The following is a 57671-nucleotide window of genomic DNA, read 5'->3' on the forward strand; positions in this document are numbered from 1 at the left end:
CTTCTTCCGTAAAATTCAACCAATCTTCTCGGTAAATTTCTTGGATAAATAAGCATTTCTTAATGGCATTGTCGAAGTCCTCCAAGGAGTCTTTTTTCACAAAGGCTAAACCGATCGAGGAACCTTGATGGGGAGCTTTGGCAACAAAAGGTATACCAATTTCTTTCTTTACTTGCTCAAATAGAGTTTCTCTCCCGTATTTCTCGTAATCTTCACGTTGTAGAACAAAGTACTTTTTGTCTAAACCAACACTCTTTTTTAACCAATCGTTTTGCTTGGCTTTGTCGATGCCTATGGAAGAACCTAATAAGCCAGGTCCAGAAAAAGGCATGCCAAACCATTCCAACAATCCCTGAATACTACCATCTTCAGCCGCTGGCCCATGCATGGCCAAGAACACAAAATCAAAGTAATGTGCAAATTCATGGGGCTGAATGATTTGACCTATTTCCGAAATGATTTGTTGGTAATCATGTTCAGATAAATCCTTTACAGATTCAATGTAGACAGAAAAAATATCGTCTTGAAATCTTTTGGGCGGGAAAAAATCACGGATGGAGCTGGCATGTATGAGTTCTTCTTGGATCAAAATAAAATTTCCCAAACTATCCACAAAAACAGGAACAGGCTGAAAAAGGGCCTTGTTGATGTGTGCCATAGCCGTTTTACCACCAGCAAAACTTATTTCACGTTCACGAGCCGGTCCACCAAAAAATATACCAATGCGCATCATGAAACTTAAGATTGTACGGTTTGACTTAACTCTTCTACAGAAATGATTTCGGGAACTTCGCGGCGAATCGCTTCTTCGACACCGGCTTTAAAGGTCATTGCCGACATGTTGCACGACTTACAAGCACCTAATAAGTTAAGCTTCAGTCGATTGTCATCCGTAATCTCAATGATTTCCACATTTCCACCATCAGCAATCAGGTAGGGCCTTATAGAATCAAGGGCTGCTTGTACTTTCGAGTATAGAGGGTGGTTTTCCATGGGTTATTGACGTGGAGTAGAAGCGTTTCTAATAGCAATTTGTTGGGCTAAATTAGCAGCAATGCTGGCAAATGCCGTGGCACTTGGTCCTTCCGTAGAAGCGATAGGCTTTCCTTCATCACCCGCTTCTCGGATGGCTTGAATTAAAGGAACTTCGCCCAAGAAAGGTACTTTGTATTTTTCTGCCAATTGTTTACCTCCATCTTTACCAAATAAATAATACTTGTTTTCAGGTAGTTCAGCAGGTGTAAAATAGGCCATATTTTCAACTAAACCTAAAATAGGTACATTGATACCGGCTTGGTTGAAGAACTGTAAACCTTTGGTAGCATCAGATAAAGCTACTTTTTGAGGAGTTGTTACAATAACTGCTCCTGTCAATTTAATCAATTGAACCAAGGTTAAATGAATATCAGAAGTTCCTGGAGGAAGGTCGATTAACAGATAATCCAATTCATCCCAATTGGTATCCCCAAAGAATTGGCGCAATGCTTGCGTCATCATAGGTCCTCTCCATGGCACAGGACTATCACTAGGAGCTAAAAAGCCCATGGATATCATCTTAATACCGTATTGCATGATGGGTTGAATGCGATTTTTGCCATTGACTTCTTGAACCAAAGGCTGTAATTCCTCTGCCCCAAACATCACGGGAATGGAAGGGCCTGATATGTCTGCATCTAAAATTCCGACTTTAGCTCCACTTTGTTTTAGAGCCATAGCCAAGTTTGCCGTAACTGTTGATTTTCCTACTCCTCCTTTACCCGAAGCTACCGCAATCACATTTTTCACACCCGGAATTAATGGGTCGGAAGAAGTTAAACTAGTAACCTCTGCCGTCATGTTGATGGATATTTTTAGGTCAGGATGCACCAAACGGTGGATAGCTTCCTCACAATCTTGTCTGATTTTTTCTTTCAATGGACAGGCGGGAGTTGTTAAAACAACGGTAAATCGAACTTCACCAATACCTAATTCCACATCTTTAATCATGCCCAAGGTGACCAAATCTTTTTTAAGATCAGGCTCTTGAACGGTACTGAGTGCACCTAAAATGATTTCTTTACTTACGCTTAATTCTCCCATGAATACTTTATCTCTTTCAAACCTCAAATATAAGGTATTTTCGCCTTTGTTAGCCTTTCAAAATTAACTAATTGATAAAATCCGCGCTTGAATGGCTTGTTGTATTTTGCTCGTATCATAGTTGAGTGTGGTACTTGAAAATTCCACTTTACATTGTTCTAAACTTTGTAAATAAAGTGCTTTTTTCGCTGGGTGAAATTGATGATGCAGTGTTTGGAATAATGCTTTCCATTTTTTCTCAATACCCAATAATTCCTCACTGAAATAGCATTCAGTAAACTTTTGCCAAATATATTCTTCTGCCGTATCATTGGGATGAATCATGTCAGATGCATAAAATCGATAATCACGAAGCTCATCTAGCATAATTTCATAAGCAGGGAAATAGTCGACTTGAGGAAACAAGTTTTTCAAAGTTTCAGCTGCCAAGCGAAGAACAGCCTTGGAAACTGAATTTTCGGGTATTCCATCTTTGGTATGTCTGACGGGTGAAACCGTCAAAATGATTCTAAGGTCTGGGTTTTTCTTGCTTATTTTTTGAATAAATTCCTGATATGGTTGGATGATTTCCTCCACAGAGGATAGTCTTTTTTCAAAAGAATTGGCCGATTGTTTGTGGCAATTGGCAATGTGTCTTTTTAATTTTTTATCCCAATAATAATAGGCGGTACCCCAGGTTATGAGTAAATATTGACTTTGTCCAAGGCTTTTTTTGACCTTTTGTTGGCGCTGCTGAATCAGTTCCATCAAATCTGAAGGGTCAGCAGCACATAGACTAGAATGGTAATCTGGATGTAACCAAATACCTTGTTGATTCACTAATTCTATAGGCGAAAGCTTATCTGTTTGAAGTGCTTTTAAGATAGCATTGGGATGAAACAAGGTTCCAAATGGTTGGTTGAGGATGTTGATGGGTAAATTTTCCATCCTTTTGCCCATGTTTTCAGCAAAACAAGAGCCTATACTGAGTACTTGGACGTCAGGAAGCCACTTCCGGGGAGATTTGGGAATGGAAAAAGTAGTAGTAAACTGCATGAATGATTATTGATTTTGTGCCCAACGATCCATTTTTTCCGAAAGTAAATCTAATGGTAAACGACCGTCTTTAAGAATTTCATCATGAAATTGGCTTTGCTTGAATTTTTTACCCAGTTTTTTCTCCAAACGTGCTCTAATTTCTTTGATTTTTAATTCACCAATCTTGTAAGAAAGGGCTTGTCCCGTGTAGGTCATATAGCGCTCAATCTCCGCAGTAGCTTTTTGAAGACTAATCGGTTCATTGGCCATCATGTATTCAATAGCTTGTTCTCTACTCATATTTTGGGAATGTAGACCTGTATCCACAACCAAACGAATAGCACGATGAATTTCGTGTCCTAAAGCACCCATGTATTGATATGGATCCGTATATAAACCTAAATCCTTTCCTAAACTTTCTGCATATAAACCCCAACCTTCACCATAAGCCGCATTGAAGCCAAATCGGCGAAATGCTGGTATGCTGGCATTTTCTCTTTGTAAACTCACTTGATAATGGTGACCAGGAATAGCTTCATGAAGGAATAAACTTTCCATTCCACTGTTATTAAATTTGGTCGCATCTAAAATGGGAACATAAAAAATACCCGGTCTTGAACCATCTGCTAAACCAGGATTGTATTGCGCAGCGGCACTAGCGGCACGAAAAGCTTCCGTGGCTCTTACTTCAAATCGAGTGGTTGGTATTACGCCAAACATTCCTTTTACCTTGTTTTCCATTCTTCTATAAATGGTATAAAAGCCTTCAATAACTTCGGCTTCCGTTTTGAATGGCATGAATTGTGGGTCATTTTCAATGTAGTGGAAAAATGCTTTTAAGTCGCCAGAAAAGCCCACCGACTTTTTGGTTTTTTCCATTTCATCCTGAATGCGTTTCACTTCTTTCAGTCCTATGGCATGAATTTCTTCGGCCGACATATTGGTAGTGGTCATTTGTCGGATTTTGTATTGATAATAACGTGCAGCATCGGGTAGTCCTTGCGCGCCAGAACTAGCTCGGGCTTTAGGTAAATATTCGTTTTTGATAAATACGGCTAAACGACGGTATGCTGGTATGATTTCCTTTTCAATGATGGATGAATAGGACTTGGTGAATTGATCTTTTTCAGCCTGGCTAAAACTTGCAGGGAAGTTTTTTAATGGTCCATAAAAGGTACTTTGTGTGATATCAGACTTGTCGAAAGATTCTAGTTGTCCTGTTAATTTCTGTACTAATGCTTTCGGTAAAACATAATTGGCTTTTAATCCTTTCTTGAAATAGACGATGCTACTGTCGAGACATGCCGCGCCCAAATGCATTCTTTTTTCCCAATTGGCATAATCTTTGACAGTTTTAAAGGGTTGCACTACCGATCCTGAGCCATATTGAGCAAAGGTTAAGTGAAATCCTTGAAATTGATTAAGAGGAATATAATTTTCGGGAAAGGTTAATCCTTCTAGGTTAAGTTCTAAGGTATTTTTAAGAATTTCATAACTCAAACGGTCATTCTCGTTTAGGCCCTTCACATCGATATTTTTGAGACTGGCTAAAGTCTTTTGAGAATAGGCTTTAAGTTTAGCCCGATAGTCGTCTGTAAAATCAAATGTCAGTTGATCATTAAATCGATTGTCTCCATTTTGGGTAGCAGAAAGAGGATTCATTTGAATTTGATTTTCATAGAATGCATCTGCCAATTGGTTTAAGGCACTATTAGGTGCTTGGGCTAAAGATTGAAAACAGACTAATGTTGTCAGGTAGAGGAGGAAATATTTTTTCATGTTGTTGATGGAGGAATGGGTGAGCTGAAACCTAAGAAATGATTCAATTTTGATATTTCGAATTAAAATGAAGCCATTATATAAGCAATATATTCATTTTTACAGGAATTCGAGATAGGATTTTAACCTGTTTTTGGACTAATTTCAATGGACAATAGTATTTTTCAGCGGTAGTTTTGAATTCGGCTTGGATTCTATTTCGAATCTGCCTGAAATCAATAACTTTGCGATTTGCATTTATTCATACAAATTAAAAGATATGTCGGAACTAGGAGCGGAGCGTGCACGATTAAAAACTCGGAATGACAATAAAGGTTGGAAGAAGTGGGGGCCATATTTAACAGAAAGACAATGGGGTACGGTACGTGAGGATTATTCAGCTCATGGAAATGCTTGGGACTCCATTACTCATGATATGGCGCGTTCCAAGGCCTATCGATGGGGAGAAGAAGGTATTGGAGGAATTTCCGATAATAAGCAACACGTTTGCTTTGCTTTTTCATTTTGGAACCATAAAGACCATATTTTAAAAGAGCGATTTTTTGGCCTAACTGGTGGTGAATCTAACCATGGGGAGGATGTGAAAGAATTGTATTATTATGAGGATTCTACCCCAACGCATTCCTACATGCGGATGAGTTATAAATATCCTCATCAAGCATTTCCTTATCAGAAACTGATTGATGAAAGTAAAAAGAGGACTCGTTTAGAGCCTGAATATGAATTATTGGATACGGGTATTTTTGATCGAAATGAATATTTTGATATCAAAATGGAGTATGCCAAAGGAGATGAACAAGATATATTAATTCAGGTTACTGTAGAAAATAGGGCTAAAGTGGCGGCACCTATTACGGTTTTGCCTACCATTTGGTACCGTAATACCTGGTGCTGGGGCTATGAAAATTATAAATACAAGCCATTATTGACAGGAGTGGGCCATTCGTTTATTGAAGTGGACCATCGGGTGGTGGGGAGATTTAAGCTATATGCGGAGAATGCCGATGAGTTTTTGTTTTGTGATAATGAAACCAATTTTCGCCGTTTGCATGACTCTCCTAATTTGAGTCATTTTGTCAAGGATGGAATCAATGATTATATCGTTAATAAGGCTAAAAATACCATCAATCCCAATAATATAGGGAGTAAGGCGGCCGTTCGTTTTTCCGCAAAAATTCCAGCTGGAGGCAAAAAAGTATTTCGACTACGATTGACGAGTCAGTCCATGCAACATCCATTTGAGGATTTTGATGCTATTTATTCCGCAAGAATAAAGGAGGCAAATGACTTTTATGATGATTTGCATGCAGGGGTCAAGGAGGAAAAGTTGCGAGCTATACAGCGCCAATCCTATGCTGGAATGTTGTGGACCAAGCAATGGTATTATTATAACGTATTTGAGTGGATTAAAGGAGATCCATCCATGCCACCTCCACATCCAAGTAGAAAAGTAGGAAGAAATAGTACCTGGCGACATATGTATGCGGCCAATATTTTATCCATGCCGGATAAATGGGAATATCCTTGGTTTGCGGCTTGGGATTTGGCATTTCACACCTTGCCTTTAGCAAGGTTAGATCCGGATTTTGCAAAACGCCAATTGGCGGTTATTCTGCGTGAATACTACATGCATCCTAATGGTCAAATTCCAGCTTATGAATGGTCATTTTCGGATGTGAATCCTCCTGTACATGCTTGGGCAACCTGGAAAGTGTACGAGATTGACAAGCAGATGAATGGAGGAAAGGGAGACGTAACTTTCTTGGAAAGGATATTCCACAAGCTCTTATTGAACTTCACTTGGTGGGTAAACCTGAAGGATGAAGGAGGAAACAATATTTTTGGAGGAGGCTTTTTGGGGATGGATAACATTGGGGTTTTTGACCGATCGGCCACATTGCCTACCGGTGGACATTTGGAACAAGCAGATGGAACGGGTTGGATGGCGATGTATAGTTTGAACATGTTACGCATTGCTTGTGAGATTTCCATTGAAAAGCCTGTGTATCAAGACATGGCTTCCAAGTTTTTTGAACACTTTTTGCACATTGCTGGGGCCATGCAGGCCATTGGTGGAGATAAATTGAATCTTTGGGATGAAGACGACCAATTCTATTATGATATGTTACATAAGGAAGATGGAAGCTTGATGTTGCTGAAATTACGTTCTATGGTAGGTTTGATTCCTCTGTTTGCTGTCGAGGTTTTGACATCAGATATGTTGGAGAAACTACCCCAGTTTAAAAGGAGAGTTGAATGGGTATTGAATAACCGCCCTGATTTGGCCAATTTGATTTCTCGTTGGTATGAACCAGGTAAAGGAGAAAGTAGATTATTATCCATTTTACGTGGTCATCGTATGAAAATGATCATGAAACGAATGTTTGATGAAACGGAGTTTTTATCAGATTTTGGTGTTAGAACTTTGTCGAAATACCACCAAGAACATCCTTATAAATTCATTTATGACGGAGGAACGATACAGGTGAATTATGATCCTGCCGAATCAACGGGAGATATGTTTGGGGGTAATTCCAATTGGCGAGGACCAATTTGGTTTCCGATGAACTTCCTAATCATTGACTCATTGAGAAAATTCTCTGATTACTATGGCACGGACTATGAGGTTGAATTTCCTACGAATTCCGGCGTGATGGTCAATATCAAAGATGCTGCTGAGGGGGTATCCAAGCGATTATTAGATTTATTTATACCGAATAAAGAAGGTAGAGTACCTATGTATGGTAGTTATGAAAAGATGCAGGAGGACGAGAGCTTTAGGGAATCGATGTTGTTTTTTGAGTATTTCGATGGAGATACAGGAAAGGGTTTAGGAGCTAGTCACCAAACAGGCTGGACAGGATTAATTTCAGAAATAATACATCAATTATATGGATAAGCGTACACCAGAAGAAAATTTTGCGGCCTTGAATTTGGCATTACCACCAGCACCTAGTCCTTTGGGTGTATATAAGCCAGGGCTTCAAATGGGAGAATTATATTATGTTTCCGGACATGGACCTGTGCAAACCAATGGCCAGTTGATTATTGGTAGAATTGGGGATGCATTTACAATGGAGGAAGGAAAACAAGCAGCTCAACAAGTTGGATTGACTATTTTGGCTACATTAAAAGCGCAACTTGGGAGTTTGGATCGAGTAAAACGAGTAGTGAAAGTATTGGGGATGGTCAATTGTACCTCAGATTTTGAGCGCCATCCTTACATCATAAATGGTTGTAGCGAGTTATTTGCCAAAGTTTGGGGAGAAGAAATGGGCATAGGAGTGCGGAGCGCTGTGGGGATGGGAACCTTGCCAGATAATATTCCAGTGGAGATTGAAGCCTTGTTTGAATTACATCAATAAACTGATTTTTATTTGTGATTTTTCCCATTTAGATTTGTCAACTTTGACAAAGTTGACAAATCTAGGTCACCATACACCCGTGTGACCATGCGCCCAAAGGATCAATATACCATGAAACCTTAAGACCATGCGATCAAATGGCCATGAAGCCTCAAGACCATGCGCCCATATGACCAATTGTCCATGCGACTTTGTGGCCTTGTGATTTCTTGAAATCGTTTCTTTTTTTAGTCATATTTCGACTGTTACTTGGAAATTTCCAGCATCGCTTTTAATGCTTTGTAGGCTGGAATTCGGATTTCTTCACTCAAGTGAATTTCTGGGAGCTCATAATACAAGGCATTGTACAATTTCTCCAGGGTATTCATTTTCATATATGGACATTCACTGCAAGCGCAGGAATTTTGTTCATTAGCAGGAGCAGGAATTAAATGCTTATTCGGTACCGCCATCTTCATTTTGTGTAAAATACCAGCTTCAGTTGCGACAATGAAGGTTTGTCGATCTGATTTTTCCACATAATTCAATAGTGCTGTCGTACTTCCTACATAATCAGCTTCCCTCAAAATCATTTCTTTACACTCCGGATGGGCAATCAATAAAGCATCGGGAAACTCAACGCGCAATTGCTTCAATTTGTCCAATGAAATATCAATGTGCACCATGCAAGCGCCTTCCCATAAAATTAATTCACGACCAGTTTTATGGGCAACATATCGACCTAAATTAGCATCAGGGGCAAAAATAATTTCTTTCTCTTTGGGGATAGATTCTACAACTTGTACAGCATTTGATGAGGTACAAATAATATCTGTCATGGCCTTAATTTCGGCGGAGCAATTGATGTAACTTACCACCACGGCATTCGGATGTTTTGCCTTTAATGCCGCAAATTCCTCTACAGGAACTGAATCTGCTAAGGAGCAACCCGCATTGAAATCAGGAACGACTACTTTTTTACTAGGATTTAAAATCTTGGCTGTTTCACCCATGAAATGCACCCCACAAAATACAATTAAATCGGCTGTAGTATTTTCTGCAGCTTGTGAAAGCCCTAAACTATCCCCCACAAAATCAGCTAATTCTTGAATTTCACCATCCACATAATAGTGAGCTAAAATCACGGCATTTTTTTCCGCTTTTAGTTTTTTGATGGCTTCAATTAATTCGGGGCCCTTTGGTGCGGATCTACTGATATAACCAACTTCTGCTGCTTCTTCTGTTAAATTCATGCTTTTTTTGCTTTTAAGCTAAGATCTAAACTTTTGATTTGATGGGTTAACGCACCCATAGAAATATAATCAACGCCTGTTTCGCCATAGGCCCTCAGCGTCTTTTCTGTAATACCTCCTGAAGCTTCGGTAATGAATCTTCCATTAATCTTTCGAATGGCATCGCGGAGGCGATCGGGACTGAAATTGTCCAACATAATTCGTTGCACTCCACCGATAGCCAGTACTTCATCTAATTCAGATTCATTCCTGACTTCTATTTCAATCGCCAAACCCAATTGATGGTTTTGGTTATAGGATATAGCTTGTTCTAATGCTGCTTTGATACCACCGGCATAATCCACATGGTTATCTTTGATTAAGATCATATCATATAGTGCAAAACGGTGATTCACTGCACCACCTATTTTACAGGCCCACTTTTCTGCAATTCTGAAATTGGGTGTTGTTTTGCGGGTATCCAATAATTGAGCGCGGGTGCCTTCAAGTAAATTCACCATACGTTTGGTATAGGTGGCAATTCCCGACATTCTTTGCATGCAGTTTAATACCAAACGTTCTGCTTTTAGAATGGATTGGGCATTACCTTGTACTTCTAGGACCACTTGCCCATGCTGAATACTCGCTCCATCTGTCATAAAGGTTTGCACTTGTAAAGCAGGGTCAACTTCTTTAAATATGTACAAGGCCATTTCTACTCCTGCCAATATCCCCTCATCTTTGACCAATAATTGAGCTTTTCCTTGAGCATCTTGATTCACCGTGGCCAATGAAGTATAATCTCCAGGGCCAACATCCTCCTTCAAGGCAGCTTGAATAAAGGAATGAATGTGAATAGGATCCAGATATGTCAACATGCTCAGGGGTTTTGTTTGGCAAATTTACAAATTTTAATCTTACTAAGGTGGGAAATGGAATTGTAAAAAAAATATCCTATTTTTGCTCCCCATCATGCAAAAGAAGGTCAACTTTTTTCAATTGTTTTTATTTCTACCCGTCCTATTTTGGTTGGTAGCAAATCCTATTTCGCTGTTTTCAGCAGAAAAAGGGCAGGTAAAAACAGATAAAAACTTCCCAGCAAGCAAAAAAGAATCCAAGCAGGAGACTATTGTAAAAGCAGAACAGCCTGTATATCAGGTGAGTAGCAATTTGCAATTGGATTTTCCTAGTGATTGGGCTTTTCAGCAAATCAGTATTCCTAGTTTTCAGGAAACGTTACATGCTTTTAAATTACCCATTGCATTACCTCGTGCTCAAATTCTGAGCATTCTTTTTACCCAATTTATAGCCACTCTGGCCCCTTGAGAATTGTCTACTATTTAGACTATTTTATTCTTATTTTATTTCATTTTTAATTTACAATTATGCGTTACAAAAGTGCCATTATATGGCTGTCTACGATTATTTCAGCCCTATGTATCTTTTTCCTTTCCTTCACTTGGAAAGCGAATCAATTAAGGGATCAAGCTATTTCCTATGCAACTACCAAAGATGGTAAGTATGATCCAGCCAAGCGTTTACATTTCATTGATTCCCTTTGGAAGCAGCCTGTTTATCTAGGTTATACTTTTCAAGAGGTTACTCAATATGCCTTACAAAAAGGTCTTGACTTAGAAGGTGGTTTACATGCCGTATTGGAAGTTTCACCGGATGAAATTTTACGTGCATTATCTGGAAAGAGTAATGACCCAACCTTTGAAAAGGCCTTAGCAGAAGCTACGAAACAACAAGTAAATTCAACTCTTCCTTTCAATGAGTTGTTTTATACTGCATTCGCTAAAATTGCTCCTAATCAAAGTTTGGCATCTGTTTTTGCCAACTCAGTTAACCGTGGAAAAATCAGTTCTACATCATCTGACTCTCAAGTAAAGAAAGTGATTAATGCAGAAATTGATGGTGCAGTGGATCGTGTGTATAAAATTATCCAAGCTCGTATTGACAAATTTGGTGTAGCTAACCCAAATATCCAACGTTTGCCAGGTTCTAACCGTATTCAGGTAGAACTTCCAGGTGTTGACAATCCAGAGCGTGCTCGTAAATTATTATCAGGAGCAGCTAAATTGGAATTTATTGAGTGCTATGAATTGAACGAATATGGTGCTGGCTTAAATGCATTGGGCGCTTTATTAGAGCAAGAAACAAAAACACCTGTAGCAGCGGCAAGTACTCCAGCAGCAGCTACCAAAGATACTTCAGCGAATGCATTAGCTTCTCAGTTGACTTCTGCTCCGAAAGCTGATTCAGGAAAAGCTAAAGCAGATACTGCTGCAGGTAATGCATTAACTAAATTATTTGTTCAAATGGGCAATGGTATTGGTGTGTATCGTAAAGATACCGCTCGTGTGAATGCCTTGTTCCGTCGCCCAGAAGTAAAAGGATTCTTCCCAGCTAATTTATCTTTTGCTTGGTCGGCTAAAGGTACACCTGCGACCAACGGAGATGAAATTTTGAGTCTAGAAGCTTTGAAAAAAGGGGAAGGACAATCTGCTCCATTAGAAGGAGATGTGATTACGGATGCTGCACAAGATTTTGATCAAACAGGTCGTGCAGAAGTAACGATGTCCATGAATGGAACGGGTGCTCGTATTTGGAAAAACTTGACAGGTGCTAATGTAGGCCGTCGTATTGCTATCGTATTAGATGGTTATGTGTATTCTGCACCAGTAATCAATGGAGAAATTCCAGGTGGTCGTTCTTCTATCTCAGGTAACTTCACCGTAGAAGAAGCAAAAGACTTAGCCAACGTATTGAAAGCAGGTAAATTGCCAGCTCCAACTCGTATTGTAGAAGATGCATTCATTGGTCCATCTTTAGGAAATGAAGCCATCAATCAAGGATATTTATCGATGGTTTTAGGTTTATTATTAGTGATTATCTTCTTGGTAGGTTACTATGGTACTCCAGGTTGGATGGCTAACTTGTCTTTGTTCTTTAACTTATTCTTCATTGCTGGAGTTTTGGTTCAAATCCAAGCTTCCTTGACTTTGCCAGGTATTGCCGGTGTTGTTCTGACATTAGGTATGGCGGTTGATGCCAACGTATTGATCAATGAGCGTATTCGTGAAGAATTGCATAAAGGCAAAGGTTTGTTAGAAGCCATTAACTTAGGTTATGAGAAAGCTTTAAGTGCGATTTTGGATGGTAACATTACCACAGTTTTAGTGGGTGTGATTTTGATTATTTTCGGTTCAGGTTCTGTTAAAGGATTTGGAGTAACACTTTGTATTGGTTTGGTGACTTCTGTATTTACGGCTGTTTACTTATCACACATCTTCATCGATTGGATGGCTAAACGTGCGATTAAGGCAGGTAAAGAAAAAGAAATGACTTTTGAGACCTTTATTTCTAGAGATCTTTTCAAAGGCATGAATTTTGATTTCATCGGAAAGCGTAAATATTCGTATTGGATTTCATGGGGCTTAATTACTGTTGGAGCTATTGTATTGTTCATGCAAGGTGGATTCAACTTAGGTGTTGACTTCAAAGGAGGTCGTTCTTATGTAGTAGAATTCTCTAAACCAGTAGAAGCAGGATTAGTAAAAGAGGCATTGAAAGATGATTTCAATGGGGTTGGTTCAGAAGTGAAGACCTATAATGGTCAAACTAAATTGAAAGTAACTACATCCTATTTAGTAGAAGATGAATCTATCCAAGCGAACCAAACAGTAAGAACAGCTTTGGAGAAAGGATTGAGCGAGTTTTCAGCTAGTAGTCCTAAGATTTTATCGGAGTCTAAAGTGGGTGCAACTGTAGCAGATGATATTTTGACCCAATCTTTTGTGTCTATTTTCTATGCTTTGATAGCAATCTTTATCTATATCTTGATTCGTTTCCGCAAATGGCAATACTCGCTTGGAGGTATCATCGCCTTGTTACACGATACTTTAGTGGTATTGGGTATGGTTGGTATCGTTCGTTTGTTTGGCTTTGAATTAGAAGTTGACCAAGTATTCATTGCAGCTATCTTAACAGTTATTGGTTATTCCATCAATGATACCGTGGTTGTATTTGACCGTATACGTGAGGAAATTGGTGTAAATCCTGATTTGGGTAATAAGCCATTGATGATCAAAACCATCAATGAGTCCATTAACCATACCATGTCACGTACTGTTATGACAGCGACAACCGTATTCTTAGTAGTAACAGTCTTGTTATTCTTCGGTGGTGATGTGTTAAGAGGTTTCTCTTTCGCCATGTTTATTGGTGTTGTATTTGGTGCATATTCTTCTATATTTGTAGCTGCACCTATTGTAATCGACTTAGGTACGTCGAAAAAAGAAAAGAAATAAATTCATTAGGCCGGTGCAATAATTGCACCGGCTTTTTAATGATTTCCATTTAAAAATTTGATGCTATGAGCAACAGTATTTGGAGAAAAAAACCATTGGAAGCCTATGCTGCTGATGTAAAAAACAATCAATTAAAACGTGTTCTTGGAAAATGGGCTTTGACCTCTTTAGGTATAGGTGCCGTTATTGGAGGAGGTATATTTACCTTGACTGGAATTGCTGCCCATGATTGGGCGGGTCCTGCCTTGGCATTATCCTTTGTGATGGCAGGTGTAGCCTGTACGTTTGCAGCATTATGTTATGCTGAATTTGCTTCAATTTTGCCTGTAGAAGGCTCCGCTTATGCCTATTCTTATGGTACAGTGGGTGAATTTTTTGCTTGGTTCATTGGATGGAACCTCATTTTAGAATACATGATGGGAGCCACTACGGTGGCTGTGGCCTGGTCTGGGTACTTTGAAAAATTATTACATCTCTTCAACATTAACTTACCGATTTATCTTACCAATGACCCTGTTACCGCAGCTGAAAAAGCAGAAAAGCTTCGTGCGGCAGGAGAAGTAGTTCCTGATTTTGCTTTCGCTTTTAATTTACCCGCTTTCCTTATTGTTTGGGGTGTTACTTGGGTATTAGTGAAAGGAATCAAAGAAGCAGCTAGCACGAATAACTTAATCGTTATTATGAAAGTGGCCGCCGTAATTTTTGTAATTGTAGTAGGTGCATTTTATGTTGATACTGCCAATTGGCATCCTTTTATTCCTGAAGCAGTGATTGATGATTCAGGTGCTCAGCACTATGGATTCAATGGTGTTGTTACCGCAGCAAGTATTATTTTCTTTGCATACATCGGCTTTGATGCTGTATCTACGCAAGCAGGAGAGGCGATCAACCCAACCAAAGATATTCCTTTTGCCATTATCGCTTCGTTATTAATTTGTACACTTTTGTACATCTTAGTTTCCTTAGTGTTAACTGGTATGGTGAAATACGACACCTTGGATTTGAAAGCTCCCGTAGCGTCCGCTTTTGAAGGAGCTGGTTTGCCTATTGCCATGTACATTGTTACGATTGCCGCTACTGCTGGTTTAACTTCCGTGATGTTGGTGATGATGTTATCTCAAACACGTATCTTCTTAGGTATGGCCAAAGACGGTTTATTGCCAAAAGGTTTGTTTGGAGCCATTCACCCTAAATTTAAAACACCTTGGAAAAGCACGATTTTCGTAGGAGGAATCGTATCTGTAGTTTCAGCACTTACACCTATTGATAAAGTGTCTGAAATGTGTAGTTCAGGTACTTTATTGGCCTTTGCTATGATTTGCGGTGCAGTATGGTTATTGCGTGTTCGTGAGCCCAATATTGAGCGCCCTTTCCGTGCGCCATGGTTGCCATTTGTAGCTACAGCTGGTATTTTATGTAACCTGTATTTGATGTGGGGTTTACGTACCGAAACTAAAATCTCCTTCTTGATATGGGGTAGTTTAGGAGTTATTGTTTACTTCTTATACAGTAAAAAACACAGTAACCTGAACCAGAAAGACTAAGTTTATAGCTTGTAATATTTGGCACCCAAATTGGGTGCCATTTTTTTTTGCCGTACTTTTGCAACCTGAATTAAAAAAGTCATTAAATGAGTAAGCTCGCAGCCGAAATTGCCAAAAGAAGAACCTTTGGAATTATCTCCCACCCTGATGCCGGAAAGACAACTTTAACGGAAAAATTGCTACTTTTTGGAGGAGCAATTCAAACAGCAGGTGCAGTTAAATCCAATAAAATCAAGAAGGGGGCAACTTCCGACTTCATGGAAATTGAACGCCAAAGAGGTATCTCGGTCGCAACTTCCGTGATGACTTTTGACTACCAAGGGGTGAAAATCAATATTTTGGATACACCTGGTCACAAGGATTTTGCCGAAGATACTTATCGAACATTGACAGCGGTTGACTCCGTTATTTTGGTTATAGACTGCGTGAAAGGGGTAGAGGAACAGACCGAGCGATTGATGGAGGTTTGTCGAATGCGTAAAACTCCTGTGATTATTTTTATCAATAAAATGGACCGTGAAGGTCAAAATCCATTTGATTTATTGGATGAATTGGAGCAAAAACTCTCCATTCGAGTACGTCCTTTAACCTGGCCTATTAATATGGGTTCAAATTTCAAAGGGGTGTATCATTTGTTGGATCGTTCATTGAACTTGTTCTCTGCCAACAAAACTAAGATTGAAAAAAATGTTGTTGCGGTAGATATTCATACACCTGAATTAGATGCAAGGGTGGGTGAAAAAGATGCGGCTCAATTGCGCGAAGATGTAGAATTAATCGAAGGGGTATATGAACCTTTTGATCGAGCAGAATATTTATCTGGAGAAATTGCTCCCGTATTTTTTGGTTCAGCTGTGAATAATTTTGGTATACAAGAATTACTAGATACGTTTACCAAAATTGCCCCACCTACCCAAGCACGTGGTACTGATGTGCGAATCGTGGAGCCTTCCGAAAAGAAATTTACTGGATTTGTATTTAAAATACATGCCAACTTAGACCCGAAACACCGGGATAGAATTGCGTTTTTACGCATTTGTTCTGGAGTATTTCAGCGAAATACCTTTTACCAACACATTCGTTTGAAAAAGAATGTCCGCTTTGCGAATCCATATAATTTCATGGCCCAGGAGAAGGAAGTGATTGAAGAAGGATTCCCGGGAGATGTAATCGGTTTATACGATACAGGTAACTTTAAAATTGGAGATACCCTGACTGAAGGGGAGGTATTGAACTACCAAGGCATACCTAATTTCTCGCCAGAAATTTTCAAGGAACTAATCAATTTAGACCCGATGAAAGCCAAGCAATTGGAAAAGGGAATTGACCAATTAACGGATGAAGGAGTAGCTCAATTATTTCTTCAACCCCAGCTTGGTAATCGTAAAATTGTTGGTACTGTGGGTGACTTGCAATATGAAGTTATTCAATATCGTTTGGAGCATGAGTATGGTGCCAAATGTCGTTTTGATGGAATGCAGGTGAGTAAAGCTTGTTGGATTACCTCAGAAGATCCAAAGAAATTGCAAGAGTTCGTACGTTTGAAAGGTCAAAATATCGCCCAAGATAAAGATGGTAACTACGTATTTCTAGCAGAATCCGATTGGATTTTGCGTATGAACCAAACGAATAATCCTGAGATTGAATTCCATTTTACTTCGGAGTTTAAATTAGCGTAATATCAGTTTCTTGGACAATATAATTTGTTTCAAAAACGTTACAACGCTCAACGCTGTCAAGGTTTGGAACCTTGCCAGCGTTAGAAAAAAGAGCGTTGAAATCTGTATAAATAACAAAAAACCCAGGCACTTTGCCTGGGTTTTTTGTTATCAAATTGCAGAATTATTTTTCAATAACAAGCAAACTTTATTTTAGTCCTAAATCTTCTTGAATGGTTTTGACTTTGGCTTGCAAAGCTGTAAAAGTCGCATCAAAATCAGCAGCTGAAGCTAAAGGTGCATTGACAGAAACATAAAACTTGATTTTAGGTTCTGTGCCCGAGGGTCTAGCCGAAACCTTTGAACCATCAGCTAAAATCAATTGAATCACGTTGGAAGCTTCTATTCCTCTACCTTCTATAATTGGACTTACTTTTCCCGTAGTTAAATCCGTTGATTGTAAGCCCTCATAATCCAATACCTTCACAGGTTTGCTTCCCGCCACGCTAGCAGGCACATTGGAACGAAGATTAATCATCATTTGCTTGATTTCTTCAGCTCCTGCCTTACCTTTTTTAGTTAAGGATATTAAGCCCTCGTAATAAAAATTATTCTCGATGTACATTTCTGCTAGAAAATCGAAAAGCGATTTCCCCTGATCTTTCGCATAAGCGGTTAATTCAGCAATCATGGCACAAGATGCCACGGCATCTTTATCACGCACAGCATCGCCAATTAAATAGCCATAAGACTCTTCTCCACCTCCAATGAACTTCTCTTTTCCTTCTAATTCACGAATTACCTGAGCAATGTATTTGAATCCCGTCAGCGTATTGTAACAAGGAACCCCTTGTTGTGCACACATTTTATCAATCAAATCCGTAGTCACAATGGTTTTAGCCACAAATTCCTTGCCAGTCAATCGGCCTAGTTTTTTATCAACCTTCAGTAGATAATACAAAATCAAACTAGCCATTTGATTTCCATTCAATAGCTGCCATTCGCCACTTGGACTTTTCACAGCTGCCCCCACACGGTCCGCATCTGGGTCCGTAGCTATGACCAAATCGGCATCCAAGGCTTTTGCTTTATCTAAAGCCAAGGTCATGGCTTCTTTTTCCTCAGGATTCGGATATATGACGGTAGGGAAATTTCCGTTGGGTTCCGCTTGTTCTTGAACAACATGTACCGATGTGAAACCTAATAAAGCCAATGCCCTGGGTACTAAAGTTATTCCCGTTCCATGAATAGGAGAAAAGACAATTTTTAAATCTTTCTGGCGCTGAATTACTTCGGGTTGACGGCAATTGGCTTGAATGGTTTTTAAATATTCCTGATCGATTTGATCATCCAATAAGTGTAATAAGGCATCGTTCCCCTGAAACTTGATATCATCCACAGAAAGAATAGCATTTACTTCCGACACAATGTTTTTATCATGAGGAGCTACCACTTGGGAGCCGTCCGACCAATAGGCTTTGTACCCGTTGTATTCTTTTGGATTATGCGATGCTGTAATCACGATACCAGCATGACATCCTAAATGTCGTACAGCAAAGGATAACTGGGGCGTAGGACGAAGTGCTGGGAACAAATACACTTCAATGCCATTGGCGGTAAAAATATCGGCAGCAATCCGACAAAATTCTGGAGAATTATTTCTGGAATCATGGGCAATAGCCACTTTTATCTTTTGATTCCCTAAAACTGTTAATAGATAATTCGCAAAACCTTGGGTAGCTGCACCCACCGTATAACGGTTCATTCGATTGCATCCAACACCCATTTCGCCCCTCATGCCACCTGTTCCGAATTCCAATGATTTATAAAAGGAATCAGTTAAGGTAACTTGATCTTCTTGATCAATTAATTGTTGGATTTGAGATTTTGTTTCTGCATCATAGGCTCCAGAAAGCCATTGATTTACATTTTGTTGAGTAGTATTGTCAAGGTGTAATGCCATAGGGTTAATTTTCAAAGAGGGCTGTCAAATTATTTGCTTACTTTTGTGGATATACGAACACATTGCCTCTAAATTAGAAAATTTTCGCAAGAATTATAATTGGATTGATGAACTTGTTTAGCCAGCGTCATTTTTATTTTTTTCTTTCTCTGGCTCCTGCCATTTTCTTCTATTTCTTTCTTCTGAAATTTGGAATCAATGCTCCCTTCGCTGATGATTGGAGTGCCATCAATGGCTTCATTATTCGCTTTTTTCATGGAGATGATAGCCTTCTAGAAAAAATAGCATTATTGGCTTCTCAGTGCAATGAACACCGAGAGGGTTATTTGTCCATCGTCAGTTTAATTCAATATGCTATCTTGGGTCAAATCAATTATATGACCTTGAATTTAATTGGTGCAGGCGCCACTTTGGGGGTTCATGTGTTATTGAATGGCTATTTACATCGCTATCAATTGCCTCATTGGTGGATTATTCCTTTGGCTTTTATTTGGTATAATGCAGCCTATTTTCACAATGTTTTTTGGCCAGTTTGTGCCTTGCAGCACAATAGTATCGTGTTTTTCATCCTTTGCGTATTTTATGTGTTGGATGGGAAAGGCAAACAATCGACGCAATTTGCTTGGGCTATTCTCTTGGCTTTTATCGCTGTATTTACCAGTGGAAATGGCTTTTTGTTGTTTGCGGCAGCACTTCCTATCTTAAAAAATTACCACTGGACCTATTGGTTGATTTGGTCAATGGCAGGTATTGCCTTTTTTAGTTTGTACATGTGGGGTTATCAGCATCCATATCAACGGGGACATTTGACAGATAATTTGCACATGTTAGGTTCTATAGTTCAAATATTCTTTGTCTACTTAGGATCTTTTGTGGGCGTGTTTTTTTCTTCAAGTTCAGAGTTTAGAATTCAATTAAGTCAAAGTTTAGGGATAACGGTATTTTTGGGCTGGGGTGTTTTTGTGTTACGCCATATTTATCAAATCATTCGTCAAAAATCTTCTTTGGATTTATTGCTTTCCATTCAATTGTTCATTCTCGCTACAGCATTAATCTATGCAGTAGGACGAGCCAATTTACCCATCGAATATGTTTTTGAGAGTCGATACGCCATCAATAGTACCTTGTTTTTGATGAGTTTGTGTTTGATGACATGGCATGCTTTTCCAGCTATTAAATCGTGGAGAGCATGGGGATTTGTGGGATTTTCCATTCTTTATTTTACGCTATCTTATTGGAATAATTTATTAGCAGTCATCAATTTTACCAGTGCTCAATCGGCGGCAATCATAAAGCATAGCATCCAGCATCGGGAGCATTATTACTTTCGGGATTCTTTAGGTCAAAAGGCTGATTTGGGCGCACCTGATTTGAAAGAATTGGCGCAATTAGCTGGACCAATTGTTGATTTTACCGCGGAATTGCCTGCTTCTGTCAAATATGCCAACGATGTTGTTTCTTTAACGTTCAAAAAAGGATTTTTTGCTTTGGATGGACGCGAAGCAAAATTAGAGAAGGACTTCCAAGCAGATGTTGCCTCTTTACCCCAGGCTCCCAAGGGGAAAGATGTATTGAAGTTTAGCCTTGAAAAAAATGGATTAACCTATTCAGGAGAAAAGACTCGAGTACGAATGTCGCACGGCTCAGATGGGATGTATGCCATCTTTGAAAATGCTAAAAAAGAGAATTGGGTATTCAGTTTGTATTTTATGGAGCTGGATCGAGCCCGACAAATCAAGTTTCACGATGCCATTTATGTCAGGAAAGCAGAAGGGATTTTACCCTTTATTTACTTGCCTGATGGTGATTATCGAGTGAAAATTATGCGGGTAGAAGATAATCAAACTAGTTTAGTAGGTATTTTACCACATATTCCAGTTAGAGGGATGTAATTTCTCCTTCAAACACCCGAAGGGCTGGTCCAATTAAATAGACATCATAAAAGCCAGTTTGGGCATTTCCTTTAAACTCAATGGATAGATTTCCACCGATGGTTTGAATAGCCACTGGACTTGTTAAACCGTGGATGGCATTGGCTACCAAAGCGGCGGCAGTTACCCCAGTTCCGCACGAATAGGTTTCATCTTCAACCCCACGCTCGTAAGTACGCACAAAGAGACCTTGATTGACTAATTCTACGAAATTGACATTGGTGCCACCCCGACTTTTAAACGTTTCGGAATAGCGAATTTCTGCTCCAACGTTTTTGACATCTTCAGCTTGCACGGCAGAACTAAAACGAACCAAATGGGGTGAACCAGTTTGGGCAAAATAATCAGAAGAAACGGCTTCTATCTCTGACACATTTTGCATGTGTAAGGAAATTTTATCAGGGTCAATGTGGGCTTGATGCTCCCCATCGATGGCAATGAAGGTGGTGAAATTTTCCACAAGGCCTAAGTCGGCAGCAAAACGTACTAGGCAGCGTCCGCCATTTCCGCACATGCTTCCTTCTGTTCCATCTGAATTATAATAAACCATTCTGAAATCATATCCTTCAGCTTTTTGAAGCAGCATAAGTCCATCTGCACCAATGCCAAAACGGCGGTGACATAAATGGGCAATCTCCTTCTGACCGAGCTGGAATGTCCCTGCTCGATCATCAATGATGACAAAATCATTTCCAGTTCCTTGGTATTTGTAGAATTTCATGGGGGCAAAGATAGGAAATATAGTGTTTAGATATTAGTTATTAGGGTTTAGTTATTAGTTATTAGGGTTCAGTTATTAGTTTTATTAGAATGGTTTTAATTTTTTCTTGATCGTTAAGTCTATGCTTAATTTCGATAATTAATTCATAGAAAAACCCGTTGCTTGATAGGACTAAAGAATCATATAACTAATAAATAACTAAAACCTAATCACTATAAACCATACCGCTCCTTCAAAATCCCCAGATGATGCTTTTCATGGCCCGCAATCATCCACGAAATGGCGCGCACAGATACAGAATTGCCGTTGGCTGTACCTATGGTATTCCATTGTTCTGGAGAAAAGGATTGCAACAAGGCGGTGGTAGCTTGACGGGTTAAAAGGTATTGTTGCAGGATTAGTTCAGGATTTTGGTTTTCATAATGGGCATTTTCTAGGTAGGTATTTTCATCAAAGCCGGGAAGGGATTGTTGTTCACCCCGACTGATGCATAAAGTTCGGTAAGATAAGATGCGTTCGGTATCTATCAGGTGGCCAAGGAGCTGTTGCAAAGTCCATTTTCCTGGAGCATAGGCATAAGTCCACTGCTCTGGACTCAGATTTTGGTAGAGCGATTGAATTATTTTTGATTGATTATCGAGTACGTCAAATAGGTTTTCTGTCGACTCAAAATTCAGATATTCAGCGAAGTAGCGAGTTTTCGGGTATTCATAGGAGGCGGGAGGGAACATATTTTTTAGGTTTTTTTTGCTTTGGCATTTGTTTGAAAGGATAAATTAGCTAATTTTGTGCCACATTACAAGACGGTCCGGTAGTTCAGTTGGTTAGAATACATGCCTGTCACGCATGGGGTCGCGGGTTCGAGTCCCGTCCGGACCGCTGAAATAAAGTTAAGTCCCTGATAATCAGGGACTTTTTTTATGCCTGGTGCTAAATGGGGTGCTACAAATTGGATTTCACCTTGAATCCTTACCTCAAAAACACATTCCCCACAGCTAACATTCCATCCACATCAGCCTCAATTTTGATGTATTTTTGAAGGGTCGGCAAATCTTTGAATGGTACTTTTGATTAATATTTTGGGGAGATTTTATTGTTTTATTTTGCTGATCGTTCAGGAAATAAGGTAATCAATTTTAACCGTATCTTACTTAGTCGTTAGGTTGAGAATCTTTAGAGAATAGAACTTTCTTTAATTTGGAGGAAGTATGGATAACCCTTTACCAAAATATTACTTATGATTACAATCATTTATTCTATTTGTCCTTGATCGCATATTAATTTAAATCTTGGTGGATTTTGATAATTTTTCTTTAGCGAACCCCGAAATTTGTTAACATAATCACTTTCTAAATTGAGATTTATACCATTTCTAATTTCAGATGGGCTAATGTTAATAATTGGAATAATTAATAAACATTCATTGTTAATTGAAAATAAAATGTTGGTCAATTCCAAGTTTAGAGAATTAATTTCAATGTTTTCACTTTCCAACTTATCTGTATTGAATAAAATTGTCACTTGTGGTTTTTTCGAAAATTCAGATAGGTTAGTTTCAGAGAATTGTGCATAGTCCAAAATGTCCAATTGTGCTGCATTTGACTTTTCTTTGTTCTTGGATTCCAATTTATTATTTTGGTTGAAAACTGTATTAGAAAGTAACATCAGGAAGAGAAATCCAAAGTAAATTGAAGAAACTTGTTTGATTTTGACTTTATTATTTTTGAAAATGTTGTAAAAAAATATGTAAAAGGCCAATGACAAAGTAAGAACTGTAATCAGTATGAAATTCTTTTTTAGGAGATATAATGTAATAAAATCATTAATTGAATTATCTAAATACAACATTTTTTAATGTTTTAAATCTTAGCCTTTAATGATACTATAAGAAAAATTGACCTGATATAAAATACAGAGACCCCACTATGAGTAGGGTCTGTACAGATTACTGTGTTCTAAATTATATATATATATAGTCTTAAATTTGAATCCGATAATCTCAATCATTTTTAAATTTCAAGTGAGATTATGATTTCTTTGGTATTGCTGAAAATTTTATTTTCAACAAGTTTGTTCAGCAAATCATGATACAAAGCACCATATTTAATTTTGCACTTTGAAGTGTAATTATGTATAATACATATTTTACACACGAATACCTGTAGTAAATAATGCGAGTTCACTTTTGGAAGATTGGAAAGTAATTAATGAGATAAGGTAGCTAATGAGTATTTATTAACTTTTTACTTGACCTTACTTTTATATGTTAATGATTGAAGAAAAAAAGTTACTCAAATAAGATTATTTTTAAGGGCAAATTCAATAGCTTCTTGCTTTAGCCCGTATTTGATAAATCTTTTATCGTCTTCTAAGCTAATTCTTAATATTGCACTTTTTATTTCAGCATTTTCAAGGAAAAAATCATTCATGGTACATATAAAGTGACTCCTGTATTGCCTTTGAGTATCATAGGCTTTTTTGTTAATGTTGAGCAAATTTGACAATTCATCTGTTGTTAAGTAATTTTCCAAACCATTCTCTTTGAAATGCATAATAAATAGTCTCCCACCTTTAGGTAACTTTTTTTGATATTTTTGTGTAAATAATTTGTTTAATCGTATATCTGAATTATAAAATCTCCATAATGGCTTTAATAAAATAATTACTGCTATTAGGCCAATAATTGAATAGATAAAGAGCTCGCTATTTCCAGTTTGGACGGAGTTATAGAGTTTACCAATTGAAACAGCATTCTTTTTAATATCTTCAAGCTTCAAGGAATCTGTTATAGTTGATTCAAATTGTTTACTATTCTTTTGGGTTACAGAATAAGCCCAACCATTTTCACAATATATTTTTGAATTTGAATTGAAAAAATTCTTTTTTGTACCTGTGTATTTAAATATTTCATTTTTTTGTGGGTCCGCAAAATATCCTTGTAATGGGTCATTAAACAATAGGAGGTCATCCAACAATATAAAATTGTAACTATCCAAACCTAAATTTTCGAAGACCGAATGGTTGATATTTCCTTTTTTTAGCCACCTTCGGGTATTTAGATTAAATAAATACAATTCAAATAATTTGGAACTATTTGATAAATGTTCTTCTGTATTAACAATTGATATAATTTCGTTTTTGTTCTTCATCAAGCCAGCATTTTCAGAAGTAATTCCAAATAATGGTTTAACATGCTCATTCCCTACTAAAGACCATTCCTTGGTTTGAAAATCAAAGAATGTTAAAATATTGTTTGTTAACCAAAACCCATTTCCACCCAAACTAAATATGGTGTCATTTCGGATGAATTGAAGAGCATTGAAATTATAACCACGATAGAATGTTTCATCTATTCGAGTAAATGACTTTGATTTTTTGTCTAAGATATAGACTTGGCTAGTACCGGGAACTGAAAATAAATATTTTCCTGAGAAGTTAAATTTGCGAGACATACATGATTTTGGCATATCCCTTAAATTGATGTTTGAAAATGTTAGTTTCTCAATTTTTAACCACACCCCTTTATAATTTTTTCTCTCCCATACTCTTGTATTTATATTAATTCGTTCGTATTCTTTTGATTTAGTATTAAACCATTCAAAGTTGGTGGAACTGGCTAAAATAGGTGTAAAGCAGAGTAAAAATGTAAATTTTATACATAATTTAGACATAATAATAGTATCTATTTCTTGAACATTTCAAATGTATATTGGTCAATTATAGAACTACTAATTTTAAATTATGAATTCATGTAATATATGTAATTACTATATATATATACATGTTGTTCAGGTAATTGTAAATTTTAAGGGGCCTTTAGTTACAAATGATAGATTTCAAAACAATGTTTAATTTTTCACCCGAAAGTTATGTTTGACATCTATTTAATCAGATTAGGGTTAAATCAATTTTCATTACGAAGAGGCACTAAAATTCAATCGGAACCTTCCAATTTGATATAAACCCAATTCTCACCTCAATAACCCATTCCCCACAGCCAACATACCATCCACATCTGCCTCACTTTTGATGTATTTTTGAAGGGTCGTCAACTTCTTGTGACCTGTGATTTTCATCACCTGATGATAGGGGAGACCAGCATCCACCAAAAGTGTAGCTAAGGTTCTTCTGGCCGTGTGAATTACAATCATTTGGTATTTTTTCTTGTATTCACGGACTTTTTTACCACCTTTTGTCGATTTCTTCTCAACCGTAATTCTCATGGATGGAATGAGTTGACAGATGTTTTTAATCTCTTCTAAGATGATGGTATCACTATACGGGTCAGGGAAGTTATAATCGTATTTTTCTCCAAGTCTCCTCAACGTCTCGAATGCCGGTACCTGACAAGTTTCACCAGTCTTTTCCGCTCTAAAGGTGTAAACCTTGGTGGTTGGATTGATTACCTTGACCAAGTTCTTTAAGTCACTCTTACGGACTCCTGACCATAAGTACAAGAGGTATTGGTCTCTAATTCTATCATAATATGGATTGTCAGAAAAATCCAGCTCTTCTAAGTCATTTAATTCCTGTTTGGTAAACACAACCACATCTGAATCCTCTGTGTATAGTACCTTTTTGAACTTCTTGAAGGGATTGAATGGTATTAAACCTTCATTTACTCCAATTTGGAGGAAGGCCTTAAGTACCTTCAAGCGGTTATGTATTGTGTTCAATGACATTTGCCGGTCCTCAGTTAAAAAGTGTTCATATTCCTCAATAATGTCCATCTTCAACCATTCCTCCAAATAGTAGTGCTTCTTTCCTTTTATCTCTTGAAATTTTTTCAATGACAAAATCAATGAGTTATACGATTGAATCGTAGAATGACTAAATTCTTTACCCTTGTTAAGTTCTTTTCCTGTTATTCTTCTAAGAGTTATTCGTTCAACCAAATCCAATAGTTTAACCTTGTTTGGTTTTTCGAAGTACTCTTCATTAGTCATGTTAGACCCTAAAAACTCAAGATATACCTCTTGGGTCGGATAGGTACTAAATGATTGATAATAAAGAGAATAAAAGGTTGCAGTAAGGTCTCTTAACCGATTCAGTCTATTCTGAATTTGACTATTCGCTTGTTTTCCTTTACCAGTCTTCATCTGTCCCATGCCCCATTCTGAGATATCAATCTTACTGTTTGCCACAGTGAAACTGAATCTCCTTTGTCCCTTGGGTTGAACACAGCACCGAATGGACCCTGTTTTCGACTTCTTGTTTCTGATATAAAATGATACCATGGTTAATTGTAATAATTTCGATTATACTTTGATGGAATTCTTTCCAAATCACTTTCAAGGACTAAAATCTTATGTCCAATACCTCTATTGGGAATTAGACCCCGCTTGATGTACTCACTAATTGTATTTTTTGATACACCAATTTTTTGACCAGCCTCTTCACGAGTCAGGATTCTTGGAGGAGTTCGTAATTTCTCCTCCAAGACTGCAAACTCACTTTTCACGATATCTCTAAGTAGAGAATCCAAATCCTCACCATCGATGACATACATCGGTTTTTGTTCTTTTTTCATGTCATTTAATTTTTGAGAGTGCCAAATGTACTGCCCACATTTGAATAGCACCGCTTGTTCTTAGTTTTTTTCAGGAATTTTGGATACCAATATTTGATTGAAATTAGGCAGCCAGTTGTATTTCATCATTTGATGTGTCATCCCCAAGAACCATACTCATCCTCTTTCGACAGAATTCCACGGATTCAATATCTATATCTACTCCTAAACTATTGAGTCCATTTTGTGAAAATACTTCAAGCCCCTGCCCAGCTCCACAGTGGATGTCGATTGCAGTCATCCCAGGTAATGTATATGACTCGACTATTGTCTGATAAACCTCCATTGGACATGGTGCATCATGGGTAAAGTTGGGGTCATATTTTTTATATTCATTTGGATTACATACTGGTGTTTCAATGACATTAGTAATTACCCTTTCCTCATCTTGTAGAAATACTCGTATTCCACCATTTTTTGATTTATGACTATTTTTTATTCCCTTTTTACCATCCTTAGTCGGTGTCATTTTTGGATTAAAAACATGGTTTCCCCCTTTCAGTTTACAAATGAAAACGGTCTCATCTGCTGGTCTGAAAAACCCATCAACTTTGGAAGGGGTTGGGTTCTCCTTAATCCATGGACATTTACCAATGATATCTAGTCGTTCCTCCAACATTAATTCATATCGAGCCAAAACACTTTTGAATCCACCTTGATAACTCTCACCAATTACAATAGCAATCACTCCATTCTCGTCCATAATATCTATGAGTGACATGATGAATTTTCTACAATTATTTATGTAATCTTCAACAGTAGGTTCTTGACCATACTTCATTTCACCTTGATTTCTGTAAAGTTTCATCATCCAGTACGGGGGACTGAACATGGCAAAATTTGGTCTATACTTTTTCAGGTTTAAAAGGTCATCTGAACTTTGGTGAAAGATTTTGGACCAAACGGCTTGATTTGATATTTCATTTTTTCTCCACTCTTTGAACAAGTTTTTTTCTTGGATTTTCTTGTCTTTTTTTACGAGTCTATGTGCGGCATCGAGTGAAAACAAATTATTGTCCAATCCTTCGATTAATCCCAAACTGTCATCATCTTTCTCTTCATGCCAATGGATATCCATTAATTTTCGTAACGATGAACCCTTAATAGGTAAGTCAAGCAGATGACATGTGAGCTCAAATCTATCCTTACCCACTAATCCATGATGATCTTCATTATCAAAATCCTCGAACCCCAACAACTCTTTCTTTTTTCCTTGGGTCTTGCCAACTAATTCCAACATGTGTTCTGCATACTTTACCATCTCGGAGTATGACATTTTCGCCCGTTGATTACTAGTTAATCTGAATTTTACTACATCTTCTTTAGAGATATTAATAGGTAAACATCGAAGGGTTTTATGACCTAATTTTTTAGCAATTTCTAAACGGACAATGCCGTCAACAACGTAGAAAATGCCATCTTCAAAGTTTCCTAATATGGGTGTAACCTGACCAAATCGTTTCATGGTATATTCGATGTGGTCCATTTTCTTCTCCTTGTTTAATAAGGGAATCTCAGTGTGAGGTATAATATTCTCTATTGGAATATCAACTTCTTGTGGATTTAATGTTATCATCATTTTAGTTTAATTTTAAAAGTTGGTAAATAAAATTACCAACCAAGTTTGTTGATTAAAAAACGGACACTCATCCGTTAGTTTTTATTTTTCTATTATTGGTGAATAATATGGTACTAAAAATTCTTTTTCAGGTTTATTGAGGTAGGTTTGAAAATACATATCCCATAGCTCAAATCTTAAAGCCGTTTTAATAAATTCTTTCTTGTCTGTTAATTTAAATTCGAATACCCAGGTCTTTCCATCAACAGAAGCAACATGGTCCGCTCTTAATGATCTGGCAAAAGATTGTTTCAATTTCCAATCAGTAGATTGTTGTGCCTCAGTTGTAAAATAATCATTTATAACCTTCTTCATTGAAAATTCTAAACCTAATTCTCCTTTTTGACCAAATGTCTTCGACACCTTAATAAACTTCAATCCATCGTCACCAATCCAATTTAGTTTTACAAGGTCATATTCATCACCATTAGACTTTTTGGTTATGGTTGGGTAGAAATCGGGTTCGATAACCATGATTAATCGTTTGAGTCTAGTTTTTTTAGCTTCTATAAGAAGATATATATCCTCTGGTGTTAATGCGGATTCTTTATTTTTAAAATGAAGTTTTGTTGTATAGAAATTCAACACATCTTTAACCAAAATATCTCTCTCGGCAAATATCTTTTTTCTAAAGCCGTCCAATATGTTAGCTGAGAATTTACCGGCTTCATATTTTTCCATAATTTCCTTTATACTCAATCCTTCAATTTCATCAGCAGGAAATGATACGAACGACTTTCCATTTTTGAAGTCTAAATTTTCCAATTTGGCAACCAACGTTTAAAGGTCTGAGTTTTTCATGTTCTACTAATTTTTTACAAATGTAGAAGAAAATATTTTTCATACAAAATATTTTGTCAACTTTTTTATCTTCGTGTAATTTACACGAAGTTGAAATGGTCTAAATTTCAATCAGAACCACTTTTTTGATTTATAGGAGGTTTAAAATAATTCTTACATCGGTCAATATTGGATTGAAACACCATTCGTTTTTTCTTTTCAAATTGTTTTTTGTTGGTAATCCATTTGACCTTCTTCCAGCACTTATCAATATCTTGCTGGGTCGGGTTTACTTCGATTCTGGGACACTCTCTCTTCACACCCGGCACAATACCCGTTAATCGTTTTCCTTCGTTTATAATCAATTCTTTCAATGGGTCCACGAATTCTTCAAACGTATACAGACCATCATGTATGGTGAATAATGGTGCTTGGGGATATTCCTGATTAAATCGTCTTGAGACCTTGTTCAACATGAAGTAACTCTCTGTTCGTTGAAGGATATAGGATAATTCTTTTCCACCAATGGTTTCATGTGAATATTCCAACCATTTATTAACACCGGGAAAACATTCATTCATGTATCGAACCATTGGATTATTATTCCTCTGTTTTTTGTCTCCATCGAATAGAATGTACATGGTACTCTTCTTGAAGGATTCTCTTTGACTTTGAAGTTCCTCGGGAGTCATATCCATATCAGAATATTTCTTTACCACGTAGGCATAATAGTCATCTTCAAATGGTAACTCTTGATATTCCTTGATACTCCTTAATTCTTTTGTATTGAAAAAAAGGCACCACATAAATGAAGAATATTCTTTATCTATTCCTTTGTTATTATTTATGTAATAATTAATGATTTGATTATTATTTCCAGTATTACTAGAATTAACATTTATTAGATTATTACTAGATGTACCGGTACTAGTAACTACATTATCTAAAGAGGTATAACCAGTACCAGTAACTACATAATCAGATGATGTATAACCAGTAGAACTAACTGGTATATCATTACCAGTATTCCAGAACTCATCCAACATTCCTCTATTATATAATCTGTCATACATTTCTGGATATATGGTCTTCAGATTATAACCATCCCCAGTAGCTTTAATGAATTCATCATTCATTACAGTTGCTAGTAAATAAGGTGCGGATGACTTAACATCCAGTCCAACCAGTGGTCTTCCATTACATAGAATGAATGGTCTAAGTATTTTAGGTAAATGAGTATAGACAGAATTTAACCGGTGATTCTTACCAGATACCATAGGATTTAAATCACCTGTATCCACTTTATTAATCAGATATAACCATCTTCCAATTAGATTTTGTATTACCTTGATTTGGTATGGATTGTTATTGATTACCCGGCTCATTAATACATGATACATATTGGTAACATAGACATATACCAAAGGATTAAAGGATAATTGGTACTGGGTGAACTGGTTTATTAGAAAATCATACTTTTTCATCATATCCATACCATCCTTGTAGTTGGATTGGTATTTCATGATTTTAGCAACCATTTTAGAGTCCTCAGGTAATGATTTGTATTCAATTTCACCAGTGTTATACTTATCGGCTAACCAGAAACTCATACATTTCCCATTGACCTGATATGAGTCATCAGTTAGGATTACCGGGTCATTTGTATCCATAAGAATATCCCTAGCCTCGTAATATTCCCGTGTACCAAGAATCTGTTTCATTTGGTCTGAACTCATGAACCTACGGTATTGATTGTTCTTATAGAACTCATAGTTCTCGTTATGTATCACAACACGTGATAGAATGTAATAGATTCTGTATTTCAGGTTATGGGATTTGGTTTTAGATAGATTTAACCTTGAAATAATAGATTTTACATCCACAGATGTGGGAACGGTTAATCTTATACGATGATTTCCAATTTTTGTACTTTTTGACATGTAATAAAAAATCCCTCATTATTTCACCGGTAGTGGACGGTTACTTTAATGAGGGGGACACTCAAACTCTTTATGGTATCAATCAGCACCACTACATACTAATTCTTACCTTTTAAAAATATATCGAAAATGGGTCAGAACGAGAAATTTCCAATGCTAAGGAATTGCTAAGAAATCAAAACTCACTTCCTTTAATTTAAAGGAGGTTTTTGTCGTAAGACAGAAGTACATGATTTCAAATCATTTTTTAAAAAACGATGTACCGGATATCCAACTAACAATACTGGGAACCCAAATACATAGTTGAGAACCAGTGAATGATTTGTCGTAAAATAATGGGTGAGATATTGACCTGTTCGTGAAGTGTGACCAGTTCGTTTATAAAATGATAAAATCGGGATATTTATAGTTAAAGAAATACCATGAAATCATTGAAATCAAAACCACTTCGTTCAAATAAAAGTATGAAAGTAATCATCACCGAAAACCAGTTGGAACGATTGTTAGATAGTTACATTTCTATATTAGAGGAGAGCCGGTACACAAAGATGTATTCAATCAAAAAAGTATAGAAAAACGAGGAGTTCCCTTTTGTACAAAAATGGCACCACAGCACAAAAACATCGATTAAACCTCAATTTCAAGGATTTTGAAAAATAATTCATCATTAGCTTGACCAGTAGTTCCAAAAGCGGTAGCCTAGCGCTAAAAAAGGAACTATTATGACAACCAAAATCAAAACATCCGAACACTTAGAGGAACACGAACTCAACAAACTTTTGAAGTATCTCTATCAGAATGAACAATGGACATATTACTTATTTGTTCGACTTGGTGTATCCACCGCATTAAGGTATTCTGACCTATCAAAAATCACATGGTCCATGGTATTACATCAAGACAGATTTATCATCAAGGAGAAGAAAACGGGCAAGGTTAGAGAGATACCAATCCAACCCGAACTCTCTGAGAAGATTAATATGGTATATGAAAAAATGGACAGACCCAGTCAATCCGATTATTTGATACCATTACATATTAGAACCATCAATAAACAGATTAAACTTCATGCTAAGAGAGCTGGTTTAAAGAAGGTACATCTTTCAAGTCATAGTCTAAGAAAGACATTTGGAAGAGAGGTCTATCGTAGGAATGGAGAAAGTGAATCCTCCTTGGTGAAACTTTCATTATTATTCAATCACTCAAGTACAGCAATCACTCGTGTCTATTTATCAATTACCAAAGAAGAAGTTCAAAATCTGTATCAAATGCAAGACCTTTTTGTTTATTAGAGATTAGGCTGAGATTTCATATTGGGATACGGCCGATCATGAAAATAATTTAACCGGGAATATCACAGATTTAACAACCTTTCTATAATTTAACATCAGAGGTTTTTAGGTGAGCCAAAATCATACCATGGGTCCACAATTAAAGAAAATCAATACATTAAATATGTTTTATAATCATCAATAATACGTTTAATTTATCTTCAAATCTGAAAAAACTTATGTCATACTTAGAAGATATTAAAAAATTGAAAGAGGAACTTAACATTATTAAGTCTAAACTAGATGATTTAGAGTTAAGGCAAAATCGATTCATAAATAATCATGCAATTATTGAAAAGGAAGATTTTTCCAACTTGGAAATTAAACACCAAGAAAACGGCCAAATATTATTTCATTATAAAAACTGCTCCTTTTTGGAGGAGGAAAATTCCGAGTTACATAAAGGATTATTAAATGGGTCACTCAATTATATTGTTTTAAACAAGTTGCCAAATTCTTTAACATGGCAACATAGGTATTCTATTTCTCACAAATCGTTATCTCCAACCGAGGCTGCAATCATATTGAATTTCACAATTAACAATAGATAAAATTTTTAATCACCAAAGAGGAAGTTCAAAATCTGTATCAAATGAAGGACCTTTTTGTTTATTAGGTTCAACTAAAAGATTTCAAATTCAGATCCGGCCGATCACCAATTAAACAATACCGGGAAAACAATCCAATATAAAGATTCCCGGTAATATAAGTTTTGGATCAGGGTCCTCAGGTGAAGAAAAAATCCTCCTAAAATTCTTTGGTGGACATATTGAAAGGAATCCCGGTAATATTTGACTTGCCGGCAGATCGTCTGAAGATGATCCCCGTACAGGTGGTGGGTGCAGGGAGGAAGTGCCGGGAGGAGCGGTATCCCAAATTGCTTTAAGCCAATTTAACCTTATAAAGTGGGTGATAATCAAATAGTCGAAATAAAATCTGCCGGAAATTTTCACTCAACATGGGTATCCCCCAAAATACCTAAAGAATCAAATGAAATGGGGAAATCCGTTTTAAAAATTCCAGCAAAATTTTTAGAAATCAAGACCTCAAGGATTTATATATATGACCTCAAGAACATTAGGACCTTCATTCAGACCCAGCTTTGTTTAATCTATAATATGAAAATTAAGAAAATTCGGACTTCCTGTAATTTGAAGGAAGTTGTGGTAACCAAAAACATTATAAATCCCAACCACTATAATCCACATCCTTTTCAACGAATCTGCACAAGTAATGGGTGGTTTGTGCTTGTATATGTCTTAGTTTCATGGAAGTAAAATTAAGGTATATAAATCCAAAATAATATTTTGGATACGTTTTTTATTTATAAATATTATTTGTAGATTTATGTGTAGGAAAAATCTCTATTTACGCCAAAACGAATACTTTTGGTATTTTAAATTGAGGGTTTTGTTTTCCTATTTAAATTTTAAGTTCTATAATTATAAATTTTCAAAAAATGCAAAAATTAGAAGCGATTAAACCTGGCCCTAAGCCAAACAAAGTTGATGGTACACCTGACAGAAGACAGCGTGTGACAATTCCCAACAAACCAAATCATCCTCAATTGAAACCCCATGTTCACAAGCCGGGTGATTCGAAAAATTCAGCTTTATTAGTCCTTCAGGTGAACAAGTTCCATCTGAATTAGTAAAGTTTCTATTCACGGAAATTTTGTTGGATAGACTAGCTTTGGAGAGAACCTAAGCTAGTCTATTTTAGTATTTGATTTAATATTTTGAAATGATTTTAAATCTAAATCGGCAATAATGATTTCTTGAACTTCAATTTACCTGCAAGGTCATCATTGTCATCATTGTACATTGAATCAATGATTTTTTCGTATTGCTCAATGAATATTTCTGTGAATCTATTCCCATCTATAAGTTGAATCTGTTCTCTTTCCTTATCAGTTGCACTCTCAATTGCCTTCTTATTAAATGATGAAAGAGTGATAAAACAACCTTTGAAGTCTCTTTTTAGAGCACCTCTAAAGTTTCGAATTTCCTTCTCACCAATGACACCTTTATCATATCGTTTTACTTGAACTTGTAGGTTAATCGATGCTACACCTGATACATCAAGTATTCCCTCAAAGTCAATTCCCCCATCACCAACTTTACCAATTTCCTGAGTGGGCTCAAATCCAAGAGTTCGAAGAAGGTACGAAACTAAGTACTCAAACTCTGTGGCATCTAATTCAAGAAATCTTTTTCGTATAAGTTCAAAATTTGACACCGGTTCTAATCTATAAACATCATTGCTAACTTCACTTTTCTCAATTAGTCTATAATGGACTAATATTTCATCTGCTGATGTAATTTTAAAACATGTCAGAGAGGACCGGAGTGTGTTTTGTAATGGAACAGACAAATTATGTCTATCAATTTTCTCTTTAAACCACTTTACTTTTTTTCTCCAAGCGTAAGGAGAAGAAGAGTCAATTTGGAAATATTGGTCACTCTCTATCGTACCAACGAGTAATTGACTATCTGTGAATGGAGAAACAACTATATCACCAATATTCATTTCATTAACAAAACGATAAATTTGACCCACATTTTGATTGATACTCATGTTAGGGTCATTGGGGTACACTTCCCTATACTTTACTTTCAGAAACTCCTTATCCTGTAAATCCCAACCTTGGGGATCTTCATCAAACCATCCTATTCCAATGTAAGAATTCGATTCGAAAGAACTTGTGTAAAGACCAAAACCAGCTCTAAGTACAAAGACATTTTTTTTCATAGGACAATAATTCTACCTTGATTAATTAGTTTTCTTTTTCTTTCCCTTAGGTTGAGTAAATAGATCTGCCGTATATTTTTCATATAGTTCAAACAAAAATTCCATTCGTTTAGCCTCATTGGTAAACGGTTGTGGTCTATATGCCAAGTCAACTGCTTTATCTAACTCATTATGAGCTTTAACCAAGGCAGGAGGCATTGTCATAGGATCATATAAATCAGCTAAAGAACTCTTTGGATATTGAGATCTTGTTTCTAAAACTCTTTGTGCTGCTATTTTTATTGCTTGGATGTGCTTTTCATTTGGAAATTCAGGCCAAGGGAAATTATTATAAACTATTGAATTTGAATATCTGTAATCACTTTTAAGTCTACCACACAAATAACGAACCCAAGACATATGCATAGTAGATGACAACATTCCAAAATGATAAATTGATGCATTAGGTAAAGCAATACAGCTATCATTTACTATATAGTCATTTGTAAAAAAACCCAATGGTAAATACCTTCTGTTTTCGGATGATGTTCTTGGGAAAAGAAGAAAATCTGAGTCTGGTTGACGTGGTTCTGCAAATAACTGTGGCGTTAAAGAAGTTTGTCGAGTTTGAATTTTAGTACTCGCTTCTCTGTATCTAACAACACTCTCCACTCTTTCCTTTACTAAAGGTAAATTTCTGATTTCTTGGGGTTCTGCATTTGCTAAATACAATACCCAACGATTTCTTCCATTAATAAACTCGTCTCCAGATAATATAGGTTTAAAAAATTTCTCAGCATTTGGTTCTTTTTTAAGAAATTCCAATTTTTCTGTCTCTGTAAATAAATAAAAACCTCCATCTACTATTTTATTACCGTAAAGCATTTCGGGTACATTACAAATGGGTTTAGTCCTTGAAAGAACGGCAAAATCCTTTCCTTCAACCAAGTAAGGATTAATATTTTTCACTTTAATTTCATGTGCTTCACCTTTAATATCTTCGTATTCAAAAATGCTTTTATTTGTTGTGTCGTAATTTGCAAACCCAATTATGACAACATGTACCGCTGCATTTGCTTTTGCTTCATTACTCCAATTAAAAGTTCGATGAGCAAAATGTATTTTAATTTTATAATGATTAAAGAGTAAATTCCATAAGATTCCTACTTGTTCTCCCTGTGTAATTGAATTAGTAGATACAAACGCCACTTTGGTTTTCGTGTTTTGAATTAGTTGTGCAGCTTTTAAATACCAACCCGCAACATAATCCATAATTCCCGCTCCCTTAACCCCTACAAATATTTTTTCTAAATCTTTTTTCTGATTTTCGTTTTGATTAGATTTTCCTATAAATGGAGGATTTCCAAGAATGTAAGAGAGTTCATTTTTTGAAACTAAATTCTCCCAGTCTATTTGTAATGCGTTACCGTGAACAATTTTTGCAGACTTCTTTAAAGGTAAGCGGACGAAGTATTGTCCAAATTCATTACTAATTAGCATATTCATTTGGTGATCAATCAACCACATAGCAACTTCTGCAATTCGAGCAGGGAATTCTTCGTATTCAATTCCATACATCATATCCACATCAAGCAACATAATGCTGCTTACATCCAATACCTGTTGCCCACCTTTATAAATGACTCTTAAAATTTCTAATTCTAATAATCGTAATTCACGGTAAGTAATTACAAGGAAGTTTCCACAGCCACAAGCGGGATCGAGAAATTTTAGAGTACTTAATTTCCTATGAAATTCGGGAAGTTTGTTTTTATTGTCTTTGATACTCTCAAATTCTTTCCAAAGGTCATCTAAAAAAAGTGGTTTGATCAATTTTAGGATGTTGGTTTCACTTGTGTAATGAGCACCTAAGTTTCTGCGTTCCTGAGGATTCATTACACTCTGAAACATTGATCCAAATATGGCAGGAGAGATCTTACTCCAATCTATATAACAGCAGTTTAGTAATGCTTGGCGCATTTTTGCATCAAAACTTGCTGTGGGTAAGATCTCCTCAAATAGTTTTCCATTTACATAAGGGAACTCTGATAATTGCTCATCAAGGTTTTTAAATCGATTTTCTTTGGGTGTATTTAATACCTGAAATAATTCTTGTAATTTGGCAGCGAGGTCGCTACCATCTTCCGAGGTTCTTTGTTCTATATAATCCTGAAATTGCTGTTTATTGAAAATCGTAGTATCCTCAGCAAACAATAAAAATAGTATACGTACTAAATAGACCTCCAAATGATGGCCTGTGTAGCCGATTTCTTCTATACTGTCGTGAAGTTTACCCATTAATTCCGCTGCTTTTATATTAGCAGGGTCTTGTTCCTTATAAACCTTCTTTTGGTAACCTAATAGATACCCAAAATGCTGAACATTATTTACAAGTTCGTTCAGTTTAAATTCTATCGTTTTATCCTCCTCAAGGTCGTAAAGTCTAAAATTCTCAAAGTCCGAAACAAGAATGTATTTAGGTAATTCATGTTGCTTGAGTCCGTGTGTGTAATCAATTGCCTGTTGATAAGCTTTGGTAAGGTTTTTACCAAGACTCTTCATTTCTATTAATATTGTACCTTTCCAAAGTAAATCGATGTAACCATCTTTTTCATCTAATTTTTTTACCCTATGCTCAAATGTTGAAACCCTTTTACTACTGATACCAAAAACATTGAAAAATTCAACTAAAAAAGGTTTTGCATCAGCCTCTTCATTTGAAGTACCTGCCCATTCTTTGGAAAAATTCAAGGCCCTATCTTTAATCTCATTCCAACTTAATGTCATAAAAAATTATATTAAAAGTATTCTACTTGTAAGTTTCATTTTAGTAAATCCCATCGTTCAAGATAATCCCCATTGAAATCTTTAAAATTGCGAACGTCAGAATCAATGTGTTTTTCACCATTTTTACCCGGTGTAATTAACCAGTCATGATGAGTCTTCTTAACCATTTTTGCAAGATCAATACTTGGAACTATATAATAATCAGGTCTTTGGTTTAAACCTTTAAGCCCAACAAAAATGTAAAACATCGATTTTGAAAACTTATTTTCAACTTTTTTATTGAGAATCCACTTTCTGTTATTTACCTGTGCTGTTTTGACTTGTATTGCAAAAATTTTATCATTGTCATCAAGTTTGGATGCATGGATATCAATACTATCATTATTCCTTAAAGTAATAGATGCCATATAACCTCTTAGGGACAGCTCTGCTGCCACAAAATATTCTCCTGCAATCCCTGTTATTCCTTTTGATAATTTCTCCATTATTCGTTTGACTTAAATAACTAAATAAAATTCATATTTAAACAATTACTACATTTTATAGTCTCCAAATACGAATGTATAAATTTAATGGACTTGGGTCTTTTCAAAATACAAATCTGAGTACTGTGAACCAGTCAGGTCACCTCTAACTGGTAGGTACTCATACAGTAACTCGAAGCACCACAGTTTAAAAATTTCTTCTTTGTTCTGAGGATTATTGTTTAATAAATGTATCCATTCATTATCTCTATTTTCATTTCCTGATTTTTGGAAATTTTGAGGTGTGAAATGACCAGCTTGATATTTTGATTCAAAAATGTATTCGTACTTCCAAAACATGTTCTTTATACCTTCAGAAGAAACACCGAATGGGTTCTCTGATTCTCCTTTGAAATAACCATACATACTATAATCAGAATTGCTGTGTTGGATAGAATTGGTGTCGAATGGTGAATAAACTTCAAAATCATTGATAAAATCAATACTATTTAACGAATGGTATGATACTATCTTGAATCCATAATGTTCGTTAGATTGCTTCAAAAATAATTCTAAGAGCTGTTCCTTGGTTTGATTATTGGTTTGTAATAAGTTTTGGTTATCCAATAGGTTCCTGAATGATTTCGAATATAGCCCATATTGAAAGAATTCTTCCCATTTAGATTTAGAGTACTTCTGATAAAATTCCTTTTCAAAAACTGACTCAATCCACCAAAACTTATACCTTAATTCATTTTTATCTGTTTTAAATGGATTCTCAACCTCACCTTTATAACATTTGTACACGCTATAATCATTACTCTGTAACATTCGTAATAGGTTACTTTGTGTTATTGAGACCTTTGGTGTTTTTCCGAAATTTGTATGTTCCAAAAAATCATTGATAAGTTCCTCACTTAAATTTTCCATGAAATTCTTGTAGGCAATAGTTAATTCCGTGATTGGTCCTTCAATATTTCCGTTTGATTTGGATTTGTGCCTGTACCGGCTGATTTCATGTTCTTCGAAGACAACCCATTTTCCTTTGATGTATTCTAATCTGAAATCAGGTTCGTTTTCATCTGAATACTCATCGGAGTAAATTTTACAGAATAGTTCTAAATAATCACCTTCATTGGGAGTGTATTCAAAATCAAAGACATTATATGTATTCAGTCTCTTTTTAATCTTTTTGATGATGTACCGGTCATATAGGTTTGGATTACTAAATTCTCCCAATACATGTAACTCAGTTTTATTTTCTATGAATCGATGTAGGACCCAATGCGGTTTTGTCCAGTCAACTTCAGATTCACCACATGTACATAGCTTGAAAGGGCCATTTAGGTCACACATATATTGATATTAAATAGGTTAGTAAATCTAACAAATTCCATCATTTAAATACTTTGTGTGACTTTAAATGACGAACAAAATCACTTCCTTTAAATTACGGGAAGTTTACACAGAGCAAAATTTTAATCAATAATAAAGGAAGTTTTATAACTTTGAATTATGTTTTATAGAAGAAGAATCATATTGTCTTTGTTACAAACTTTTGAAGGAGAATTAGGAAAAACTAAATTTCAAAAGCTGTTATTACTTTTCACTCAACAACAACTAAAACAAGATTTTCACTTTGTACCATACCGATATGGATGCTATTCTTTTCAAGCTGCAGCCGACATTTCTACAATGCAAAAATATGGACAACTCAAAATAGGTAATAATGGAGTGAAAAAAATTGATCCTCAAGATTATGTTTCTACTTTAAAAATTGAAGATAAAAAGATTATCAATTCAATTTTTTTACAACATAGAAATAAGAGTTATTCGGATTTAATAAAGTTTACTTATCAAAAGTATCCATATTATGCGATTCACAGTGAAATTGCAAATAGATATTTGACGGACTTAGAGTTAGAGGCTGTAAATAATCATGTACCATTTAGTAATGAAACTATTTTATTTACAATTGGATATGAAGGAGTTTCTTTGGAAGAATACTTAAATAAATTAATTAAAGAAGATGTAAAAGTCCTTGTTGATGTTAGGAATAACCCACAAAGTATGAAATATGGGTTTACTAAGAGTCAATTATTAAATGCAACTAACAGTGTAGGAATTGAATATATACACTTTCCTGAAGTCGGTATTGTTTCAAATCAAAGACAAGAACTCAACACACAAGAAGATTATGATAAGCTTTTTTCTAAATACATAAAAGAGACACTTAGTCAAACCAAGAATTCACAAGAAAAAATATTAGAATTGGTTATGACAAAAAAAAGAGTTGCATTGACTTGTTTTGAGGCCAATATTTGTCAGTGTCATCGAAAACACCTTGCTGAAGCTGTCATTTCATTGCCAAATTGGAATTATAAACTTAAGCACATTTAGATGCGTCGTGTCAAAGTTCTTATAACAGTTACAACTTATCCATTACCTTCGAGAAGTTATGACGAATTGGTTTGTACCGCTGGTGTACTTGAAGATGGGTCATGGATAAGAATTTATCCAATTCCTCTGAGTTTTTTATTCGACTTGAAACAAAGTGGGGCGGTGAAAAATGTAAAATACACTTGGGTAGAATTAGATGTTATCAAAAGAGCTGACGATTTTAGACCTGAAAGTCATTCTCCTGTGAATTATGATTTTCGTGATATTTCAATAATTGAACCAAGATTAGATACTAAAAATAACTGGCTAAGGAGAAAAGAGTATTGTTTGAAAAATGTATACACAGACTTTAATCTACTTATTCAAAAGTCAAAATCACCAACTAACTTGTCATTAGCTACGTTTAAACCAACCAATATTGTCAAATTCGAATGGGAAAAGGATAATCCTGAGTGGAAGGACGAATGGGTTGAATTAAGAAAGCAAACTGATTTATTTGCAGGTGGTGATATTGATCCACAACAAATAATTAGAAAAGTCCCGTATAAATTTTTTTATAGATTTAAAGATATTACCGGTAAAGAAAGGCGTTTAATGATTGAAGATTGGGAAATTGGCGAATTATATTGGAATTGTTTAAGGAGAGCCAAGGGTAACAATTCTATCGAAAAAGAAAAAAATGCAATAGAAATGGTAAAGAATAAATATTTTGATAAGTTCAATACCAAGAATGATATATATTTTTTTGTTGGAACAACTAAAGAGTGGCATAAAAGAAGGGGGCACAATCCATTTGTGATTATTGGAGTATTTTATCCTTTGAAAGAACAACAACTTTCACTTTTTTAAGTTTTGATGCCTCCCAACTTGTAAAGGTTCAAGTCAATTATAGTTTTTACGAGATTGGATATTTATTTGAAAAAGTCATTCGTTGAATAAATAGAGCCCCAAATTATTGTACTTAATGAATTCAATTTCGTTAAATGACAATTAAATTAAGAAACCAAGTGGTGCTAAAACCGAAGCAGGACCATCTAATTTGATACAATTCCGATTCAGTTAGATTAACCAATATAATACCTATACTATTATATTTCGACGATTTTATTCGATTTGCGTTCAGTCAGATTCGATATATTTCCACCGTCCGGACCGCCAACTTAGAGAAAGCTTCAGAGAAATCTGAAGCTTTTTTGTTTTAGGTTTATAGCTAATCGGCTTTCAAAAATCAACCTTTGGAAGGTTTAGGGCCCCACTATTTTATACAAAAAAAGCCTCAGAATCCTGGAGCCTTTTAATCAATAAGCCTATTTTAATCTAAATGGAATATTGGTTATTCTTTGTTTTATACTTAGGATAATTTCCCTAACTCTCTCCAAATACTTAATTCTTGTTTGAATCGGTCATTGATCACTTCCAATTTGGTATCAATGCGCATGGTTGGTCGGTCCTTTAAATTATAGGCTTTCCACTCAGGAGCATCTTTTGCGAAGGGCTTTCCTGTCTTAGCAAAATTGGTCCATAATTCAGCAAAATTGTGCGATGCTTGTGCCTTCTCTGGTCGATTACCACCAAAGAAACTAGCCTTATTGGCGCTTTCATTGTTGAACTTAAACGAAATATCCATAGCATGAGGTGTTCCCATGGCATATTCCGTTCCCGGAATTTTAACTTCTGATTTATAGCCAAAATTGTATAAATACACTGGCGCTCCGTTTTGCTTCACTTTCTTTTCAGCAATTTCCACCGAACCCAAACCCATCATAGTGATGGATGAAATAGATACAAAAATATCCGGTGCCGTAGCAGATGGATTCGCTTTGCGGTAGGTGTCTATCAGCTTGGCTGTATCCTTTTTATATTGGGGTTCTAGCTTTTTAGCCAAGGCTTCAAAATCCATTTTAAAGGATTCTGTATCTTTTCTTTCCCAAGCAAAGAACGTGTACTCATCTTCATTCCAACCTACCAATAAGGGTTTATTCTTAGAAATGGCTGGTGCCGTTGGGTCAAATGGATGGTATGGTAATGCTTTTCCATCTACCACTGGGCCAAAACCTCCCGCATTGCGACGCATCAAACCGGCAGCGCTAGCATTGTTCTTTTCCTGGAAGGGAGGAACAAATGGAAGTTTAGCCTGCATGGCTAGCAAGTCGGCCGCAGGAATGTCCAATAACTTCTTCCAATCTTGAGTAGCAATATTGAACTCTTTCAATAATTGCAAGGTATTTTCATGGGCCGTTTCTTTGTCCATCATCCTGACCCCTGGACCACTTTCTATGGATGCTTTGTTGAAATAAGGAGCAGCCGATGGCATGGCATATAAACATGATGTTTTAGCTCCTCCACCAGATTCACCCCATATCATCACATTGTTGGGATCTCCTCCAAACTGGTCAATGTTATCATGAACCCATTTCAAGCCATCCACGATATCCAACATGCCATTATTTCCTGAACCCTCATATTCAGCTCCAGCTAATTGATCCAAATACAAAAAGCCCATCAAGCCCAATCGGTGGTTGGTTTCAACCACCACTACATCAAAATTACGGGCTAAATTAGCCCCATCCTGACTCGCAGAACCACCTGAACCAATCACAAAACCTCCCCCATGATTATAAAACATAACAGGTCTTTTCTTATTATCGTTGGCCGGAGTCCATACATTTAAAAATAGACAATCTTCTGAAGGTGCCGGTTCATTTCTACGTGGTGCTTGAATGGCTGGTGCCCCCAAGGTCAAAGTGTCTTTAACGCCCGTCCATGGTTCTAATGGAGCAGGTCTGCGGAAACGTCTGTCGCCTGAAATCCGACCAGCATAGGGGATACCTTTGAAGATATTCACTCCTTCTGTTCGGAAGCCTTTAATTTTACCATAGGAGGTTTCACTCTGGACGAATTCTTCGACTGAAGAAAGGAATAGCGTTTTCTTTAAATCAGTTATAAGTCCAGGAGCTAATAAACTGCCAGATGAAACCAAAGACAATTGGCTTAAGAAACTTCTTCTACTTGGATGTGGATTTTTCATTTGGCCCTTTATTGAATAAAATTTATACAATGTATATGTTTTGTAAAACATATTCTTGATTTGATACAAATATTGAGATTGGAAAAGAAAGAACTATCCTTACTATAAATAAGGTTAGTTGACTTGGGACTTGAAATAATACAGCAGAATGTTTATTTAAAGGAAATGCTAGTCACGGTAAGCAGCGAAAATGTTAGAATACGTTACATCTCTTTGAACTTATACAAATAGGGGGCTTTGTTGGCCGCGCCAGTAAATTGTTTTTCTAAACGCTTGAGAATGTTTAAATCCAGCATCATTTTTTGAAAATTATTTCTCCGATAAGGTTTGTCAAAAATGGTTTCATATAAATTTTGAAGTTCTTTCATGGTGAAAGTCTCTGGTAGGAGATTATATCCTACTAAATGATCATCAAAGTTGGCGCGTAGTGCCAGAAGCGCTTTTGATATGATAGCCTTACCATCTAAAATTAAATTGGGAAGCTGATTGATATCTACCCATTCTATTTTTTCGTCAATGTAGGTAGTTTGTGGTTTTACCTTTTTTATGTCGACCAATGCATAATAACCTATGGAAACAAATCGACGGACAAACCAATCGTACTCTTCTTGTGAGCCTTGTAACTGCGGGTTTTGTGCTAGTAGGGAACTCATGAATTCAGCATTGTTTCTATGGGCATTGCCGAAAACATGGAATTGCTCCAAATAGATATCTTTTATTTGAGTTCTATCTTCTAATATGCGTTGGGCCGCTTGATCTACATCTTCATGTTGGTAGATGAATCCACTGGGTAATCCCCAGAAATTACCTTGAAAGTTCAATTTGGGGACTAAGACTTTTAACAATCCGTTTTGATAGCCGAAAATAACACAGTCGATGGATAATTGAGCAATGTAATCTTGGGTACTTATTCTTTTATAGCTTTCAGACATAGGTTTATTCCATGGTATTCTCAAAAATAATAAATTATTGTCTAAAAAATAGACAATATAAAAATTGTTTCTATATTTGGGCACCAAATGAATTTAAAATAGGTGTATTTCCTTGGTAATCAGTAATAGTATGAGGATAAATGCCGATAATTTAATTTCCAAACAACAAAATTGAACTCTAATTAATTGTTACAACTAAATAATCCAACCCATGAAAAAAGTAAGTATGTTATTTGCCATGTTAGCTTTTCTTATAAGCTTTCAAAGTTTTTCTAAATCAACTTTTGCTCCTGATTTTTTTGCAGGTAAGTGGGAATTGGTTATCGTAGGAACTCCTAATGGAGATGCAAAAATGATCAGTGAAATTAAGCGTGTAGATGGTAAATTGACGGCGGTATTGAAAGATCCTCAAGGACAAAATCCAGATATGAATGCTAGTGTGGAAGAAAAGGAAAATCAGATTCAGGTCTATTTCCAAGCTCAAGGAATGGATATCACGATGACTTTAAATAAAGTGGATGATGATAATCTAAAAGGGGATATTTTAAGTGGAATGTTTGAAGCGAAAGCCAAACGTATCAAATAATAAAGGATATTCTTTAGATAAAATTAAAGGGGCTTTTAGCCCCTTTTTTATTAAAAACTCCATCTGGCCCTCAGCATTCCCATATCACTGATATGTATATTGTCAAGGAAAAAGTTTTGGACAATCATATCTAGCTCAATCTGAGAACTTAGACTGTAACGAATACTCGGAATAGCAATGATTAAATTCAATCTTGGTGAATAAACGGTACTCAAAGAAATACTTAGGAGCGGATTAATTTCTTTACTGAACATGAATAAGAAATTATACTTGGCGGGCATTAAGTTTTTAGCTGAGAAGTTCAAGTTGATTTGCGGCCAAATCAAGACTTTTTCATTCAATCCTTCACTATTGAATAAAAATCCAGTATTTAAATACCATCCCTTGGGAAACATATAATCCAAACCCGATGAAATATTGATTTGTCCATCGGAAAAATATTGCGCTTCTCCTTTAAAGCCAGCGTCTTTAATATTGCCAGCCCAGCCTAGTCCCCAGGTTCCTAATCCTCGATACGATCCTGCAATAAATTGAAAATCATAGCTCCAATGGTTGAGAAAATACTTCATGGCGAATATGTCTTTTCGATCCAAAGATCGACTATAGACCATTTCTACATGAGAGAAATCTGAAATGGTATATTGTGTTTTAATCGCATCTGAGCCAGGTCTTTCTTCGTAATCAACATCCAAGAAATTATAGGTATTGAATAAATCATTGGGGTTCCAAAGTGTATTGATTCCCCAATTGATACGCTGTCTTCCTAAGCGAAATGTCCATTTTTTTTCCTTCCAATCCACATAAAAGCGTTCTACATTGGTATGGAAAATGACATCTGGTTCATTAATCCAAGCCACTTGTAGGTTAAGATTTTCACTGGTATTTCTCAATCGACTGGCATAATTGGGAATAATATGTAGGCTGTTTCCCGTAAAAATTCTATTTCGTAATTCCATGGAAAACTGGAGATTTTCCTTGGGTTTCCACTTAAATCGCAGTCGATTATGAATCAATTGATTGGAGTTATTGGAGTGGTTAAGCGGGTCAAATTGAATATTTTGTAATGCTTTGACATAGCCAGCAATACTCCAATTTCTAGATGTGGTGGTGCTATCTTGGCCACAAACTGGAATACATATACTTAAACAGGAAAAGGAAAAGAGGCAAAGCCATTTCATGCAGGTAAATTTTGCTTGGCAGTATCCGAAACGATTCTCCCATCCACCAAAGTAATCACTCGCTTGGCTCTGTCAATCACCCGTTGATCATGCGTAGAAAACAGGAAAGTCATATGTTCCTCTTGGTTCAATTTATACATGATATCCAATAAGTTGTTGGCAGATTGCGTATCTAAATTGGCGGTTGGTTCATCTGCTAAAATGAATTTAGGTTTAGAAGCTAAAGCCCTCGCCACAGCCACTCGTTGCTGTTGTCCACCCGATAATTGCGATGGCCTACTATCCAGTTTATCAGATAATCCGATTTGCTCAAACAAGGCATATATCCTCTGTTCTCTTTTTTTAAGCTCAATACCCTGTAGCTGCATGATGAATTCCACATTTTCTTTGGCAGTAAGCACTGGTATTAAATTGAAGGATTGAAATACAAAACCTATATTTTTTAGTCGGAAATCAATTAATTCACTTGGACTCATCTGAGTAATGTCTTTGCCATTAATGGTGATATTCCCTTCATCGGGGAGGTCTAAACCACCAATTAAATTTAGCAAGGTGGTTTTTCCGGAACCTGATGGTCCCACTAATGCAGTAAACTCTCCCTTTTCTACATGTAAATGCACGTTATTTACTGCATAAACAGGGATATTATCCTTGTTATAAATTTTGGAGATATTATGTGCATCAATGACCGTATTATCCATAGGTTTATTTTCTTAGTGCTTCTACAGGCTGTAATTGTAAGGCTTTTATAGCTGGGTAAAGACAGGAAATGAATGCTGTTATCAAGACGAATGTAATAGTTCCAGCAATTTTATCTGTTGGAAACTCAGGATAAATGGTTGAACTAAATCCAAAACTTCGCATCATTTCTTCCCCCATGCTTTTCCAGTTTAATCCAGATTTGTGTAGGTAAGTGTTCAATAACCAAGCGCTTGAGTATCCAATTGGTACACCTCCAATGGTCAAAAATGTCGTTTCTAACAATACCAAAAAGAATAATTTGACCTTATTCATACCTAGAGCCATCATCATTCCAATTTCACGAGTACGTTCTAAAATGGCCATCAACATGGTATTGATGATGCCAAATGCCAAGGCAAATAGAATAATACCCATGATGATATAGGAAGTAATATCTACGGCACTAACCATTAAATCTGTTTCTGGAGATAATTCTTTCCAAGTTTCTATTGCGAGATTTTTAAATTGTTTTTGCAAAATTTGTTGGGTGGGTGTGGCTAATTCGTCCTGGTGAAGGAGAAGCACTATTTCATGCGATTCGCCCGGTATTCCTAACATATCATTGAGATTTGATTGTAGAATAAAGACATTTCTTTCATCCCACATGGAGTTAGTCGATTGGAAAATCCCTGCAATTTTAAAGGCACTAGAAACCATGTTCCCCTCTTGATCACTGCAAGTAAGTACTATTTTATTGCCAACGTCTAGTTTCATTTTTTTGGCTAATTTCTTGCCAATCAGTAGTTGGTTTTTCTTCTGACTTTGAAAACTACTTCCTGCTATTAGTTTGTTTTTTAAGGAGGAAACAACGTTTTCCTGTTCTGGGTTAATACCATTCATTTGTATTCCCGAACTCCCCGTGGTACTAGCCAGCATGCCTTGGGCGATACTTCGTGTGGCAAATGCCTTTACCTGAGGAATTCTCTTTATTTGTTGTATTAGAGAAGGAAGATGTTGAAGATATAAACTTGGTTCAAAGTCTTTTTTGAACTCTTTTTCATGGATTTGGATATGTCCTACTTCGGTGTAAATCAGCGATTTTATTCGATCACGCATCATTCCTTTGTATAATGCTTGCACCATGATTCCGGCAAATAGACCTAGAGCAACGGATAAAATAATCACCATGCTACGTGATTTGTTACGCCAAATATTTCGCCAAGCCATGATTAGGATCATCATTTTTTCATGGAATCTACAGGGTTCAAATGAATAATTTTTATTACGGGATACATTGATAAAATTAATCCAATCAATAGAACTGCAATTCCTTGATTCACAAAGTGATGGTAATCTGTGGAAGTAGGGAATACTGCTTCAAATCCAAATCTTTCATAGGCTTTAGCCCCTTCACCATAAATCCGAATGGGGTATTTGTGCAAATAATAGACAACTGGTATACTCGCCAAAATACCTAAAATACAAGCTACAATGACCGTGAATAAAGACTCGAAAAGTAAAAGCAACGATAACTTGCTTTTTTTCATTCCTATAGCTACCAACATGCCTAATTCATAGCGCCTTTCTGCCATCATGATGAGGAGAGTTCCGAAGATGCCAAAGGAAATTAACAAATAAAGAAATGCTTGTACATATTTCATATTGGCAGAATCTGTCTCAATATGCTGTTTGATATCTGGCATCATTTCCTGCCAGGTCATGACTTCATAGGCCTTACCTAATTTTTTCTCAAGCGAAGATTGAATAGCCATTAAATCATCCGTGTCTTGAAGCGATAAAACATAGGAAGTTATCATGTTCGTCGCACTATATAGATCTTGAGTCAAAGCCAAAGGCATGACTATGGTTTTGTCGTTTAATTCAGGCGAACCTAATTGAATAACTCCTTGAATGGGGTATTTTCCTGCTGCAGTAGAGCCATGGTATCCTTGACCAAACAATACGAGCGTATCTCCGACATAAGATTTTAAGCGTTTTAATAATCCTTCTGAAACCAGAATTCCTAGATCATTGGAACTTAAATATCGTCCTTTTACTATTTTTTCTGATAAGTGAGTGATGCTTTGTTCTTGTACTGGGTTAATGCCCAGAACTAAGCAACCCTTGCTTAATTCACCAGTAGAGGCTAGGGCAAAGGACTCTAAACGAGGAGAAATTTCTCTTACTTGTGAATGACTTCGTATTTTACGCTGAATTTCAGAGTTTTCTTCAAAACAATTATCCAATAATTGTTCTTCCCAATATCCAGCTTGATGTACTTGGATATAGCCCGAATAATAGCCAACCATATCTTTAATGAGGTTGTCAAAAATACCCGTTTTTAGGCTGCTCATTAAGATGGACAATAGAACAGCAAAAAATATTGCCGCCATAGTAATCATGGTGCGGTTGGCATTACGCCATAAGTTTTTCCAGGCTAATTGTACAATCCACATGTTAATTGAACTGTTTCATTTTCTCAATGGAAAAGAAGTTATCATCTATTTCTCGATTAAACTGTATGCTTTTGTAAAAAATCTCGGTTTTGTGATTTTTCTTATTGGCAGGAATCATTTCGAGGTGGGTTGGAATTAATCTTCCATCCATCATTTTAATATCATCCGCTTTCATTACATTGATTAATGTACCTTCTTCATCATAAAACTCTGTGTATAATTCGAGATAATCATTTTTGTCGATGGTTACATGTAGTTTTCCCCAAACCACAGCCGTGTTTGCTTTAGGGATGAGCTCAATTTTATAGCAAGGTCTACTTCCAATCGTCGTGTCTTTTAGCAGTCGATGCTGATAATCATCCACCACCGAAGCTTCTTTAACTAAATCGTCGTTCGTGAAATCGGTCCCCATCCAACTATTTGTCATCATGGAGGGTGGAAGTTTGATACTTCTCTCCAAAGCTGGCATCCAGTTCCAAACTTCTTTTTTACGTTTTAAAAAAACGATACCTTTTTCTTTGGCAGGTGAAAGAACCAATATCATGGCTAATTGCGTGCCTTTAGACCAAGTTTTAACTGACATCTCTCTAGACCAGGTTGGCCTAGTTGTTTTGAACAACATTTCTGCTTGGGATGATTTCCCACGCATTTTATCATTGGCTTTTTTTATGATTTCACTGGCACTTTGTGCATTCAGAATCCGACAAGCGACAAGAGCAATGAATAGAAATAGATATTTCATACTCGCCTATTTTTAAACAAATTACAGGATTATGTATGTAAATTATTCATTTCAATCAAATGTTGATGGAAATCATACGAATCACTCCGCTTGGCTGAATGATGAAAAATGCTACTGAAATAGATACACGCAAATCAAACTTATCAAGGCTGGTAAGGCTTGTTTGAAAAAGATAGCTCTATTGTACAGCGCGCCAAAAAGGCCAGCTACAGACACGCAGCTCAAGAAAAATAAAGCTACGTTTTTAGACCAAATTGGGTCGGAAATGCAGAATGACCAGATCAATCCTGCTGCTAAAAAACCATTGTATAATCCTTGATTGGCTGCTAATCCTTTGGTTGGTTTAAATAATTCTGGAGCTAGAGCACCCTTGAATGTTTTTTTGCCCAAAGTTTCCCAAGCAAACATCTCTAAATATAAAATATACAGGTGCTCTAATGCCACAAGGCCAATGAGTATTTTGCTGACAATTTCCATATTATCTTATTTAAATATGCTTTTCGCCTTGGTCAATTTCTCTATTTCAGCTACTGTTCTTGGTGAACCTGCTGATAAGTTGATCGGAGTATCTTGAGTGACCAAAATATCATCTTCAATTCTTACACCAATATCCCACCATTTTTTATCGCAATTACTTCCCGCAGGAATATATATGCCAGGTTCTACGGTCAGCACTACACCCGCTTCTAAGACTCTTGGACCCATATCATGCACGTCCAATCCTAAATGATGAGAAGTTCCATGAGGAAAATATTTCCTAGCCTCTTTTTCATTGGCAGCAATGCCCAGTTTAATTAATCCCGCATTAACCACAGCTCTTGAGGCTGCATCCACACCAGAAAAGGGCAAACCAGCTTTGCAAGCAGCGATACCTGCATCTTGAGCCTGTAGTACTATTTCATAAATCTGTTTTTGAGCTTCACTGAATTTACCATTGGCAGGAACGGTTCTTGTAACATCAGCACTATATCCATGGTACTCAGCCGCACAGTCACTGAGCAATAATTCACCAGATTGAATTTCTTTTTGGTTGGTAATGTAATGAAGTACACAGGCATTCCCAGCCGCTCCATTGATGCTAGGATATCCGGTATATTCGGAACCTTGATTTTTAAAATGATACTCCATGATAGCCTGAGCCTGAAACTCTTTCATACCTGGTTTAATGGCCCGCATCACATCATTATGACCTAAAGCACTGATTTCAGCCGCTTTTTTGATTAAAGCAATTTCTTCTGGAAGTTTGATACCTCTTAATTTACTAAATATTCCAAGGGTACTTCTTTGGGCAATAGGTTTATTATGAGCAATTACAAGACTATCCAATAGATTAGCCATTTTAGTTAAAGCTTCTTCTCTTCTTTCATATTTACCAAAAATACCTTCATTTCGATATAGAGAATAGACAGAATCAATTTGAGAGATAGGTAAGGTAGAAGCTTTTAATTGATCATTAGTAAAGACATTGTCCATTTTACTTTTTTCCTTGTACCCATCTACACCCAAAATCTTTCCTGTCCAAAGCTCTTTCAAGGGATCACGATTTTGAAGGAAGATGAATTCAGTTCCTGTTTTTCCTAAAAGGGTAACTGGGTTTTTGAACAGGAATAAAACGGCATTAGGTTCATCTAAACCAGTTAGGTAGTAGAAGTTTTTGCTTTGAGCATATTGGTAGGTAATATCATTATTACGTACTCGAACTTGAGAGGCAAAAATGACCGCCATACCCTTGTCAGAAATTTTTTCTTTTAGAGCAGCTCTTCGGCTAGCGTGAAATTCTGGACTTAAATAATCGTTAGGGTATAAAGATGTAGATTGTGCTATATTGCCGAAGGAGATTAGTAAGCAGGCAATCCCAAGGAGAAGTCGAGAATTTTTCATGATTTTCTGTCTTTGAAGTAATTAAGGTAATAAATGTATCAATTTCATTTCATTTTTTATGGTCTAGCTAGCTTAAATTGATGAATGGGACTTAACAAAAGTCCACCAAATATTTATTAGCTTCATGTCCAAATAATTTCAAATGTACCTTAGCAACATGAAAGCCATTAAAATTCTATTACTCGTATTACTATCCATTAGCTTTAGCTCTCGCAATTTTGCCCAATCGTCCGAAAAATTAGTTGCCGGAATGTCCTTGGAGCGTTTGCAGCGATATGATGCATTTTTACAAAAAGAGATAGATAATCATCAAATTCCAGGTGCTGTAAGTTTCATTATGAAAGACGGTAAAGTAATTGAACACCGCGCCATGGGATATAGCAATGCTGTGGACAAAGTGCCGATGAAACAAGATGATCTTTTTTACATGCAATCCATGACCAAGCCCATCATCACGGTTGCCTTCATGATGCTGTATGAGGAAGGCCATTTCCTTCTAACTGACCCAGTTTCTAAATACATCCCTGAATTCAAAAATTTTCGAGTGGCCAAAGATGTGAATAAAGGTGCCAATGGAGAAACAGATAGTTTAGCCAGTCAAATTACCATTGCTCAAATCTTGAGTCATACTTCAGGTATGACACATGGATTAGCTACAACGGCTTTGGATCGCGACTTTAGAATGAAATATTATGGCATGCCGTTTCCTAAAAATATTCAAGAGTTAGTGATTAAGGCGACAAAAATTCCATTGGTTGGTCAACCCGGTAAACAATGGAATTACAGTGCTAGTCCGGATGTATTGTCGGCATTAATCGAAAAATTCTCAGGAATGAGCACGGCAGATTTTTTACAAGAAAGGTTATTTAAGCCTTTGGGCATGGTCAATACAGGCTATAATTTAACCGATGCCCAGGCTGCACGAGTGGTAAAAGTTCATCGCAATTCTCCAGATGGTTCTTTGATATTAACTTCCAATCAACCTAAAACATCTGGAAATGTTATCTGGTTTGGAACCCATAGTCTGTTTTCGACTGCTAAAGATTATATGGAGTTTTGTCAAATGCTTTTGAATGAAGGTAAATGGAAAGGGAAGCAATATCTAAGCAGAAAAACCTTAGAGCTTATGATTTCCAACCACGTTGGAGATATGTATGAGAAAAGAATTCCTGATCGTCAAGGAGAAGGTTTTGGTTTAGGATTTGCAGTTTTAGAAAATGTAACGGGCAGTCAAGTACTTGGAGATAAAGGCTTGTTTTTTTGGTCTGGGGCCAATAATACGCACTTTTTTATTAACCCCAAAGAGAAGTTAATTGCTATCATGTTGACCCAAAAGGATCCTCATACCATTTATTATCATACCAAAATGCGTCAACTGATCCATCAGGCTATAGTGGAGTAAAGAAATTACTCAGATTAATTTTTATCCTTTAAATTCAATATGCCAATGCTCACCAGCCTTGGCATATTCATGTAAACCTATTCTATGAAACATCTTTTATTCCTATTCATTCTAGGAGTTATTCCAGCATGGGCTCAACAAGCAAAAATCGTTCGAGGGCCATATTTACAGAACTTTACTAGCACTTCAGGAGTGATTCGTTGGAGAACAGATATACCCACGGATAGTAGGGTATTTTACAGTAAAGAATTACCTAAAAATGCCAATTCTGTTTACGAGGCACGTTTGACCACGGAACATGAACTTAACATAAAAGGACTACTTCCCAACCAGACGTATTTTTATTCTATCGCAAGTCCTAATATAGTACCAAATCAATTTGTAAAGACATTACCAAAACCAGGTAGCCAACAAGCCATTCGGATATGGGCATTAGGAGACTTTGGAACAGGTTCAAAAAATCAATATTTAGTGCGAGATGCAGTCAAAAATTTTGTCAAGCATAAACCCATAGATGCCTGGATTTGGTTGGGAGATAATGCTTATGGAAGCGGTAAAGATGTGGAATATCAAAAAAATGTATTTGAGGTTTACCAAGAAGATTTTTTCCCGAATACCAAATTATGGCCTAATCCGGGTAATCACGATTATAAGGACAATCCCGATTCTAAAAAACTGGCTTATTTTGAAAATTTTACGATGCCTAAAAATGGGGAAGCTGGAGGACTTAGATCAGGTACGGAAGCCTATTATTCGTTTAATATAGGAAATGTGCATGTTGTTTCAGTTAATTCCGAAGAGACATCAGAAGATGGTACAAGTATCATAGATAGCACGGGCCAACAAGCCCAGTGGCTCAAAAGAGATTTAGCGGCCAATAAATTACCTTGGACCATTGTTTATTTTCATGAGCCGCCATATTCAAAAGGATCACATGATACAGATACGGATGAAGAAATGACTAAAGTGCGCCAACAAATAGTACCCATATTTGACCGGTATCGGGTGGACTTGGTTTTGGCAGGGCATAGTCATTCATATGAAAGAACCATGCCAATTCGTGCTCATCTAGGGACGAATGATAGTTTTGATCCAAGAAAACACATATTTGCTAGAGCCAGTAGACCCAATCATTATGTGGTGGATCAATCCAAAGGGCAAGGAACTATTTATATCGTGGCTGGATCGGGCGGCCAATTGGGGAAAAGTCAAGCCAGTTTTCCATTGAAATCTTCAGCATTTTCTACGGTGGCTTTAGGAGGTTCGCTCATCTTAGATATCGAGGGTAAAAAACTAGTGGGTCAGTGGCTGGGATCTGATGGAAAAGTACATGATGAATTCAGTATCCAAAAGTAAAATGAGCTCAATTTTTCCTTGAATCAGGATGTTTTTTTTCTTTGAAAATGCCTAAATGATGCCAAATGGTTGATTATGTGGGCTTGCCCTAGGATGGACAATGATAGTTAGCTCAAAATGCTTTGGTATTTTGCCCCTACAAAACTGAATTATTCATGGTTAACTCACGGCATTTACTAGCCTTTATAAGTCCATTATTACTTAGCTTCGGATTGCAAGCTCAAGACGCATTGAAGTCAGAGTTTAAAACCCCACCCAATGCGGCTAAACCACGAGTTTGGTGGCATTGGATGAATGGTAACATTACTAAAGAAGGTATTCAGAAGGATTTGGAGTGGATGGAAAAAACGGGAATAGGTGGCTTTCAGAACTTTGATGCTAGTTTAATGACACCTGTTGTGGTGAAAGATAAGCTAAGTTTTATGAATCCTGGCTGGAAAGATGCCTTTAAATTCACCGCAGATTTAGCCAAGAAAAAGAATTTAGAAATGGCCATAGCTGGCTCACCAGGTTGGAGTGTTACGGGTGGACCTTGGGTGAAACCTTCTGATGCCATGAAAAAATATGTGTGGTCAGAGACTAGAATTAGTGGAGGAAAACCATTTAGTGGCAAGATACCTGCTCCATCAAGTGTTACTGGACCTATGCAAAATACACCAGTGGAAGCAGGAGGATTTGGAGGTCCAGCACCTGGCCCAGCACCCGTCGTGCCTGAATATTATCAAGATTTTGCAGTGATTGCCTACCCCATATCCAATCAAGATAAAGCGATGGGTAGCATGAATGCAAAGTTAACCAGTAGTGGAGGCGTTTTTACATTAGCTCAATTAACCGATGGTGATTTACATAATTTTGGTATGTTACCACCAAAAAATGTAGGAGAAGAAACTTGGATACAATACGAGTTTTCAGAATTACAGGAAATTGCTGCTGTAACTGTTGCAAATGAAGGCTATGGAGAGTTAGCTGTTTTTAGAGGCGGGCCAGAAAATCGCTTTGTTCAATACAGTACTGATGGAATAACCTTCAAACAAATTGTAGCTATACCGGGTACTATTACTGCCCAAACTACCTTGTCATTTAGTCCAGTTAAGGCAAAATATGTACGTTTGGTTTATAAAACATTGCCACCTGCACCTAATATGATGGCTATGTTTGGAGGAAGTCAAGACAATACTCCTAAGGGTACTCAAGTGTCGGAATTTGTTATTCATTCTAGTCCTAAGGTTCATTTGTTTGAAGGAAAGGCTGGTTTTCAACCTTGGGTAGAGACACCTGGTTTATCAACTTATAATCCCTCAGGACCCAATACGAATCAAGTCATTGATTTAACGAGTCAAATGAAAACAGATGGTTCCATCTCTTGGAATGCCCCTGCAGGTGATTGGATAATTTATCGATTTGGGTATTCCTTGACTGGGAAAAAGAATCATCCTGCCTCTCCAGAAGCTACTGGTTTGGAAGTAGATAAAATAGACAGAGAAGCTGTTAGCAGATATTTAAATAATTACCTAGACCAATACAAAGATGCCACAGGTGCAGACCTCATGGGTAAGCAGGGCTTGACGCACATGGTTTTAGATAGTTATGAAGCGGGCCACATGACTTGGACACCTGCGATGTTTGATGTATTTAAAACCAAGCGTGGTTATGATTTAAAGCCTTGGTTGCCAGTCTTAGTGGGTCAAATTGTTCAAGATTTAAAATCCAGTGAGAAGTTTTTATGGGATTTTAGAAAGACGATAGGAGAGATGATTGTGGAGAATCATTACGAATTGATTGGAGAGATTTTGGCACAGCGAGGTATGAAGCGATATACGGAATCCCATGAAACGGGTCGTATCTTTTTAGCCGATGGTATGGATGTGAAAAAGAAAGCAGATATTCCTATGTCGGCTATGTGGCAACCAGGAGCATTAGTACCAGGAGCAGATGAAGAAATTAGGAGTAGAGCTGATATCCGTGAGTCAGCATCCGTAGCTCATATTTATGGTCAGAATATTGTGGCAGCAGAATCCATGACCACGGTGGGGAATCCTTTTAAACCGCATCCTGGCACTTTAAAAAGGACAGCTGATGTGGAAATGGCATCCGGTTTGAATCGATTTGTGATACATACCTCCGTTCATCAACCTTTAGATAATCTATTTCCTGGGTTTACATTAGGGCCCTTTGGACAATGGTTTACTCGACAAGAGACGTGGGCAGATCAGGCAAGGGTTTGGGGAG

Annotated in this window: 46 protein-coding genes and 1 tRNA gene (2 of these 47 cut by a window edge); 17 read left to right on the forward strand and 30 right to left on the reverse strand. The window is 36.6% G+C overall.

Annotated features, from left to right (window positions below):
- The 5 genes from G9H60_RS02235 to G9H60_RS02255 form a co-directional block, all read right to left on the reverse strand.
- Positions 1-733, reverse strand: the beginning of a protein-coding gene (locus G9H60_RS02235; protein WP_223142491.1) for a D-alanine--D-alanine ligase family protein. The gene continues 986 nt to the left of window position 1, outside the view; only the first 733 of its 1719 coding nucleotides appear in the window; it begins with the start codon at positions 731-733; the stop codon falls past the left edge of the window.
- A gap of 5 nt (positions 734-738) precedes the next feature.
- On the reverse strand, positions 739-993 hold the full coding sequence (locus tag G9H60_RS02240; RefSeq protein ID WP_223142492.1) for a NifU family protein: 255 nt from the start codon (positions 991-993) through the stop codon (positions 739-741).
- Positions 994-996: 3 nt separating this feature from the next.
- A complete protein-coding gene (locus tag G9H60_RS02245; RefSeq protein WP_223142493.1) occupies positions 997-2079 on the reverse strand; it encodes an Mrp/NBP35 family ATP-binding protein in 1083 nt (360 codons plus the stop codon).
- A 63-nt stretch (positions 2080-2142) separates the two neighbouring features.
- On the reverse strand, positions 2143-3114 hold the full coding sequence (locus tag G9H60_RS02250; RefSeq protein WP_223142494.1) for a GSCFA domain-containing protein: 972 nt from the start codon (positions 3112-3114) through the stop codon (positions 2143-2145).
- Between the two features lie 6 nt (positions 3115-3120).
- Positions 3121-4875: a DUF885 domain-containing protein gene (locus G9H60_RS02255; RefSeq protein WP_223142495.1), complete on the reverse strand. Its 1755-nt coding sequence runs from the start codon at positions 4873-4875 to the stop codon at positions 3121-3123.
- A gap of 259 nt (positions 4876-5134) precedes the next feature.
- Here G9H60_RS02255 and G9H60_RS02260 point away from each other — a divergent pair, with 259 nt between their 5' ends.
- On the forward strand, positions 5135-7774 hold the full coding sequence (locus G9H60_RS02260) for an MGH1-like glycoside hydrolase domain-containing protein (protein ID WP_223142496.1): 2640 nt from the start codon (positions 5135-5137) through the stop codon (positions 7772-7774).
- Positions 7767-8240 carry a RidA family protein gene (locus G9H60_RS02265; protein ID WP_166232523.1) on the forward strand — a complete coding sequence of 158 codons (474 nt, stop codon included), beginning with the start codon at positions 7767-7769 and terminating at the stop codon, positions 8238-8240. The genes G9H60_RS02260 and G9H60_RS02265 overlap by 8 nt, the downstream gene beginning before the upstream one ends.
- A gap of 245 nt (positions 8241-8485) precedes the next feature.
- Here the strand turns inward: G9H60_RS02265 and nadA are convergent, their stop codons facing one another.
- Positions 8486-9472 carry a quinolinate synthase NadA gene (gene nadA / locus G9H60_RS02270; RefSeq protein WP_223142497.1) on the reverse strand — a complete coding sequence of 329 codons (987 nt, stop codon included), beginning with the start codon at positions 9470-9472 and terminating at the stop codon, positions 8486-8488.
- Entirely contained in the window at positions 9469-10308 is an 840-nt protein-coding gene (nadC, locus tag G9H60_RS02275) for a carboxylating nicotinate-nucleotide diphosphorylase (protein WP_223142741.1), read from the reverse strand. Before nadC ends, nadA begins: the two co-directional genes overlap by 4 nt.
- Before the next feature lie 115 nt (positions 10309-10423).
- On the opposite strand from nadC, the gene G9H60_RS02280 reads away from it, so the two are divergent.
- The 4 genes from G9H60_RS02280 to G9H60_RS02295 all read left to right on the forward strand — a co-directional run bounded on the left by G9H60_RS02280 (position 10424) and on the right by G9H60_RS02295 (position 16987).
- Positions 10424-10777 carry a hypothetical protein gene (locus tag G9H60_RS02280; RefSeq protein ID WP_223142498.1) on the forward strand — a complete coding sequence of 118 codons (354 nt, stop codon included), beginning with the start codon at positions 10424-10426 and terminating at the stop codon, positions 10775-10777.
- A 59-nt stretch (positions 10778-10836) separates the two neighbouring features.
- The gene (secDF, locus tag G9H60_RS02285) at positions 10837-13764 is read left to right on the forward strand and encodes a protein translocase subunit SecDF (protein ID WP_223142499.1); all 2928 of its coding nucleotides are present in this window, start codon (positions 10837-10839) and stop codon (positions 13762-13764) included.
- Positions 13765-13829: 65 nt separating this feature from the next.
- Positions 13830-15308, forward strand: a complete 1479-nt coding sequence (locus G9H60_RS02290; protein WP_223142500.1) for an APC family permease — start codon at positions 13830-13832, stop codon at positions 15306-15308.
- 86 nt (positions 15309-15394) lie between these two features.
- The gene (locus tag G9H60_RS02295) at positions 15395-16987 is read left to right on the forward strand and encodes a peptide chain release factor 3 (protein WP_223142501.1); all 1593 of its coding nucleotides are present in this window, start codon (positions 15395-15397) and stop codon (positions 16985-16987) included.
- A 187-nt stretch (positions 16988-17174) separates the two neighbouring features.
- Here the strand turns inward: G9H60_RS02295 and G9H60_RS02300 are convergent, their stop codons facing one another.
- On the reverse strand, positions 17175-18929 hold the full coding sequence (locus tag G9H60_RS02300; RefSeq protein ID WP_223142502.1) for a phospho-sugar mutase: 1755 nt from the start codon (positions 18927-18929) through the stop codon (positions 17175-17177).
- Positions 18930-19036: 107 nt separating this feature from the next.
- Here G9H60_RS02300 and G9H60_RS02305 point away from each other — a divergent pair, with 107 nt between their 5' ends.
- Positions 19037-20821, forward strand: a complete 1785-nt coding sequence (locus G9H60_RS02305) for a hypothetical protein (RefSeq protein ID WP_223142503.1) — start codon at positions 19037-19039, stop codon at positions 20819-20821.
- On the opposite strand, the gene dapF is transcribed toward G9H60_RS02305, so the two are convergent.
- Positions 20808-21581 carry a diaminopimelate epimerase gene (gene dapF, locus G9H60_RS02310; protein ID WP_223142504.1) on the reverse strand — a complete coding sequence of 258 codons (774 nt, stop codon included), beginning with the start codon at positions 21579-21581 and terminating at the stop codon, positions 20808-20810. The genes G9H60_RS02305 and dapF overlap by 14 nt on opposite strands.
- A 212-nt stretch (positions 21582-21793) precedes the next feature.
- Complete coding sequence (locus tag G9H60_RS02315; protein WP_223142505.1) at positions 21794-22312, reverse strand: DinB family protein; 519 nt, start codon at positions 22310-22312, stop codon at positions 21794-21796.
- A gap of 74 nt (positions 22313-22386) precedes the next feature.
- On the opposite strand from G9H60_RS02315, the gene G9H60_RS02320 reads away from it, so the two are divergent.
- Positions 22387-22460, forward strand: a tRNA-Asp gene (locus G9H60_RS02320).
- 372 nt (positions 22461-22832) lie between these two features.
- Here G9H60_RS02320 and G9H60_RS02325 read toward each other — a convergent pair.
- From G9H60_RS02325 to G9H60_RS02355, 7 genes are all read right to left on the reverse strand, one after another.
- Positions 22833-23429, reverse strand: coding sequence for a hypothetical protein (locus tag G9H60_RS02325; RefSeq protein ID WP_223142506.1), 597 nt, complete (start codon positions 23427-23429; stop codon positions 22833-22835).
- 443 nt (positions 23430-23872) lie between these two features.
- Entirely contained in the window at positions 23873-25252 is a 1380-nt protein-coding gene (locus tag G9H60_RS02330) for a hypothetical protein (RefSeq protein WP_223142507.1), read from the reverse strand.
- Positions 25253-25552: 300 nt separating this feature from the next.
- Positions 25553-26818 (reverse strand): tyrosine-type recombinase/integrase, encoded by a 1266-nt coding sequence (locus G9H60_RS02335; RefSeq protein WP_223142508.1) that lies wholly within the window; start codon positions 26816-26818, stop codon positions 25553-25555.
- A gap of 2 nt (positions 26819-26820) precedes the next feature.
- Positions 26821-27111: a helix-turn-helix domain-containing protein gene (locus tag G9H60_RS02340; RefSeq protein ID WP_223142509.1), complete on the reverse strand. Its 291-nt coding sequence runs from the start codon at positions 27109-27111 to the stop codon at positions 26821-26823.
- A gap of 103 nt (positions 27112-27214) precedes the next feature.
- Positions 27215-28729 carry a DNA methyltransferase gene (locus G9H60_RS02345; protein WP_223142510.1) on the reverse strand — a complete coding sequence of 505 codons (1515 nt, stop codon included), beginning with the start codon at positions 28727-28729 and terminating at the stop codon, positions 27215-27217.
- An 81-nt stretch (positions 28730-28810) separates the two neighbouring features.
- Positions 28811-29545, reverse strand: coding sequence for a hypothetical protein (locus G9H60_RS02350; RefSeq protein WP_223142511.1), 735 nt, complete (start codon positions 29543-29545; stop codon positions 28811-28813).
- Positions 29546-29676: 131 nt separating this feature from the next.
- Positions 29677-31284, reverse strand: a complete 1608-nt coding sequence (locus tag G9H60_RS02355) for a hypothetical protein (RefSeq protein WP_223142512.1) — start codon at positions 31282-31284, stop codon at positions 29677-29679.
- A gap of 926 nt (positions 31285-32210) precedes the next feature.
- Between G9H60_RS02355 and G9H60_RS02360 the strand changes: the two genes are divergently transcribed.
- From G9H60_RS02360 to G9H60_RS02370, 3 genes are all read left to right on the forward strand, one after another.
- Positions 32211-32780, forward strand: coding sequence for a tyrosine-type recombinase/integrase (locus G9H60_RS02360; protein WP_166233141.1), 570 nt, complete (start codon positions 32211-32213; stop codon positions 32778-32780).
- A gap of 218 nt (positions 32781-32998) precedes the next feature.
- Complete coding sequence (locus tag G9H60_RS02365; protein WP_223142513.1) at positions 32999-33370, forward strand: hypothetical protein; 372 nt, start codon at positions 32999-33001, stop codon at positions 33368-33370.
- Positions 33371-34278: 908 nt separating this feature from the next.
- Positions 34279-34470 (forward strand): hypothetical protein, encoded by a 192-nt coding sequence (locus G9H60_RS02370; protein WP_223142514.1) that lies wholly within the window; start codon positions 34279-34281, stop codon positions 34468-34470.
- 104 nt (positions 34471-34574) lie between these two features.
- On the opposite strand, the gene G9H60_RS02375 is transcribed toward G9H60_RS02370, so the two are convergent.
- From G9H60_RS02375 to G9H60_RS02390, 4 genes are all read right to left on the reverse strand, one after another.
- Complete coding sequence (locus G9H60_RS02375) at positions 34575-35570, reverse strand: restriction endonuclease (protein WP_223142515.1); 996 nt, start codon at positions 35568-35570, stop codon at positions 34575-34577.
- Positions 35571-35591: 21 nt separating this feature from the next.
- Positions 35592-38336, reverse strand: coding sequence for a class I SAM-dependent DNA methyltransferase (locus tag G9H60_RS02380; protein WP_223142516.1), 2745 nt, complete (start codon positions 38334-38336; stop codon positions 35592-35594).
- A 35-nt stretch (positions 38337-38371) separates the two neighbouring features.
- The gene (locus G9H60_RS02385; protein WP_223142517.1) at positions 38372-38821 is read right to left on the reverse strand and encodes a hypothetical protein; all 450 of its coding nucleotides are present in this window, start codon (positions 38819-38821) and stop codon (positions 38372-38374) included.
- Positions 38822-38905: 84 nt separating this feature from the next.
- Complete coding sequence (locus G9H60_RS02390) at positions 38906-40156, reverse strand: hypothetical protein (RefSeq protein WP_223142518.1); 1251 nt, start codon at positions 40154-40156, stop codon at positions 38906-38908.
- Positions 40157-40315: 159 nt separating this feature from the next.
- On the opposite strand from G9H60_RS02390, the gene G9H60_RS02395 reads away from it, so the two are divergent.
- The gene (locus tag G9H60_RS02395) at positions 40316-41200 is read left to right on the forward strand and encodes a DUF488 domain-containing protein (protein WP_223142519.1); all 885 of its coding nucleotides are present in this window, start codon (positions 40316-40318) and stop codon (positions 41198-41200) included.
- A complete protein-coding gene (locus G9H60_RS02400) occupies positions 41201-42049 on the forward strand; it encodes a hypothetical protein (RefSeq protein ID WP_223142520.1) in 849 nt (282 codons plus the stop codon).
- Positions 42050-42551: 502 nt separating this feature from the next.
- On the opposite strand, the gene G9H60_RS02405 is transcribed toward G9H60_RS02400, so the two are convergent.
- Positions 42552-44228: a carboxylesterase/lipase family protein gene (locus G9H60_RS02405; RefSeq protein WP_223142521.1), complete on the reverse strand. Its 1677-nt coding sequence runs from the start codon at positions 44226-44228 to the stop codon at positions 42552-42554.
- A 203-nt stretch (positions 44229-44431) separates the two neighbouring features.
- Positions 44432-45160, reverse strand: coding sequence for an NUDIX hydrolase (locus tag G9H60_RS02410; RefSeq protein ID WP_223142522.1), 729 nt, complete (start codon positions 45158-45160; stop codon positions 44432-44434).
- A 211-nt stretch (positions 45161-45371) separates the two neighbouring features.
- On the opposite strand from G9H60_RS02410, the gene G9H60_RS02415 reads away from it, so the two are divergent.
- On the forward strand, positions 45372-45746 hold the full coding sequence (locus G9H60_RS02415) for a hypothetical protein (RefSeq protein ID WP_223142523.1): 375 nt from the start codon (positions 45372-45374) through the stop codon (positions 45744-45746).
- Between the two features lie 50 nt (positions 45747-45796).
- Here G9H60_RS02415 and G9H60_RS02420 read toward each other — a convergent pair whose 3' ends face one another.
- From G9H60_RS02420 to G9H60_RS02450, 7 genes are all read right to left on the reverse strand, one after another.
- Positions 45797-46924 (reverse strand): hypothetical protein, encoded by a 1128-nt coding sequence (locus G9H60_RS02420; RefSeq protein WP_223142524.1) that lies wholly within the window; start codon positions 46922-46924, stop codon positions 45797-45799.
- Positions 46921-47625, reverse strand: a complete 705-nt coding sequence (locus tag G9H60_RS02425; RefSeq protein ID WP_223142525.1) for an ABC transporter ATP-binding protein — start codon at positions 47623-47625, stop codon at positions 46921-46923. Before G9H60_RS02425 ends, G9H60_RS02420 begins: the two co-directional genes overlap by 4 nt.
- 4 nt (positions 47626-47629) lie before the next feature.
- Entirely contained in the window at positions 47630-48832 is a 1203-nt protein-coding gene (locus G9H60_RS02430; protein ID WP_262899920.1) for an ABC transporter permease, read from the reverse strand.
- Between the two features lie 11 nt (positions 48833-48843).
- A complete protein-coding gene (locus G9H60_RS02435; RefSeq protein ID WP_223142527.1) occupies positions 48844-50061 on the reverse strand; it encodes an ABC transporter permease in 1218 nt (405 codons plus the stop codon).
- Position 50062: 1 nt separating this feature from the next.
- Entirely contained in the window at positions 50063-50803 is a 741-nt protein-coding gene (locus tag G9H60_RS02440; protein ID WP_223142528.1) for an outer membrane lipoprotein-sorting protein, read from the reverse strand.
- Positions 50804-50914: 111 nt separating this feature from the next.
- Positions 50915-51280, reverse strand: a complete 366-nt coding sequence (locus G9H60_RS02445; RefSeq protein ID WP_223142529.1) for a DUF1304 domain-containing protein — start codon at positions 51278-51280, stop codon at positions 50915-50917.
- A 6-nt stretch (positions 51281-51286) separates the two neighbouring features.
- Positions 51287-52684 (reverse strand): aminopeptidase P family protein, encoded by a 1398-nt coding sequence (locus G9H60_RS02450; RefSeq protein WP_223142530.1) that lies wholly within the window; start codon positions 52682-52684, stop codon positions 51287-51289.
- 157 nt (positions 52685-52841) lie between these two features.
- Between G9H60_RS02450 and G9H60_RS02455 the strand changes: the two genes are divergently transcribed.
- From G9H60_RS02455 to G9H60_RS02465, 3 genes are all read left to right on the forward strand, one after another.
- Positions 52842-54086: a serine hydrolase domain-containing protein gene (locus G9H60_RS02455; RefSeq protein ID WP_223142531.1), complete on the forward strand. Its 1245-nt coding sequence runs from the start codon at positions 52842-52844 to the stop codon at positions 54084-54086.
- 84 nt (positions 54087-54170) lie between these two features.
- The gene (locus G9H60_RS02460) at positions 54171-55442 is read left to right on the forward strand and encodes a purple acid phosphatase family protein (protein ID WP_223142532.1); all 1272 of its coding nucleotides are present in this window, start codon (positions 54171-54173) and stop codon (positions 55440-55442) included.
- A gap of 155 nt (positions 55443-55597) precedes the next feature.
- On the forward strand, positions 55598-57671 hold the 5' portion of the coding sequence (locus G9H60_RS02465) for a glycosyl hydrolase (protein WP_223142533.1). 1235 nt of this gene lie beyond the right edge of the window; the window shows 2074 of its 3309 coding nt (coding positions 1-2074); it begins with the start codon at positions 55598-55600; its stop codon lies off the right edge, out of view.

Source organism: Aquirufa aurantiipilula, assembly GCF_019923745.1.
GTDB lineage: Bacteria > Bacteroidota > Bacteroidia > Cytophagales > Spirosomataceae > Aquirufa > Aquirufa aurantiipilula.

What these genes read in the sequence shown, in the direction of transcription:
- G9H60_RS02240 (WP_223142492.1), bottom strand. Translation starts at nt 993, where the DNA reads ATGGAAAACCACCCTCTATACTCGAAAGTACAAGCAGCCCTTGATTCT.
- G9H60_RS02245 (WP_223142493.1), bottom strand. Translation starts at nt 2,079, where the DNA reads ATGGGAGAATTAAGCGTAAGTAAAGAAATCATTTTAGGTGCACTCAGT.
- G9H60_RS02250 (WP_223142494.1), bottom strand. Translation starts at nt 3,114, where the DNA reads ATGCAGTTTACTACTACTTTTTCCATTCCCAAATCTCCCCGGAAGTGG.
- G9H60_RS02255 (WP_223142495.1), bottom strand. Translation starts at nt 4,875, where the DNA reads ATGAAAAAATATTTCCTCCTCTACCTGACAACATTAGTCTGTTTTCAA.
- G9H60_RS02260 (WP_223142496.1), top strand. Translation starts at nt 5,135, where the DNA reads ATGTCGGAACTAGGAGCGGAGCGTGCACGATTAAAAACTCGGAATGAC.
- G9H60_RS02265 (WP_166232523.1), top strand. Translation starts at nt 7,767, where the DNA reads ATGGATAAGCGTACACCAGAAGAAAATTTTGCGGCCTTGAATTTGGCA.
- nadA (WP_223142497.1), bottom strand. Translation starts at nt 9,472, where the DNA reads ATGAATTTAACAGAAGAAGCAGCAGAAGTTGGTTATATCAGTAGATCC.
- G9H60_RS02280 (WP_223142498.1), top strand. Translation starts at nt 10,424, where the DNA reads ATGCAAAAGAAGGTCAACTTTTTTCAATTGTTTTTATTTCTACCCGTC.
- secDF (WP_223142499.1), top strand. Translation starts at nt 10,837, where the DNA reads ATGCGTTACAAAAGTGCCATTATATGGCTGTCTACGATTATTTCAGCC.
- G9H60_RS02290 (WP_223142500.1), top strand. Translation starts at nt 13,830, where the DNA reads ATGAGCAACAGTATTTGGAGAAAAAAACCATTGGAAGCCTATGCTGCT.
- G9H60_RS02295 (WP_223142501.1), top strand. Translation starts at nt 15,395, where the DNA reads ATGAGTAAGCTCGCAGCCGAAATTGCCAAAAGAAGAACCTTTGGAATT.
- G9H60_RS02300 (WP_223142502.1), bottom strand. Translation starts at nt 18,929, where the DNA reads ATGGCATTACACCTTGACAATACTACTCAACAAAATGTAAATCAATGG.
- G9H60_RS02305 (WP_223142503.1), top strand. Translation starts at nt 19,037, where the DNA reads ATGAACTTGTTTAGCCAGCGTCATTTTTATTTTTTTCTTTCTCTGGCT.
- dapF (WP_223142504.1), bottom strand. Translation starts at nt 21,581, where the DNA reads ATGAAATTCTACAAATACCAAGGAACTGGAAATGATTTTGTCATCATT.
- G9H60_RS02315 (WP_223142505.1), bottom strand. Translation starts at nt 22,312, where the DNA reads ATGTTCCCTCCCGCCTCCTATGAATACCCGAAAACTCGCTACTTCGCT.
- G9H60_RS02325 (WP_223142506.1), bottom strand. Translation starts at nt 23,429, where the DNA reads ATGTTGTATTTAGATAATTCAATTAATGATTTTATTACATTATATCTC.
- G9H60_RS02330 (WP_223142507.1), bottom strand. Translation starts at nt 25,252, where the DNA reads ATGTCTAAATTATGTATAAAATTTACATTTTTACTCTGCTTTACACCT.
- G9H60_RS02335 (WP_223142508.1), bottom strand. Translation starts at nt 26,818, where the DNA reads ATGGTATCATTTTATATCAGAAACAAGAAGTCGAAAACAGGGTCCATT.
- G9H60_RS02340 (WP_223142509.1), bottom strand. Translation starts at nt 27,111, where the DNA reads ATGAAAAAAGAACAAAAACCGATGTATGTCATCGATGGTGAGGATTTG.
- G9H60_RS02345 (WP_223142510.1), bottom strand. Translation starts at nt 28,729, where the DNA reads ATGATGATAACATTAAATCCACAAGAAGTTGATATTCCAATAGAGAAT.
- G9H60_RS02355 (WP_223142512.1), bottom strand. Translation starts at nt 31,284, where the DNA reads ATGAGTTCAGACCAAATGAAACAGATTCTTGGTACACGGGAATATTAC.
- G9H60_RS02360 (WP_166233141.1), top strand. Translation starts at nt 32,211, where the DNA reads ATGACAACCAAAATCAAAACATCCGAACACTTAGAGGAACACGAACTC.
- G9H60_RS02365 (WP_223142513.1), top strand. Translation starts at nt 32,999, where the DNA reads ATGTCATACTTAGAAGATATTAAAAAATTGAAAGAGGAACTTAACATT.
- G9H60_RS02370 (WP_223142514.1), top strand. Translation starts at nt 34,279, where the DNA reads ATGCAAAAATTAGAAGCGATTAAACCTGGCCCTAAGCCAAACAAAGTT.
- G9H60_RS02375 (WP_223142515.1), bottom strand. Translation starts at nt 35,570, where the DNA reads ATGAAAAAAAATGTCTTTGTACTTAGAGCTGGTTTTGGTCTTTACACA.
- G9H60_RS02380 (WP_223142516.1), bottom strand. Translation starts at nt 38,336, where the DNA reads ATGACATTAAGTTGGAATGAGATTAAAGATAGGGCCTTGAATTTTTCC.
- G9H60_RS02385 (WP_223142517.1), bottom strand. Translation starts at nt 38,821, where the DNA reads ATGGAGAAATTATCAAAAGGAATAACAGGGATTGCAGGAGAATATTTT.
- G9H60_RS02390 (WP_223142518.1), bottom strand. Translation starts at nt 40,156, where the DNA reads ATGTGTGACCTAAATGGCCCTTTCAAGCTATGTACATGTGGTGAATCT.
- G9H60_RS02395 (WP_223142519.1), top strand. Translation starts at nt 40,316, where the DNA reads ATGTTTTATAGAAGAAGAATCATATTGTCTTTGTTACAAACTTTTGAA.
- G9H60_RS02400 (WP_223142520.1), top strand. Translation starts at nt 41,201, where the DNA reads ATGCGTCGTGTCAAAGTTCTTATAACAGTTACAACTTATCCATTACCT.
- G9H60_RS02405 (WP_223142521.1), bottom strand. Translation starts at nt 44,228, where the DNA reads ATGAAAAATCCACATCCAAGTAGAAGAAGTTTCTTAAGCCAATTGTCT.
- G9H60_RS02410 (WP_223142522.1), bottom strand. Translation starts at nt 45,160, where the DNA reads ATGTCTGAAAGCTATAAAAGAATAAGTACCCAAGATTACATTGCTCAA.
- G9H60_RS02415 (WP_223142523.1), top strand. Translation starts at nt 45,372, where the DNA reads ATGAAAAAAGTAAGTATGTTATTTGCCATGTTAGCTTTTCTTATAAGC.
- G9H60_RS02420 (WP_223142524.1), bottom strand. Translation starts at nt 46,924, where the DNA reads ATGAAATGGCTTTGCCTCTTTTCCTTTTCCTGTTTAAGTATATGTATT.
- G9H60_RS02425 (WP_223142525.1), bottom strand. Translation starts at nt 47,625, where the DNA reads ATGGATAATACGGTCATTGATGCACATAATATCTCCAAAATTTATAAC.
- G9H60_RS02430 (WP_262899920.1), bottom strand. Translation starts at nt 48,832, where the DNA reads ATGGCTTGGCGAAATATTTGGCGTAACAAATCACGTAGCATGGTGATT.
- G9H60_RS02435 (WP_223142527.1), bottom strand. Translation starts at nt 50,061, where the DNA reads ATGTGGATTGTACAATTAGCCTGGAAAAACTTATGGCGTAATGCCAAC.
- G9H60_RS02440 (WP_223142528.1), bottom strand. Translation starts at nt 50,803, where the DNA reads ATGAAATATCTATTTCTATTCATTGCTCTTGTCGCTTGTCGGATTCTG.
- G9H60_RS02445 (WP_223142529.1), bottom strand. Translation starts at nt 51,280, where the DNA reads ATGGAAATTGTCAGCAAAATACTCATTGGCCTTGTGGCATTAGAGCAC.
- G9H60_RS02450 (WP_223142530.1), bottom strand. Translation starts at nt 52,684, where the DNA reads ATGAAAAATTCTCGACTTCTCCTTGGGATTGCCTGCTTACTAATCTCC.
- G9H60_RS02455 (WP_223142531.1), top strand. Translation starts at nt 52,842, where the DNA reads ATGAAAGCCATTAAAATTCTATTACTCGTATTACTATCCATTAGCTTT.
- G9H60_RS02460 (WP_223142532.1), top strand. Translation starts at nt 54,171, where the DNA reads ATGAAACATCTTTTATTCCTATTCATTCTAGGAGTTATTCCAGCATGG.